Raw genomic sequence first — 45,368 nt, forward strand, 5'->3', positions numbered from 1 at the left:
TGACCTATTATAATCATTACAGATACCAATGGAATTTAAAAAGGATGACCCCTGTACAATACAGAGATCATCTTCTTAAAGCAGGCTAACCTTTTTTAAAAATGTCCTTTACAAAGGGTACACTTTATTGTCGGAAAGCCTTTTTTTTAAATGGCTATGTATCGTAAAATGGTATGATGACGACTATCTTACATCTATTAAAATTATCTTAGTCTCAAATGGATATTTATATTGATTTAGCTATAAAAATTGTGAAGAATACACTTAAACTAACGACGCAGTTTAATTTAAGTAGAACTATTAGAGGACTATTTAATTTACCTGTCGAAATGAAGAAATATTGATGGAAAGAAAAAAAGAAAATATGAAATGCTAGTGTAGAGAGGAAGGGGAGAGATAGAAATGGTTTATTTAGTGTTAATACATATTATTTCGGCAATTATTTTTATTGGTAATATTATCACGGCTGCTTTTTGGAAACTAAAGGCCGAATTTTCTGGAGATGAAACACATATCAACAAAACAGCGAAGAATATTATGGTTGCTGATTATGTGTTTACTTTGCCCAGTATTATCGCTTTACTAATTTCTGGATTTTTATTAGCAATAATAAGTAATCATTCCCTTGATGAAATAAACTGGTTAACAATTTCCTTAGCTTTATTTGCAATAACAGGAGTGATTTGGATTACTCTTTTGTTACCCCTACAAAGAAAAATGATTAAATATAGTGGAGAAGAATTCAATAAAATTGATTATAAAAAAGCCTCTCGAACTTGGGATGTTATTGGGATAATATCAACAATAATTCCTATTCTTATCCTTTATTTAATGGTTGCTAAACCTTTTTAAAAATAGACCATCGAAACGATGGTCTATTTATATGCCCAGAATATCAAGTAGATTTCGGGGGCCGAGTGTGAAATGTTACACTTCAACTAACGTAGCGGCTTAGTTGAACAAGCAGTATTGTGGCTTAATGTGGAGAAAGAATCCGAATATCCTGTTTGCTATATTCCTCTACCATATTAGATGATAATGAACTATCAGTAACAATCAGGTCAATATCCTTTAGTGGACAAATATTGATGTAAGCAGATGTCTCGAACTTGGATGAATCAGCAACGACTACTTTATGTTTTGTCCGTGACATAATGGTTTGAATAACGCCTATTTCATGCATTCTAAAATCGGTTAAACCTTGTTCGAGCGATAATGCATTCACCGTGATAAACGCAATATCAATATTGAAATTAGACAAGATTTCTTCACATTGTTTCCCATATAAAGTATATTCCTCTGGATTAAAAAAACCGCCAGTTAGGATGATATTGAAATGTTTATTCGCTCCAAGAATCGATAAAATACGAAGATCATTTGTAATAATGGTTAATCTCTTAAACTTATCAACAAGTGCTTTTGCAATTTCGATCGTCGTAGTCCCACCGTTTAGAGCAATCGCTTGTCCCTCTTCAATTAATTCAATTGCTAATGAAGCAACTTCTTGTTTTTTTTCTAGATTTTTGACTTCTCTTTCATTAAAAAGCTTGTTTACTACATTATCTGTATTTTGGATTAAAACAGCCCCGCCGTGAACGCGTTTTACGTTTCCTTTATTCTCAAGAACCTCTAAATCTCTTCTTATAGTATCGATGGAGACATCCAATAAAGTAGCAAGCTCAGAAGCTTTTACAGCTTTTTGCTGTTTTAAAAAGGATTCAATCATTTCATGTCTTTGTTCTTGTAACATCACGAAGTACTCCCCCTATTTTTTTATCTAGTATAAAAATAATAACATAAACCGAAAGGAAGCAAAATAATGCATAAAAAAGCAAGTTGTAAAGTTAAGAGTATATGTTCTTTATGAAAACAGTGTAAAGGTTATGTAATTAAACTGTAAAACCCCTTGTAAAACTGCAAGAAACAGATTAATCTTGCATTGTAAGTGAATGAAAACCGAAAAAGAGGGGAAATAGCTGAATGGGAAATTATTATAATCCAGTCAAAATTAAAATAGCTGCAATAGATGTTATCGAGGATGTCTTCAATACAATCAATCCTCCACTTAAAAATATTGTCCTTTTACATCGAGGAGGTAACTTTTTAGAAACGGAGGCTGGACGTACCCTCTACAAAGGTCTTGAGGGTTACGGGGTTAAACAATTAGCAGTGAACATATCCAATCCTGATGTAGAAGACTTGTTTCATTACTATAAACAACTAGAAAGCTTCGATTATCATTGCATAGTAGGAATTGGGGGCGGAAGTGTTCTTGATCTTTCGAAATCTTTAGCTGCCTTAAAGAATATGAAAATAGATTCCACTTCTACTCTACGCTCTGTAATTAAACAAAAGCTTTATATAGAAAATCAAAATTTAGTCCCATGGATTGGGATTCCGACAACCTCAGGTACGGGTTCCGAGGTTACTTGCTGGGCAACGATTTGGGATCGAGCTAATGGATTGAAATTGTCCGTGGATTGGGAAAAACTATATGCACATACCGCTATCATTGACCCGACTCTGACAGCATCATTACCGAAGGAATTAACGGCTGCAACTGCTTTAGATGCTTTATGTCATGCAACTGAGGCTTACTGGTCAAAAAGCTCCAATGAAATTTCAAGAATCTATTCATTAGAAGCGATTAATCGAATAGTCAACCATTTTGAAAGTGTATTAAATCATCCGAACGATATCACATTAAGGAAAGAAATTGCTTTAGGAAGCTTGTATGGAGGCCTAGCCTTTAGCAATACAAGAACAACGGCATGCCATTCTATCTCGTATCCGCTCACATTGGAACTTGGAATGGTTCACGGGATTGCGGCAAGTATTACTTTGGCAAAAGTGATGGAAATCAATTTTGACTCGATTATTGAAAACGATAAGCTGCTTCAAGCCTTTGGAGTAAGCGGTGTGAGTGAAATCCAGGAGCTTATCGAGCATTTCCATCAGCTATCAGGATTCTCGAGTAAGCTCAGAGACTACGAGGCGAATGAAGAAATAATCGAAAAAATCGCCAATAACGCCTTTACAAAGGGCCGGATGGATAATAACCCAGTTGCTTTAACAAAAGAAGATGTCACACAGATTCTACTATCTATTTATTAATAAGAAAAACAAGGAAGCTAGACAACAACCTAAGTTCAAAAATATAAAAAATTTATTTTTAAAAGGGAGAAAAAAATGAAGACTAAATTGATGTTTACACTGCTTTTAATATTCACTGTTTTGTTAACGGCGTGCGCTGGAGGAAATGATGTTGCAGAAGTGGATGATGTGATAAAAGTTGTTTGGTATCCGAACGAATCTGGTCAAGATATAAAATCATCTCGTGAAGAAATTGGACGACTGATTTCAGAGGCTACAGGGAAAAAAGTGGAGCATCAATTAACAACTGACTATGCGATTGCAATTGAAACATTAGTGAATAACAATGCGGACTTTGCATTTCTGGGGTCACAAAGTTATATTCAAGCACAAAATAGAAATGATGCGATTCGAACAATTGCAGTAAGATCTGGTGAATCTGGAACTTTGGATGATGCTAAATATTATAGCTGGTTAGCGGTTAATGTGGACGAACAAGACAAGTACAAAGTAAATGGAGAATTTTCACTTGATACGATTGCCAATACAAAGTTTTCATTTGTATCAAACAGCTCTACATCGGGATTTAAAGTACCGTCATCTAGTATTATTGCTCATTTCGCACAACAAGAAAAATATGCAAATTTAACGGAAGAGGATTTAATGGAAGGTGGTCCGTTATTCTCCCAAGTACTATTTGGTAACTCTCACCAAGGTTCCGCAGTCAATTTATTAACTGGTAATGCAGATGTTGCAGCATTTTGTGATACTTGTGTAGAGGATTATGTGGAGATTGCTGAAGGGGATGAAAATACTGTAGGTGCTGTATATCGCGTAAAAGATGGTGCAGCAGAACCTTTTAATGCGATTGCAGGCAAGGAATTTACATTAATGAATGCAACACCTGTATTAAATGAACCATTCGTAGTAAACATGGATTTAATCGGTCAAGAGGATTTTGATACTATTCAAAATTTATTAACTTCCGATGAATTTGCAAACAATGAAAAAATATTTTCTCCTGAAGGCTCAGAACAGGCAGCTTTATTCACTAAAAAAGATAAAGAAAGACTAATTGCTGTAGAAGATGAATGGTATGATCCAATCCGAGAACTTTCAAAGTAATACACCAATTCGTTAATAGGAACAACGAAAGGAAGAAGAGTGTGTATATGCGAATATTTGTTATACACACTCTTACTTGCTAATTAAACCAAAAAGGAGCCACTTCAAATGTCTTTGTTAAAGATAGAGGGACTTGGAAAATCATATACAGCAGACAAACAAATACTAAAGAATGTTAATTTTGAAATAAAAGCAGGAGAATTTGTTTCCATCATTGGTCCATCAGGTGCTGGTAAATCTACCATGTTGCGTTGTATTAATAGAATGGTTGAATTTAATGAAGGAAAAATTATTTTTAATCATCAGGATGTTGGAAGTCTGAATAACAAAGAGTTACGTAAATTACGAACGAATATTGGGATGGTGTTTCAGCACTATAACCTCGTCCCTCGTTTGACAGTGATTGAGAATGTACTCCACGGCAGATTTGGTTATAAAACAACGCTACAAGGAGTTTTAGGCAGATATACGGAGGAGGAAAAAGAACGTGCCTTTTACCTACTGGAGAAACTAGGAATTCATGAACATGCTTATAAGCGATGTGACCAATTAAGTGGTGGTCAGCAACAGCGGGTAGGGATTTGCAGAGCATTGATTCAAGAGCCTAAATTGATTCTTTGTGATGAACCAATCGCTTCACTTGATCCGAGTTCTTCTAAGGTTATCATGGACCATTTAAAATCCATAAGTACTGAAATGGGCATTACATGTTTGGTGAATTTACACCAAGTAGAAGTGGCCCAACATTATTCAGATCATATCATCGGGTTGAATAAAGGTGAAGTTGTATTTCGTGGAGAGGGCAGTGAACTTTCTGCCGAACAAATTCAAAAGATTTATGAAACAAATACGAAAGACCTAATAATTGAGTGAGGAGAAAAAAACGTGAATGAAAAAGCGATGCGAAAAAGCAGATGGCAGACAGTAATCTTTCTCCTCATTATCATCGTTCTTACCTATTTATCATCAGCTATTACAAGATTTAATTTTGTAGAGGGAATGGCAACGATCCCTGAAGCAATAGGTTGGATTTTCTCTAATTTAATGGTGACGCAGGAGTCGATGGATAAATTACCTAAAATACTAGAAAAGTTAGCGGAAACCATTTTTATGTCCATTGCGGCGACAACTATAGCAGCTGTAATATCCCTCTTTTTAGGATTATTTGGATCAAAAACAACAAAAGTAAACAACTTCTTAAGTGTATTTGCTCGTTTTATTGCTTCCGTATCAAGAAATATTCCAGTGGTCGCATGGTCCTTGGTTTTGCTTCTTTCTTTTGGGCAAAATTCAGTGACAGGATTTCTCGCTCTATTTATCGGGACAGTAGGATTTTTAACAAGGGCATTTATCGAATCGATTGATGAAGCTAGTCAAAGCTCTGTTGAAGCATTAACCGCAACGGGAGCAACCTATTTACAAATTGTGAGTAAGGCAGTTATACCGCAATGCTTGCCACAGATACTTAGTTGGGTATTGTTTATGGTGGAAACCAATATTAGAAATGCTACTTTGGTAGGGATCTTAACGGGTACGGGAATTGGATATACGTTTGATGTGTATTACAAGATGTTAAATTATAATGCCGTAGCACTTGTGACATTATGTATTGTCATTACCGTGATTATTGTGGATCTTATTTCAAATTATGTACGGAAGGTGATTTTATAATGGAAGCATCTTATATTCGAAGAACGAAAGACGGTCGTATTCATATAAAATCAGGCAGCAAAGGTGATCAAGTCGTAAGATGGACGTTAATAATTCTCCTAGTTTTAACGGTTGTTGGCTTTCTATTATTTAACTATACTGGGTTGGAATTAGGCTCAGCGATTGCAGAAACAGCTTATAACTTGAAAGTGATGTTTCTTGAACCGACATTAAGTCATTTTGATTTAGGAGAAGCCGTCTATCAAGTTGGGATTACACTTGGTTTAGCATTTTTGGCTACGATTATCGGAGCCATTATTGCCTTTTTCCTTTCTTTGATGGTCGCGACAAATTTAGCACCTGCCTGGGTATCGAGAATAATTCGTATATTTGTTGCTGTTATTCGGGCTGTTCCAACCGTATTATGGGTGTTAATCTTTGCGATTTCCGCTGGGTTAGGGAGTGAAGCGGCGGTTCTTGGAATGCTATTTCACTCTATCGCTTATTTAGTAAAAGCATTTTCGGAAGGCTTTGAAGAAGTCGATAAAGGAATCTTTGAAGCGCTGAAATCATCTGGTGCTAACTGGTGGCATATCGTGAGAAGTGGTGTCATACCGACTACTTTAACGTATTTATTGTCATGGGTGTTCTTAAGATTCGAAATTAATTTTGGAGTAGCCGTAGCAATGGGAGCTGCAGCTGGTGCAGGCGGAATTGGATTTGAACTTTTCATGGCTTCCGGATTCTACTTCGATCTACGAGAGGTCGGCTTTATTACTTATTCGATTCTCATTATTGCCTTTCTATTAGAGGTGATTTCAACTCGTTTGAAAAGACGATACTTCCCAGCAACTTCTAACTAAAAGATGAAGATTGGAGAATACAGATAACGATGAATCACTACAAACTTTTAACAGCTGGTCCTTTGACAACGACAACAGTGTGAAAGAGGAAATGCTGTTAGACCGTGGGTAAATTTACGAATGAACATACATTTTGAACAGGAAAAATTGGCGAGATTCATGAAGCCGATATTGAAGAATTATGCAATATTATAGAATCTTATATGGGAGTGATGGAAAAATGAACAAAGTAGAAGGAGTTATTTTTGATTGGGCTGGTACAACAGTGGATTTTGGTTGCTTTGCACCAGTAAACGTGTTTATTGATATTTTTAAAAATGCAGGTATTGAAGTGACCATGGAAGAAGCAAGAGAACCAATGGGGATGTTGAAAATTGACCATATTCGTGCGATGCTGTTCATGCCAAGAATCTCGACAAAATGGGAAGAAAAATACAAAAGAGCATTTAATGAACAAGATGTAGTGAATCTATATGCTGAATTTGAAACTGCACTCATGTCTTCTTTAAGCGAGTATACAGATCCAATTCCAGAGGTTGTAGAGACTGTGCAAATATTAAGAAACCAAGGATTGAAAATCGGTTCAACAACAGGATATACACAAACTATGATGGATGTTGTTGTTCCAAATGCTTTGAAAAAGGGCTATGGTCCAGATTTTTATATTACACCGGATGGAACAAATTCTTTGGGAAGACCGTATCCTTATATGATATATCGCAATATGGAAGCATTAGAACTATCAGCATCATGGAAGGTAGTAAAAGTAGGAGATACTACCTCAGATATTAAAGAGGCAGTTAATGCAGGTGTTTGGTCAGTGGGTGTCGTGATCGGTAGCTCTGAAATGGGATTAAGTTTAGAAGAATTTAATGCTCTATCTAAAGAAGAACAAGAGAAAGTGATTTCTAAAACAGAAAAATCCTTTTTACAAAATGGGGCAGATTTTACAATTAAATCGATGAGCGAATTGCCACCATTAATTGAGACAATTCATCACCTTATTTCAGATGGAAAAAGACCTAATGCTAAATAAGCTAAACTAAAAGATTGATAGAGTTAGTAACTTTAATCAGCTACGGACAACTGAGAGCAAACCTTAAATTCAGGTTTGGTCTTTTTTTATTGCTTAAAAGAAGGATGGGGATGATTTTCCATAAAGAAAATGGATGATTTCCCCCAAAAGTCACTAAATATCTTTTGTTTCTTGTGTTTTTTACCATCTAAAATAGCGAAGCCCTGGTACTCACGAAAAAGCGTCCGCCATGCAGCGAAAATCTTAGCGGACACTTCATTCAACGCACTACGACGTACTTTCCCTATTATGTCCATCATTCCATTCATAGTTTCTATATGCAATAGCGAAGCAGAGACAGACACTTACGTTAATTGGTGAAATAATCCTCCACTCGATAAACCCTTTACCCATCTTCCGTAAGACAATCTGTCCAGTCCAAACCATGAATTGTTTACATATTGTCTAGTTAATTGAAAATATCCTCAAAATATAATAAAGATAGAATATTTTAAAGATTCGTTAAATGTTTGCGGGTCCGTAGTTTTTCAACAGGTCTGGGAAAAGGGGAGATTATATGAACACAAAAGTAGAAAACGTGACATATTTACGAGACAAAGAGGCTGTTATTAATTTAACAAGAGAGCTAGTTCGAATTCCTAGTGTTTACCGTGAAAATACTTCCGATGGAAATGAAACGAAAGTAGCACTATATGTAGCTCAATATTTAAAAGATCTTGGAATTGAAACACATGTGGAGGAAGTAGTGCCTGGTAGACCAAATGTTATTGGAGTCATTGACTCTGGGAAACCTGGAAAAACGCTACTTTTTGAAGGACATACAGATGTTGTGACTGAAGGTAATAGAGATGCATGGGAATATGACCCATTTGGAGCGGAAATTGTAGATGGACGTATGTATGGAAGAGGAACGAATGATACAAAGGGGAATTTGGCATGCATGATAACTGCTGTGAACTCTCTTTTGTTAGATAAAGAAGAATTCAAGGGAAAGATCATTCTTTGTATTCCTTGTGATGAAGAAGGCATGATGCTCGGGATTAAACACTTCATTAAACAAGGTTGGGCAGATGGGGTAGATGGAGCAATTATATGTGAACCTGAAGAGAATAACGTTTGTATTGCACAACGTGGGGCAATGCGTATACAAGTAGATGTATATGGAAAGATGGCTCATGGCGCTATATCTTGGAGTGGTATTAATCCAAACTGGCGCATGGCAAGACTAATAGTCGAGCTCGAAAAATTAGAGAAAGAAGAGCAAGCAAGATTAGGAGAAGATCCTTATTTGAAATGGCCATCGATCACTCCTACTATATTGCGCGCACCTGTAAAAGGAGATGCACAAATCAATGTTATCCCGGATCACTGCATGATGACTCTCGATATTAGAACAGTGCCGAATCAAGATCATGATGAACTATTAAAAAAAATCAACGACATTATAAATAGATTAAAAGAAGTTGATCCTGATTTTAAAGTAGATTTAACGATTTTAGACAATCGTCCTTCTACGTTAACTCAGAAGGATAATCCAGTAGTCAAAGCAGTGTACGATGCTGTCCATACTGTAACAGGTGAAGAGCCGATTTATAATGGCGTTCCAGGAGCAACAGATGGCACATTCCTCCATATGCACGGTATTCCAATTGTGACGATTGGTGCGGGAGATCGAGAAATTCCACATCAAATTAATGAATATGTGGATATTGAAGAATTGGCAGTTACTACTGCTATTTTCAGAGACGCCGCTTTAAGATTTTTGAATAGTGAGAAGTAGTTGCTGATGAAGGAACTTAACGTTGCAGTAATCGCTTTAGTTTGGACTTAAAATTAAAATATAGTAGTAAAATTTAGTAATTGAAATGAAAAAGAGGTGAACTCATGAATACCCCACAAATTAAATCAGCATCCACTAAACTTCTTCAGGAAGACTTGTTACTAGAGGTTAAGGGGTTAAAAACCTATTTTAAACTTGGAAAAGGGAAAGTTGCTAAGGCGGTTGATAACGTAAGTTTTTCTATTAACAAAGGTGAAACTGTCGCGTTAGTAGGGGAATCCGGAAGCGGGAAGAGTATAACATCGTTGTCCATAATGAGACTTATCCCCAAGCCACCTGGTGAGATTGTGGAGGGCTCTATTCGTTTAGAGGGAAAAGAATTACTTACCCTTTCGGAGAATGAGATGACCGAAGTTCGCGGAAACGAGATAGGAATGATTTTCCAAGAACCAATGACATCATTGGATCCAGTTTTTACGATTGGCAATCAAATAGTGGAATCTCTTATGAAACACCAAAAGATGAAAAAAAGAGAAGCGTATGAGAAAGCAATTGAATTATTAAAAGTAGTCGGCTTTTCAAGAGCTGAAGTCATTATTAATGAGTATCCCCACCAATTGTCTGGAGGTATGAGACAAAGGGTGATGATAGCTATTGCGATGTCGAACAATCCAAAGCTCCTTATTGCAGATGAGCCAACGACGGCATTGGATGTTACCGTTCAAGCCCAAATACTAAACTTAATGGTGGACATGAAAGAACAATTTGGATCGTCCATACTACTCATCACACATGATATGGGAGTAGTTGCAGAAGTTGCAAATAGAGTGCTTGTCATGTATGGAGGACAAATCGTGGAAGAGGCTCCTGTCAAAGACCTCTTTCTGAAAACGAAACATCCATACACGAAAGCATTATTAAAAACCATTCCAAGTATTGATGTGGAATTAGAACGATTGGACTCGATACCTGGTATGGTTCCACCTGCTCACTTGTTTCCAACAGGATGTAGGTTTGCGGAAAGATGTGTACATGTGATGGCAAAATGTCGTGAAGAGAATCCTGAACTCATGGAGAATTCTCCGAATCATAAAGTTAGATGTCACCTTTATGAACAAGTAGGAGGTATTTAGAATGAACGAAAATGAGAAGCTTCTTACTATAAATAATCTTAAAAAGTATTTTCCTATTAAAGGTACCCCTTTTAAGAAAAAAGCTGGACAAGTAAAGGCCGTTGATGATGTAAGTTTTCATATATTCAAAGGAGAAACGTTAGGGATTGTAGGAGAATCTGGATCAGGCAAATCCACTTTAGGAAGAACCATTCTTCGATTAACAGAACCTACCGATGGGGAAATAATTTTTGAAGGTACAAATCTTGAGAAACTTCCAATGAGTAAGCTATTTGACTATCGGAAGCATATGCAAATGATTTTTCAGGATCCATTTGCCTCCCTAAACCCTAGAATGCGCGTTGGGCAGCTAGTAGGAGAGCCTTTAGCAGTCCAAAAAATATTAACAAAAGCAGAACGCACTGAAAAAGTAATCGACTTGATGGGGAAAGTTGGTTTACCTAAAGAAGCACTGACAAAATTTCCTCATGAGTTTTCAGGAGGACAAAGACAGCGGATAGGAATTGCGAGAGCTTTATCGATGAACCCAAGCTTTATTATTGCGGATGAGCCTGTTTCCGCATTAGACGTATCGGTTCAATCGCAAGTTCTGAATTTGATGATGGATCTTCAAGAAGAGTTCAACTTAACTTACCTATTCATTTCTCATGATTTAAGCGTGGTAAAACATATTAGTGACCGCGTAGGTGTGATGTATCTAGGTCGTATTGTTGAAATTGGACCTAAAAAAGCTATTTATAGCAACCCATTACATCCTTACACACAGGCACTTTTATCTGCCATTCCTGTTGCAAATTTTGACAGTAAAAAAGAAAAGATACAGCTAAAAGGAGAACCACCTAATCCTTCAAATCCGCCTGAAGGATGCGCATTTCATACAAGATGTCCACTTGCATACGAACGTTGTAAATTGGAACGACCGGGTCTTGCAGAGCAAGGGGACGGTCAATATGTGGCATGCCATTTGTATGCAGGAAATGCAAATGAAAGTATCGAGTCAAGCAATGATGAAAAAGTGCTTGTTCTGCAAAATTAACTAGGTTTTCATGTCTATAGCAGGGGGGAAGTTTAATGATTCATGGCAATATAACGGATGTTCCAGGCGTAAAAGTTGGCAATTTAGAAAACGCTGAAGCATTAACGGGTTGCACAATTGTCGTTGTAGAAGAAGGGGCTGTATGTGGGGTAGATGTCCGTGGATCAGCTCCAGGAACAAGGGAAACAGACTTACTTGATCCTATCAATAAAATAGATGAAGTACATGCAATCTCATTGGCTGGGGGCAGTGCGTTTGGTTTAGATGCTGCATCAGGTGTTATGCAATACTTGGAAGAACAAGGAATAGGATTGGACGTAGGTGTAGCAAAAGTGCCAATTGTTCCAAGTGCGGTATTATTCGACCTACCTATTGGAAATTCTACCATTCGGCCTGATAGACAAATGGGATATGAAGCAGCTAAAAAAGCAAGTATTGGCCCTTTTCCTTTTGGAAATATAGGAGCTGGATGCGGAGCAACAGTTGGTAAAATAACAGGCATTGAAAATTGCATGAAAGGCGGCTTAGGTAGTGCATCTTTAACGTTTGAAAATGGTCTTGTAATCGGAGCAATAGTTGCAGTGAATGCGGTAGGTGACATAAGAAATCCACTAACAAGGGAAATACTTGCCGGACCGATTGACCCGAAAACGGAGGAGCTAATCGATAGCATTGCATATTTACAACAAAATGCATCTACAGATCACATATTACCAGGGACAAATACGACGATTGGGGCAGTAGCGGTAAACGCAAAGCTAACAAAAGCGGAAGCCAAAAAGATTGCTCAAATAACCCAAAATGCATTAGCTAGAACTATTTTTCCAGTGCATACGACAATGGATGGTGATACCGTCTTTGCACTTGCCACTGGTGGAGATGTATACCCGGTTGATTTCCTGGGAAATATGGCGGCGCAAGTAATGGAAGAAGCAATTATTGTAGCTATAAAAGCTGCTGATGCCGTAGAAGGCGTACCGAGCTATAAAAGCCTAAAGCACAAAGTAATATCGTAAGCATAAAAAGGGGGATGCAAGATGAAGAAAAACAAAAATTGGTTCATGCTTATCGCCATAATGTTATGTGTTTTGCTTATAGGCGCATGTTCTGGCGAAGAAGGCAGCGAAGCAAACGGGGAAAAAGCACAAGTGATTAAGGTAAGAATTAATGATGATCCAGATTTCCTTGATCCACATTTGGCAACTGCATCGATTTCTTTTCAAATGATTTTAAATATGTTTGAAGGTTTATTTGCCCCTGAAACGGATGGTTCTTTGACTCCAGCAGTAGCTGAAAGTTATGAGCTATCTGAAGATGGTTTAACTTATACATTCAATATTAGAGATAATGTGAAATTCCATGATGGCAATGCACTTACAGTGGAAGATATAACGTATACTTTTAATCGATTAATGGGAGCAGAAAACGGTGAACCTCTCTCCTCTGATTTTAATAATGTTGCTTCCACAGAAGCGCCAGATGCGGATACATTTGTGATCAAACTGAAAGAGCCAAATTCAAACTTCCTATATTCACTAACTGCTTTGCAGTCAGCTATTATACCTGCAAGCAATGACGGAAACCAAAATGATAATCCAATTGGAACAGGACCATTTAAATTCGTAAAATACACGCCTGGAGCTAATTTAGAACTAGCCAAAAATGAAGAATATTGGGACGAGAAACTGCCTTACTTAGACAAAGTAACGTTCGTATTTCAATCAGATGATCAATCAGCATTAATGGCACTAAAGGCAAAAGAAGTAGATTTAACTGGAGTACCAGCAAACCGATTAGCAGAAGTAGAAAATGACTTTACGATTAGTAAACAAAATAACAATTCATCATTAATTGTTACTTTTAATCATGAAAAAGAACCGTTTAATGATCTTAGGGTTCGTCAGGCTATTAACTATGCGGTAAATAAAAATGACATCATAGATGCTGTTTTTTCAGGATATGCTACACCAACCGGTTCTAATATGAGTCCAGCAATGGGGGATTATTATAAGGATGGATTGCAAGACGTTTATGCTAGAAATATTGAAAAAGCAAAAGAGCTACTTGCAGAAGCAGGCTATCCAGATGGCTTTAGCACGAAAATATCCGTATCATCCCATAACGATATGTATTCAAATATAGCGCAAGTTGTAGTAGAAAACTTAAGAGAGATTGGGATTAACGTAGAAATCGAAGTTGTGGAATGGGGAATTTGGCTAGAACGAATCTACTTCGGAAGAGATTATGACATGACGGCAATCGATCTAACTGGTAGACCTTCTGCATATGAAGTTTTAAATGATTATATTTCTACAAACGATAGTGAAAACTTCTTCAAATTCAAAAATGCTGAATTCGATCAAACAATGGCAGATGTATTAAAAGAAGCAGACAGAGATAAACAAATAGAAATGTATCAACGTGCACAGGAAATATTAACGGAAGAGTCTGCATCCGTATATATTGCAGATTATCAAGTGCTTTGGGCATCTGGCAAAGGAATTGAAGGACTAAAAAGTTACCCATTCTGGTTCCATGACATGTCTGAGGTAAGATTTACTGAATAGAAGGGAAGAGAAATATGGCATATATCATTCGCAGAATTATACTATTTGTCGTCACGATGGTGCTTGTATCTCTAATCACTTTTTCGGTTTTTCAAGTAATGCCGGGCGATCCTATACGCATTATGTTAGGAACTGAGGCAGATGAAACACAAGTAGAGACATTAAAAAAGCAACTTGGATTAGACCAGCCCCTTTACGTTCAATACATTGACTGGGTAAAAGGCTTAGTAACTGGAGATTTAGGAGAGTCTATTCGTTTTTCAAGACCTGTAACAGAATTACTTGCGGATCGATTGCCGGTCACTATTTCCTTAGCTTTAATCACGTTACTTATAGTCGTCATTGTTGCAATCCCTCTTGGAATATTCGTTGCTAAAAGACAAAACAAGCTAAGTGATGTTGTTTTGTCTTCGGCAACTCAATTAGGGATGGCAATTCCATCCTTTTGGCTAGGGATGTTATTAATTTTGTACCTAGGGATGAATTTTAGCTTTTTCACTATTAGTGGCTATGTTCCTTGGACACAAAGTGTAGCTGGTGCTCTTGGTGCAATATTGTTACCAGCATTGACGATAGCAATTCCGCAAATAGCGGTTAAATTTCGGTATGTGAGAAACGCAATACTAGAACAACTGCGATTAGATTATGTTCGGACGATTCGAAGTAAAGGTATCACAGAAAAGTTCGTGATGTATAAGCATGTGTTAAGAAATTCGATGATTCCTATATTGACGATATTCGGTTTAATAACTGCTGAGGTTGTAGCGGGCACCATTATTGTGGAACAAGTATTTTCTTTACCTGGTATCGGTCAGTTACTTATTACTTCCATCAGTTATCGGGACTTCCCACTTGTACAAGGAATTGTTATGTACATCACATTTATTGTTGTTTTGATCAATTTCTTAGTGGATATTTTATACTCAGTACTAGATCCTCGAATACGGTTAAATTAAGGAGGACTTTAATGAAAACATTAATGAGTCATGCCAAAAATATAAATTTAGTCTTGGGCCTCCTCATATTATTATCTTTTTTGGTTTTAATGATTTTGAGTTTCTTCTATACCCCCTATGATATTAACGTTATGAATGTTGCTAATAAGTTAAAAGGTCCAAGTAGTGAACATTGGTTTGGTACGGATGAATTCGGAAGAGATATTTTTAGTCGAATTATGAAAGGAACCCAAACTGCCTTTTTTGTTGGAACTTTAACTGTAACTATTGGTGTCATTTTTGGTACGTTGATCGGAGGGATGGCTGGTTATATCGGTGGTTGGGTAGATGAGGTATTCATGCGGATTATGGATGCATTAATGGCTTTTCCTGGTATCATCTTGGCACTTATGTTAGTTGCTGTATTTGGACCAGGAATTGTGAATACATCCATCGCCCTTGGCATAATAGCAATTCCTAGTATTGCGAGAATTGCTAGAAGTGGTTTTATCCAGCACAAAGAATTTGAATATGTGTTATCAGCAAAGTTGATAGGTGTAAAGCCTTTTAAAATTATGTTTAGACATATTTTACCGAATGTTTCATCGCCATTAATTGTAGCTGCATCGGTGAGTTTTGGAGTTGCTATGCTAGCAGAAGCGGCACTAAGTTACCTAGGACTAGGTGTTCAGCCACCTAACCCAAGCTGGGGACGTATGTTAAAAGACTCCCAAGCTTATTTAACAAGTTCACCTTGGTACACATATGCTCCTGGTATTTCGATTACTTTTATGGTTTTAGGATTTTATATGCTTAGCAACGCAATAAGAGATATTATGGATCCTCGTTCCAACTGAGTAGACAGGGAAATGACCGGTTTTTGATTAACTACTAAAAACCGGTTTGTCCTGTTCTATAAAGTTACTATTTAACCTAATTCATCAGGATTCTATAAATACTAAGATCCTTATAAAATTATGTTTTGGACATTTGGAAGCCTTCCCAAGCACATATTATACGTCCAGCGTCACAGGTGTGAACACATAATTACCTTTCTCAACCGGCTCCCCAATCACAACTGGAACGCGCGAAGAAAAAATCGGACCATCTACTACAACGGTATGAAACTCCCCGTTTTCGCCACAAGCATCAATGCCAGCAAGTTCGAGCTCCTCAACAATATCTCTCGTCAATTTTTTCCCAACAAACTTAGCAGGCATCATCGTCGTATTCACAACAACAATCCAAGCTTCAAACCTTTTAGTTAGCAACTCTTCGACGACCGTTCTTCGCGTCATTTGCCAAAGCGGATGTACGGCTACAATATCCGACTTCGCGCACGTCTTTTGCACCCACTCCAAATGCCCTTCTAGATCGATATCGCCAAACACCCCATGCGTAATTCCTTCTTCTCGGCAAGCATCCATTGCGCTAGTAAACTGATTTTCATATGTACCCCAACTAGCCGCTTTTGTTAATAAAGGCACGCCAAGTCGGTCCACTTGAGCTTGCACAACCTCTAACGGAAGAGCGTGTGACTTGGAAATTTCCCCATCTTCTTCAAACATCGTCAGTACTTTTTTCGGCATCATTCCTAATTGCAGTGCTCGGTAATATGCTAAAGCAGAATCCTTTCCACCGCTCCATGAAGCTACAAAACTTGCATTTTTCATATCCCATTCCCCCTTTACTACTAAGTTACATGATTAATTGATTTATTCCAACCTAGGAAGCTTTCTGGTGGAACAAAATGGTTGAAAGCAATCAATTAGCAATAGAGAACTACCATAAAGATCTCCTATATGAACTGAATATACATTCTACTCGAACCTGTGTAACAATCATAGGTAACGATTAATAATATACATCTAAAGAAGTTCAGAACAATTAGCTTGTACCATCGAGGAGTGGGTTTATGTCAGCGATTACGGGAAAGCAATATATCGAAAGGATTGATCAGTTAAAAACGGAAATATGGATAGATGGTAAACATGTGACAGGTAATATTTCGGAGCATCCTGCATTCAAAGGGATAATGAAGAGCCAAGCAACTTTGTACGATTTACAACATGATGCATCGTTAAAAGAGACTATGACTTATCCATCCCCATCTACTGGAGAAGCTGTAGGTATGTCTTATTTACAGCCTAAAACAAAAGAGGATTTAGTAAAAAGGAGAGAAATGATCCAACAGTGGGCGAGATCAAATAATGGGCTAATGGGAAGAAGCCCAGACTATATGAACACGACTCTAATGGCTTTTGCATCATCTTCCGAGCTGTTGAAAGGAAAGAAGAACTGCTTTCCTGAACATTTACGCTCATTTTATGAATATGCACGCGAGCAGGATGTATCGATGACACATACTTTTGTAGATCCACAAGTGAATAGGACACAATTTTATATGGAGAACGACAATGAGCCTATTGCTGTAAAAGTAGTGGATCGAAACGCAGAAGGGATTATTGTAAAAGGAGCAAAATTACTTGCAACACAAGGGGGGATTACGGATGAAATTTTGGTCCTTTCTACTGGGGGAATCTTAGAGGAGGAGGGGGGCTTTGCCTTTTCCATCCCGAGTAATAGTAAAGGCCTAAAGTTTATCTGTAGGGAATCATTTGTGGGTGGAGACTCTGTGTTTAATTATCCGTTAAGTTCACGCTTTGAAGAAATGGATAGTATTGTAGTGTTTGACAATGTGCTAGTGCCGTGGGAACGTGTATTTTATTATGATAATTCAGCTGTTGCGACCAGCTTCCAAATAACTAGCTCTTTTCAATCATTTGCACTACATCAAGTGATCTCCAGACAAATCATGAAAACAGAGTTTATATTAGGTATCGCCCAATCCATCATTAACACGATAAATATCTCAGAATATAAGCATGTGCAAGAAAAGATTGCCGAAATTATAATGGGACTTGAAACGATGAAAGCATTAATCATCAAATCAGAAGTAGAAGCAAAATTGGATGAATGGGGTTATATGCGACCGGACAGCATGACATTACTCGTAGGTATTAATATTTTTCCACGCATCTATCCAAGATTCACTGAAATCATTCAGCTTTTAGGCGCAAGTGGACTGATGACTATCCCAACCGAACTTGCATTCCAATCATCTATACGCAAAGATCTAGACCAATACTTACAATCTAGGACAGAAAATGCAGAAGAACGCGTCAAACTTTTTCGTCTCGCATGGGATTTAACAATGAGCCCTTTCGGCACACGCCAAACGCTATATGAACGCTTCTTCTTTGGAGATCCTATACGACTTTCTAGTCAACTATATCAATCGTATAATATAGAACCGTACGTGGCGTTGGTGAAGGAGATATTAAAGTGAAGCTTGTCACTTTATAGTTAGCTAGAAAAGTAGATATCCAAGTAGTAGAATCTACTTTTCTACGTTTATACATATCATCAATAATTTTAAGTCTCCTTTACGCAACTATCGTTTCTAGTAAAAGTTTCAATAATTCTTCCAGCGTTTCCGGTAATTGCTCCGGTAATCCAAATGGACTCATCATTTTTCGTCCCTCCTTTTTGTTTGCTCGTAATCTATTAACAATATAGTCAATCTATCTAACTTTTATACTTGAATTTATAAATTTTTTTTTAGAAAGCTTTTAATCTCTTGAAATAGAGTCTATTAATTTAAAAGACGAGCTAGTACTGAGTTTTTCAGTACTAGCTCGTCTTCATTTATCTATGATTTTTTTAAAGTCATTCCCAGTTGGATTCTGAAATAATTGAATGCCAAACTCCGGTGCTATGGCGAAAAGATGGTCAAAGATATCGGCTTGAACCGTTTCGTACACTGCCCATTGCACACTATTTGTAAATGCATATATTTCTAATGGTAACCCGTGTTCGCTAGGCGCTAACTGTCGAACCATTAAGGTCATTTCTTGATTGATGCCAGGGTGATTTTGAAGATAATTGCTAATATACGCTCTGAATACACCGATATTCGTAAGAGCCCTTCCATTCACTGGATTGCTTTTGTTAATTTTTTTCTTGGAATTGTACTTTGCAATTTCACGTTCCCTAGAGATGATATACTCCGTAAGATAATGGATATTTTTAAAGTTACTAATCATATCCTCGGTACAAAATGAAATACTATTTGTATCGATAAATAGTGAGCGCTTGATCCGTCGTCCTCCTGAAGTTTGCATCCCTCGCCAATTGATAAAAGAATCGGATATTAGGGCATAACTTGGAATCATCGTAATCGTTTTATCGAAGTTTTGCACCTTTACTGTATTTAGGGAAATATCAATAATGTCTCCGTTTGCCCCATACTTGGGCATTTCAATCCAGTCACCAACCTTAACCATATCATTGTTCGACAACTGAATGCCTGCAACAAGTCCTAATAACGAATCTTTAAAAACCAACATGAAGACGGCGGAGAGAGCACCAATTCCACTTAGAAGAATAAGTGGACTTTTTTCGATTAGATTGGCGATCATCATGATGACTCCAAGCGTTATAACAATAATTTTAACTACTTCAATATATCCTTTAACAGGCTTGACCTTTGATATTTCATAGGTTTGATATACATCATTTATTGCATTTAGAGAGCTATTGATAATTATTACTCCCATAATAATTAAATAGGTCATTGCACCCTTTTCGATCAAATGTTGAACGGAAAGAAAAGTTGGTGCAAAGTAGTAAATAATAATCGGGGGAACTATATGTGATAGTTTATGAAAGACCTTCCTTTCCAAAAGCATATTATCCCATTGGAATTTAGAGTTATTTACCATTTTAGTGATTATCCTGATTACTACTTTTTTCGTGATAAAGTTCGCTACAATACATAAAATTATGATGAAAAGAAGCATGATAACAATGGAAAGATACCCAGCAAAGGTAGGATCCATATCGTATTTTAAAAGTTGTTTACTAATGAAACGCATCTATTTCACTCCATTGAATGACATCCATACAATTATATCAGAATAAATTGCCCTTCACCCTGTTCCATAATTCAAGGCAAAACATGCTAAGATATTAACAAACATAACTAATACATAAAAGAGATAACTAACAGTAATCGAGAAAGGAATACAACATGAACTTTTCGATGAATGAAACAAAAATCAAAAAACTATGCGGAATTACTGCATATAAAAAGGGGAAGGCCTATTTTCAGGCAGATAAAGTAAACCTCCACTCATTTCCAAAAGGCAGCTCGGTAGTCGAAGCAAGTGTGAAGGCGGGGGATGATTTTGATATCCTGGTAAAAGCAGCTCCAGGTGGGAAAATAGTAGCCACTTGTACATGCCCGCAAGTAAGTTTTGTACAGACATACTGTCAGCATATTGCGGCCGTCTTGTTCGCCATAGAAGAGGAGCAACAAGTAGAAGATCACTTGGCAGTCAAAATGCTAGATTTATTTGAAAATAGAGCTTCCACTCCTACAGGTAAGCAACTGCACTTTGACAAAAGACAGACGTTTCATGTGGAGTTTACATGCCGCCCTGTCTATCAAAGTGAAGGGGAGTATGCATTCGGAATACAGTTAAGTATTGGTCCTCAGATACTCCATCCAGTCACCCATATAGCAAAATTTTTGAGTGCAATGGAAAGTAGAGAACCATTTGAATATGCTCGTGGCTTGATATATACACCGGAACGCTTCAGTTTTCCAAGAGAAACGGATGAAGTACTTCAATTTTTAATGAAAAGTCAGCGGGTAAAAAGTAAAGCTGCCTTGCAAGATGGATTATTACTTATTTCGGCATCCGATTGGGAGCAACTCCTTCCTTTATTGAAAAAAGCACCAGGAGTATGGTTCATGCAAGGTGGAGAGATTTATGATGGAATCCGTATAGGAGAGAAGCTTTCTTTACGTTTTGAATTTGTGGAAGGAAATGCAACCGACTACCAATTGAATGTAAAAGGGCTTGACCGAGTAACTGTTTTCAAGGCATACGGCTATGTTCTAACAGACGGAGAACTGTATAAACTCCACGAAGATGAATGCAACCAGTTGGCGGATTTAAAAACAATGCTAGATCAATCCGGAAAACACCAACTAGTTATATCTAATAATCAAATAGATCATTTTATGGAGAAAGTTATACCGGGTTTGATGAAACTTGGGCATGTAAATATTGCGGACTCGATTTCCAAACGACTAGGGGAAACACCACTTCGTATCAAGATGTTCCTAGACCGAGTGAAACACCGTTTACTAGTGGGTTTGGAGTTCCATTATGGACATTTAGTCATCAATCCGTGCGAAGAAACCGAAGAAACATTTTCGCATTATCCGGGAATAAGACGTCAGCGCAACAAAGAACTTCAAATAATCCATTTACTTGAAGAAAACTCCTTTACGCAAACGGATGGCGGTTTCTTTTTATATGACGAGGAATCAGAATATCATTTTCTGTATCACGTACTAGGAAACATGGAAAAATGGGTACAAATTTATGCTTCTACAGCAGTTAAAATGCGTGTACAAAGAGGGTATATTGGTCCGAGGATAAGAGTGGAAGTTAAAGAGCGAACAGATTGGCTAGCGTTTAAATTTGATCTAAAAGAAATTTCGGAAAAGGAAATCCAGCGACTGATGGCATCCATTGAAGAAAAGAGGAAATTCTACCGCATTCCGGGTGGCAACTTAGTTTCACTTGAGACACCAGAATACCAAGCGTTAGCTAACTTTATCATAGATATGGGAATTACGGCGGATACGATGGATGATGAAATTCGAGTTCCATTAATAAAAGGAATGCAAATGATCAACCCATTGGATCAAAACGACTTAGTAGAGCCTGGTGAAAAATTTGCAAAGCTAATGAAAAGCTTGCATGATCCGGAAAACTTAGCGTTGGATGGTCCAATACCTTTAGAAGAGGTACTTAGAGACTATCAAAAAGTAGGATTCAGGTGGTTCCAACTACTAGCAAAGTACAAGTTCGGTGGTATCCTTGCTGATGACATGGGTCTTGGTAAAACACTTCAAAGCATTGCCTTCATTGAATCAGTACTGCCAGATGTACGTGCACGAAATCTACCGGTGCTAATCGTATGCCCTGCTTCACTCCTATATAATTGGAGGAATGAGCTAGAAAAATTCACACCACATATTCAAGCACAGGTGATTGATGGCAATAAAATAAAAAGAAGTGAATTGTGGAAACAGACTTCTCATGCGGATGTAATAATTACCTCGTATCCAGCGCTTCGAATGGATACAGAGCTATATCGAAATCGACTTTTTCATACGTTGTTTGTAGATGAAGCACAAGCGTTTAAAAACCCAGTAACCAAAACAGCAAAAGCGGTGAAAATGATTCAAGCAGAGCATCGGTTTGCACTCACAGGGACTCCAATCGAGAATGCATTAGACGAGCTCTGGTCCATATTCCATGTTGTGTTTCCTAAGCTTTTGCCTGGGAGAAGAGCATTTAGCGAATTAAGACGTGAACATATAGCAAAACGAGTACGTCCATTTATATTACGCCGGATGAAACAGGATGTACTAAAGGAATTACCAAACAAAACGGAAACGATGCTGTATTCCGAATTACAGATGGAGCAAAAAACGTTATATGCAGCTTATTTGGCTGAACTTAAACAAGATGCATTGAAGCATTTGAAAAAAGGTGAACTCCAAAGAAACCGTATAAGAATATTGGCGGGACTAACAAGACTTCGCCAGCTATGTTGTCATCCAGCTCTTTTCGTAGAAGGTTATAAGGGAAGCTCTGCTAAATTTGAACAATTGATGGAGCTCTTAGAGGAATGTCGAATAACGGGTAGACGAGTGCTCATCTTTTCACAGTTTACACAGATGCTAGGCATTATTAGAGGACAACTTATACGAGAGGGTACCCCTTATTTCTACTTAGATGGACAAACATCATCTGAGGAACGAGTAGAATTATGTGATCGTTTTAATAATGGAGAAGGGGATCTATTTCTAATTTCGCTAAAAGCAGGGGGGACTGGATTGAATCTCACTGGAGCAGATACAGTTATTCTTTATGACCTGTGGTGGAATCCAGCAGTAGAGCAACAAGCTGCGGACCGAGCTCATCGAATGGGGCAAGAAAACGAAGTGCATGTCATTCGGTTAATAGCAAAGGGCACCATCGAAGAAAAAATTACGCAACTACAATACAAAAAGAAAAGCCTGATTGATGAAGTCATTCACTCAGGGCAAGATAATCTATCTACTATGACAGAAGAGGATATTAAAGAGATATTGATGATTGAATAGAAATTTTTTATAAAAGTATAGTCCAAGTTAAGCGTACATCGCTTATCTTGGATTTTTTATATTTAAACAATGTATTTTTGTGTGGATTTGGAAGTATTCTCAATGTACCTGTTCCATTTCATCTTTAAAATGAGCCTTTCTATGGCCTTTAAAATTAAAACTCCATACCAAAAGGTTATAATCTACTCCAAAGCCTTTAAACGCCTTTTAAATGCGAAATATGAGTGGGAAGTAATTATACCTCAGTGGTTGTTCTGTGGATTTCTTTAATTATTAATAATGTAACTTCTGATTCTATGGATAAATGGTTCCTGAAGTGAGAGTGGAGTGGGGGACTAATTTTCTAACTAAAAATCTTTTTTGTTAATTAAAACAAAAGTATTCAAAATGTAAACAAGTATACGAAAAGAAAACATTAAGTATACAAAAATGTAAACTTGTATACAAACAAGTGTGCATCCTGTTATATAGGGATGTATACAATATAGTGTACACGTATACGTAATTAAGTTAATTGTACACAACAATAGACTGAATGTTTACAATTCGAATACATCTTTTGTTGGATTGACGGAGCTATGCCTGTACGATAACCTTTAAATGGTAGAACCTATAAATGAAGGGATGATTTGATGAACAGTTCAAGAGTTTGTGCAATCGATGTAGGAAATGACTCAGTTAAAGCTTTATTTGGAAAATTAGATTATGAACTAAACATTCCCAATGTAATTGCAGTGTCAACAGAAGACAGACCGGTTATAGGTATTGAGGAATTGAATGATAAGGATCCAATAGAAGGAATTCATATTAAAGTCCACTCCCCTGCCCTAAAAGAAAACAATGTAATTTATCGTGTTGGTAGCTTAGCAACAAAAAGTGATAATGCAACTGAATTAGACCCTGGTAGCAACAAATCAGAGGAAGATCAAACATTAGTTATGTTATTTGCTACTTTAGCTTTAGATGCAGTTAGAGAAGAGAATTCAGCAGTTTTTAAAAAGAACAATAATGTAATTGATGCAAACTATACGCTAGGTACTGGTCTACCACTTCGTGAAGTAAAAGAAGGAAAAGACGTAGGCTATCGTTCGCAGTTGCTAGGATCTGTTCACCAAGTTGAATTTTTAGTAACACCTAAATACCAAGGGTTAAAAGTAAATATTAAGTTTGAAGAAGTTAAAATATATCCAGAAGGATTTGCAGCATATATTAACCTAGTAATGGATAATAATTTAAACATTATTAATAGAGAATTAGTAGACAAAAGTATCCTAATTCAAGATATTGGTGGCCTATCAACTGATGTGGCGGTCATTAAGAATCGTAATGTGGACGACGATAAAGCACAGGGATTCAATCTAGGTGTTTCGGAAGCACTAGAATCTATTCGGGAAGAAATTAGATTAAAACATGGTGTGGAATTAGATAGCCGTAGAGATGTTGTAGATATTATCACTAGAAAAAATGATCGAAATCATATTATGGTGAATGGGAGCCGTACAAGCGTTCACGATATTACGGATCGAATTCTTTTAGACTTAGCGAAGAAAGAATATCGTCATTTACGTAATGTTTGGCAAAAAAATTCACAAACAGAGATCTGCTATTTTGTAGGCGGCGGGTCAATCGTATTAAAAGATTATATTAAAACACTAAATAACAACTTAAATGGTTATAATATCGAATTCTTTGAAGATGAAAAAGAGAGCATTTGGATGATGGCTAATGCTTATCATAAATTAATCTCTGATTTTGTAAGAAAGAATACTAAAGAGACAAAAAAAGTGGAAGAAACGGTACAAAAAGTATAAAAATAGGGTGATTTAATGGAAAAGTCGGGGAAATCAAGTATTCAAAGGGGACAAGCTATTACATTTCGTCTCCCTTCGGATACTCCTGATCACATTATAAAGCAAATGCAAAAGTTAAAAGAAACAGAGAAAAGAAACTTTTCTAGCAAAATAGCAGAGTTCGTGATGGATGGTGTGAGTAACTCCTTATCGAAGGATAGAGAAACAATAACTATTCCGATGCCAAAACAGCTAACTAAGGAACAACGTAACTGGCTTAAACACGCACATTCAGAAGCAATGCTAGGAAATATTGTCTATCATTTGTTGTCAGATCCTGTTAGGGCAATGTCTATTCTCGCCTCTCTTAACAGCAATGCTTTAGATATTGAACAAGCCCTGTATTTACAAGCCGAGCCAACGGAAAATGTAAAAGATGAATTAAATATAAGTATTAACACTAATATTTCGACAGAACCCGAAGAGAATCAACAAGAAATTTTTGCTGACGAACTAGAAGATGATTTGATGAATTTTGACTGGGAGCAAGTAAAACATGAGCATGCTTCCGCAGAAGAAGATTCAGAGGAGAATGTCGAAAACGAAGAAAGCTTAGATGATTTACTTGGAGATTTTCTTTCGAGGATGAATAAGTGATAAGAGGAAAAAAGAAAATAAATGATGAAACCCCTGGAATGATTGACATTTATTCCAGGGGTTTCTTTGGTTATATTATGGGAGATTTGGGGAGGGGAAGTGTAAATAGTTAAGCGGATGAAAAAAGAGGATTTTTCCTTAAAGTGCCCCTGTGTTAGAAACATTCACGTTAATTCAAAATAAGCACCCAAAACGGGTGCTTATTTTGTCGTATAACTATTTGTAGCGTAAGTTTTACTTCTTTCTACGAATTAAAGACTTATTAACTTGGCTCATGGATGTGCAGCCTGTTAATGCCAAGGAGGTGTCAATATCATTTATAAAGTTCTTTAGAACTTGTCGAACACCTTGCTCCCCTGCAATAGCTAATCCATAGACAAAGGGTCTGCCTAGTAAAACCGCTGAAGCACCAAGAGCACGTGCTTTAATAACGTCTGATCCTCTTCTAATTCCACTGTCTAACAAAATCGGCATTCTACCCTGAATTACATCAGCAATAGGAGGTAAGGCTTCTAATGAAGAGATACAACCATCAAGTTGTCTACCGCCATGATTGGAAACAATTAGTCCATCCACCCCGTAATCCATTGCCTTAGATGCATCCTCTTCGTGAAGAATACCCTTTAATAAGATTGGTAGAGAGGTATGCTTTTTAATCGTACGTAAATCTTCCCATGTTAACGAAGGATTAAATAATACATCACCTATTTTTTCTATAACTCCCTTGTCATCAGAAGAAGGGCGAGTTTTGAATCTCTCGAGGAAAACAGGATCATTTATATAGTTAGCTGATCCCTTCCCTAGTTTAAGAGGAGAGTATCCATTATTTAAGTCTCGTTCCCGGTTGCCGATTAAAGATGTATCAACCGTAATAACAATAGCTGAGTAACCTGCTTTTTCTGCCCGTTTAACCATGCTTATTGCTAACTCCTCATCCTTAGACCAATATAATTGAAACCAGCGAGGGGTATCTCCAAGATGAGTAGCAATTTCCTCAAGTGAATGAGATGTAAAAGTACTAGCGATAAACGGCACCCCATAGTGGGCAGCAGCTCGTGCTGAAGCTAGCTCTCCTTCTGGATGGAAGATGCTTTGTACACCAACAGGAGCTAATGCAAAAGAATTAGGAAATGTAGTATCTAATATTTTGGAGGAAGTATCCCGAATGCTGACGTCATTTAAATATTTAGGGACGATTTGCCAACTTTCAAAAGCATCTATATTAGCTTTTAACGTAATCTCATTACCAGACCCACTATGAACATATGTAAAAGGGCCATTTTCTATAGACTCAGCGGCCATTTTTTCTAATAGTGAAACAGAATGAGGTAATTCTAGGTTAGAAATAGAATTTGTCATTGGTATCTTCCTTTCTTGCCTCTTTGGATGTGTAAAAAGAATTTTTTGTCACATTAACTTGATCTTTTGCCAAGATAAGCTTCTACGATTCTTGAATCTTCTAATAAACTCTTAGCCTCACCATTGATAATTACTTTCCCGGTTTCCATCACGTAACCATAATCGGCGACTTTTAGAGCTTGTTTTGCATTTTGTTCTACCAGAAGGACTGTCGTTCCATTCTCTTTTATTTCTCGAATCATTTTAAAGATATCAGCAACAATTAATGGAGCTAATCCCATAGAAGGTTCATCTAGTAATAATAATTTCGGCTTGGAAAGTAAAGCTCTAGCTATAGCGAGCATTTGTTGTTGTCCGCCTGAAAGTGTACCTCCAAGTTGTTCTTTTCGTTCTTTTAAAATAGGAAATTGGGACATTACTTCTTCAATATCTCTTTTTATCTCTTTATCATTTCGATGGTAGGCACCCATTTCTAGATTCTCCATAACGGTCATACTGGATAATATTGCTCTACCTTCAGGTACAAGAGCAATTCCTTTTCTTAGAAGCTGATCGGGTCTAAGTCCAGTAATATTTTCGCCTAAAAATTCAACTGTTCCATGCTTTGGTTTCAATAATCCAGCGATAGTTTTCATCGACGTCGTTTTTCCTGCGCCGTTTGCACCAAGAAGAGTTACGACCTGACCTTGTTTCACTTCAAGGCTTACGTGTTTAAGAGCCTGGATTTTCCCGTAAAAAGTTTCAATGCCCGTTACTTTAAGCAATCTCATCGTCCTCCTCTGCACCGAGGTATGCCTCAATAACTTCTTGGTTGCTCTGGATTTCTGCTGGTGTTCCTTCTGCAAGTTTCTTCCCAAAATTCAAAACCGTAATTCTATCACACAGTTTCATAACAAAGGGCATATCGTGTTCGATTAATAGCACGGTGACGCCTCTTTTTTGTACTTTTTTTATTAAGTCAAATAGGCTTTCTGTTTCGGTTTCATTCATTCCAGCTGCCGGCTCATCTAACAGTAATAGTTTTGGGTTACTAGCTAAAGCTCTAGCAATTTCAAGTCTTCTTTGTTGTCCGTATGCTAGATTTTCGGCGATAGTGTCTTGAAACATAGATAAGCCTACTAGTTCTAATAGTTCCGATGCAGCTTCAAGCGAATTAGTCTCTTCTTTACGTTGCGCTTTAGTTCTCAACACACTGTTTATTACACCTGATTTACTCCGGCAATGGCTGCCAACTAAAACATTTTCTAGTACCGACATTTGCGAAAAAAGACGGATATTCTGGAATGTACGACAAATTCCTTTATCGGTAATTTTATGTGGTTTAAGGCCAGATATTTTGTCACCAAGAAACTTGATCTCTCCAGAAGTAGGGGGGAACATGTTCGTAATCACATTAAATAAGGTCGTTTTTCCAGCACCATTAGGTCCGATTAAACCGAATATTTCCCCCTCATTAATCTGGAAGGATACATCCGTTAAAGCGGAGATCCCGCCAAAGTTCTTAGTTATATTTTTTAGTTCTAATACCAAGGCTGCCCCCCCTTTTTAACTTTAATTTCTTTTTGAACCAATTTAGTAAAGACACATCTATAATTCCTTGAGGACGGAATGCCATCATGGCAATAAGGACTACACCATAAATCATATAACGATAATCACTTATAAATCGTAAAGCCTCAGGTAAAATGGTCATAAACGTTGCTCCGAAGATCGCTCCCCAGATCAACTCACTACCACCGAATATAGAGAAGATAAGGATGTCTACTGCGCGGTGATAGGCAAAGTCAGCAGGGCTGATATAGGCCATTACATGGGCATACAAGGCACCAGCAAAGCCAGCCAAAATGGCTCCTTGCGTAAAGGACAGAACTTTATAATAGGTAATATTTATCCCCATGGACTCTGCAGCTTTTTCATCCATTTTAATAGCTGCAAAAGCTCTTCCAACACGTGATTTATTTTGTCTAATAAAGAACCATATGAGTAAAATGTTCACTAATAATAAGGTCAACACGACTAGTAAATAAATAAATTGATTGTTCTTTAACCCAAGCATGTCAGGGTCGAATCCTGTGAGACTAAAGGTCTTAAATAGTTCTCTTCCCATATGTGGAATACCAGATAGACCTATGGAGCCTTGTGTAATAGATTCCCAATTAACAAAGATTACTCGAATAACTTCACCAAAACCTAAAGTAGCAATGGCCAAATAGACTCCAGATAGTCTAAGCGCAGGAATCCCAATCAGAATCCCAAAAACACCTGCCACAACTGCACCCAAGATGATGCCTAAGAAAATTGGAAGATCAAAGTTTATAGTTAATAAGGCCGAAGTATAAGCCCCGATACCCATAAAACCAGCATTTCCCAAAGATAGTTGACCTGAGGAAAGAGTAATGTAAATGCTTATTCCTAGAATTATATTAATAAGAATAAAAGAGACTATTTGTAAATGATATGGATTTAAAATAACACCTAACATCCCATCATCACCTTCCTGCCTCAGCCGTATTCTTACCAAAAATACCCTGAGGTCGTAAGAGAAGAATGAATATGATTGTTATAAAGGCAATCGCATCACGATATCCAGAGTCACCGTACGCAACAATCATCGTTTCAGTAAGACCAAGAAGTAATCCACCTGCCATTGCTCCTTTGACATTCCCCATTCCACCTAAAATAATAATTGCTAAACCCTTTAGTCCCATTGATAATCCCATTTGTGGGTTAACGGAGTTAAATGCCATTCCTACTAAAATACCAGCTATCCCACCAAGGGCAGAAGCAAGAATTACTGTTGTTGTGATCGTTCGTTTCGTATTCACACCAAGCAGACTTGCCGTTTCTAAATTTTCTGCTGTAGCACGAAGAGCTTTCCCAGCTTTCGTTTTGGAAAGCCAATAGGAGAGTACAACCATTAATGTAATGGATATAGCAAATATTAAAATTTGTACAAGATAAATGGTTATAGAACCAACTTGAAATTGAATCTGTGCAAAAGAGTGGCGGAAGGGATGGTTACCTGCCCCAAATATATGATGGGAGAGATTCTCCAATAAAATTGAAACTCCGATCGTACTTATTAAAGGAGCAAGATGTGAAACACCCTGTTTACCGCGAAGAGGGCGTAATGCAATACGCTCAAGCATATAACCTAGAATAGCTGTGACTCCAATTGCAGCAAGAAACGCAATCCAAAGTGGCAAACCAAACACACTTGTTATTAGTACGCCTATAAAAGCCCCAATCATAAAAATCTCGCCATGTGCCATATTAATAATGCCAAGTACACCAAATACAAGAGTGAAACCTAGGGCAACAATGGCATAAATGCTTCCAAGTGTTATTCCATTGATTATTTGTTCTAATAGCAAGAAATTTCACCCTTTCAAATTAGGTAAGGGCAAGTTACCCTTACCTGTATTTGTACAAAATAGCTAAGTACCATCCTATTTACTCAAATTGTTGGAATGCCCCGTCCTTGATAATTAGTACTGTTGGTTCCATGATGACATCGCCATCTTCATCAAATGAAAACTTACCAAGTATACCGTCTAAATCCTTGATCTCAGCAAGCGCATCACGAAGTGCGTCTCTATCAGCTTCTCCAGCGTTCTTCAAGCCCTCAGCCATAATATAAAGTGCATCATAGGCTTGTGCAGCAAATTGATCTGGTTTATGACCATATGCACTTTCATACTTTTTAACGAACTCTTGCACTTTTGGATCATCCTTTTCACCAAACCAAGGCGTTGCAACTATTAAGCCATCTGATGCTTCTCCAGCTATTTCGATAACTTGTGGAGAGTTAAATCCATTTCCTCCTACAAAAGGTAAATCAATTCCCATTTTTCTTGCTTGATCCATAATAACCGCACCTTCATTGTAAAGAGCTGAAGCTAAGATCAAATCTGGTTGAAGATCCTTGATTTTTGTTAGTTGTGCATTATAATCCGATTGCCCTTTTTGGAAAGTTTCAATTGTTACAATTTCTAGGCCCATTTTTTCTGCCTCAGCCTTCATCGTGTCAAATCCAGACTGTGTAAACAAATCGTCATTTCCGTATAAAATTGCAACCTTTTTTACCCCATATTTATTCACTGCTTTTTCTAAAGCTGCTGGTATTGCTAGAGATTCAGGTATCGAATTTCTAAAAACATACTCACCAATCTGTGGAATACCTGCAGCAGTTGTAGAAGTTCCCATGATAGGAATTCCGTTTATGTCTGCTTCCGGTCCAACAACATTCATTTCAGTACTTAAAGTTGGTCCAAGTAAGGCTACAATATCATCTGAACTCATCAGTTTTTGAGCAACAGTCATTGCTTGGTCTTGTTTTCCAGCAGAATCTTCAATAACAAGCTCTATCTTCACATCGCCTTTTTCATTAATCTCATCTAGGGCTAAGTTAAATCCATTTGTGATCGCTTCCCCGTATGCTGCCCCAGGGCCGGTCATATAGGATATAACCCCTATTTTTGCTGAAACAGGACCTCCAGAATTTTCACTTGCATTGCTCGTATTCGTATTATCCTCACCACATGCAGCTAACATAACTACCATTAGAACTGAGATTAATAGATATACTTTTTTAAGACTATTTCTCATCTCTCTACCCCCTAAAAATAATTTGACTTACAATTCTATTAAATCCAATATATTCTATAAAGTAAAGTAATTATTTAGAATTGTTTAAATTTTATGAACGAAAATTAGATTAAAAGTCTCCTATTTCAAAGAAGACCATCATTTGTTTCCGACACGGGGACGCGATTTTTATGGCGAGAGGAATTACCAGTTAAATGTCGAACCATTAATTTATAGTAGGCTAGTAAATTGTCTTTAATCTAATTTTGATCCAAGGGGTGGGGAAATTGGTTAAAATATTTGATTCAATTTATGTAAATAATGGTCAAAAAATTGTTCTCGAATTAAAAGACATTACACCAAAAGGATATACAGAGAATTATAGAAGGAAATTATTTTGCTCTACAGAGGGGTGCAATGCGAGGTTATCGTTTGTAGCAAAGTCTGGGAATAGAGGTTATCTAAGAACTTGGAGGTATAGCTTACATTCCAAGCATTGCCTGCATTTTTTTGATAAAGAAGAAGGGGAAATCGTCGGTAAGAGGCCAAATGTACAAATTGGTGTGGTTTATGGTGACCAAATGAATAGATCGCAAAAAGAAGCATTTGAATTGGAAGTGTTGAGTGAAGAGGAAAGAGTAAAACGATTAGAAGATAAAAGTAGAGAAAGAAATAATAGAAATAAACGATTAAGGAGAAGAAGTACATCAGAACAACTCACTATTCATATGATTCTGGATCCTAGTAAGTTAACGGAGGACTCTCCAAAATTAAAAACGAGGTTGTACAAAAGAGATGTAGACACATTAAAGAAAAATGATTTGGGTCAAGCTAGAACGTTGATAGGTAGGATACAGAGTGTAGATTATTCAGATCAAAATGCAATTGTAAGGATCTTTAAAAGCAATACGTATATGAATGTGAAATTTGAAAAAGCTTTTTTTGCTTCAGCTCCAACATACAGTAATTTGTTTCCATATATTCAGCGTTTTTCCGAAGAGAGTGATTCTGTCATTTTCTGTGCCACTGGTGAAGTTAGAAAAAACATGGATAATGATGAATTTGAATTAATCGTAATTAATAAAGAAGGATTATTAATTCACGGAATGACCTTGCCCTCATTAGTAGCTTCTTATGAGACACAACAACTTTCATTTTAAGATACCTTGATCATTAACACGAATAATACTAAAGAACTCTTCAAGAGAAATCGATAAAGGGATTGGAGTATCTGTAAGAGTAATAGCTCGTGTAGATACTCCTTATCCAAGGATAGAGAAACAATAACCATTCCGATGCCAAAGCAGTTAAGTAAGGACCAGAGTAACTGGCTAAAACATGCACATTCAGAAGTTGCGTTGGTAAATATTGTATTTATTTGTTGTCAAATCCTGTTCGTGCAATGTTCATTCTTGCCTCTCTTAAATGCAATGCCTAGATATTGACCAAGCCCTGTATTTATAAACCGAGCCAACAGAAAAGGTAGAAGATGAATTAAACACAAATATTTCGACAGAACCAGAAGAAAAACAAGAAATTCTTGCTGACGAATTAGAAGATGATTTGATGAACTTTGACTGGGAGCAAGTAAAACATGAGCAGACGTCCGCAGAAGAAGATTCAGAGGAGAATGTTGAAACCCTTGGAATGAGTGCAGGCACTTGTACCGGGGGTTCTTTGGTTATAAATGAAATCACGAAAATGTAAACTTATCGAGACAGATGTACCACTTATTAATAATAAAGTGCTATCTCGCGAAGAAAGTCACGTTTCGCACATATGTTGGGATAAATTGTATAGCTACTTTAATAGTCCACGCCTTTTACATCTCTTAGCGTATGGACCATTTTACGATTCTTCAATACATATATACTATCATCGTTCATATAGTCTACTGTCTCATTGCAGCTAAAACATAAAGAATCCCCATAAGAAACAAGCTTACCACACATTTCACATGGTTCAGTCTCATCATTCTCGACAATTTGCTCATGATATGAGTCAAGTTCCGTTTGTGACAAGGAATAGGAAAAATTAATCCTGATGTTTTCAATGGAAAATACATTTAAACGGGGGCTATACATATGCATGAGAAACCAACTTGAATATTCACTTTTTTTGTTTTTTTCTGATACAGGGTCATGTTGTCTGGATCATAGTCTATGTCTTCAGATGCCGATATTTTTCCAGTTTGATCCACAAGAATATGCTGCAATAAATATCTCATAGGATCTTCTATATTAATTTCCAGAGAAACATTGCTTTTCCTACAAATTTTAGACCAAAATAGTGTAGTCAATAACCTAAAGATTGTTGTTTCTATTTCAAAAGGGATACTAAATTGTTTGGAATTATTGTAGCTGTGTTAGAAACATTCACGTTTATTCAAGCGAACATGAATGTTTAAGCTTTCTTTTTATTTTTAACACAAGGTCATAAATCAGTTGTGATCCCAAAGGCACAGGCATTTAAAAGTTCAAATTTTATCTTGGATAAAATTCTAGTAACTACGTTAGAATAAATGATATGAATAGGTAATTGTGTATGGATAAAAAGAAATAAGTGAAATGTATATAATAGATGTGTATGGTAGTATTGTAATATACGAGGAGGGATTTATATGCCAATCACTGAAGATTTAGTGCTAGCATGTAGAAATTATTTATTGTCAATTGGTTCTGACCAAGCATATGTAGATGAAGTTTTAAACATTGAAAATTTTAATCGAGGATTAAAAATTAACTTATCAAACTCTAATGTGATAATAGAAAATAAGCCACTTGGTAATACAGGTAAGCAAACTCATATTCATGTTACAGGTGAATCAATGGAGTTTTTTTATGAAAGTTCATTCCTTGAAAGGGTAAGAGGGAATACAGATGACGAAAATATTAACGTTGAACTTATTAGTTCAAATTTAGAACATCTTAATGGAATATCTGAATTTAGAAGAAGTGGAGAGAGTATACCAAGTTACGAAGTAACAGGTGAAACACTAGTTTATACTTCTAACACCTTAAAGAAAATAGGCCATGGAGGTACACAAGTACAATTATCCAAAAAAAGACAAGATGGAGAAGCGTTTACGAGACTTAGAAGTGTGCTGTTTCCTAATGATATTCTAGTTTTTTTGGAATACAGTGAAGCAGAAAGAGGCTATTTGGCAATAGGATTGCCAGAGTTTCATTCGGTAAGTATAGAATTATTAGATGAAGGTAGTACATTATTCACTAGCAATCAACAATCTGTTGCAAACCCAGAGTTTAGAATAAGGCTGAGCCAGGTAACGGCAGAAAACATAGCTACATTTAATCGCACAGAGATGGCTGAAGGAATAAATGGTCAAAATGAATTTGATCTATCGGGTGGTATCTTAACAAGGGGAGAAAGAACTGAAAGACATCAAGAAATGTTAAGGGTATTGGCATCATACTTAGAATCAAATGGATTTTCACTATTCGAAGGTAACATTGATTGTTTAGCTGTTAGAGAAAATATTGATACATTAATTTTTGAGGCTAAAACGCTAGATGGCACAGCGGCAGATGAAGCAAGACAAGTACGTTTAGCTTTAGGTCAGCTTATATATTACGATTTTTTTGGAACCCAACAATTTGCAAATACTTCTAAATTAAAAATTGCTTTTTTTGAATCTGAAATTGCTAGTTTTCACATAGATTTGTTTAAGGAAAATAATACTTTTGTCATTTGGTTAAATGGGCAAGGAGAGTTTTCAGGGAATAGTGAATCCTTGGAGTTTTTAAATGGATTGAGTAATCGTTAGCACTATTTTCAACAAAATAATACCAAAAGCCTTCATAGGAGTTTACTATACTCGTATGAAGGCTTTTAATGTTTAATAGGTTATTTAATGCTTAAAGGGAAAATCAATTGTTCATCTTCTTTTTGTACTTGAAGAAATTTGATGATTTCGCTAGCTATCCCCTTTGCCATTACTGGTGGAACTGAGTTACCAATTTGCATATATGTCTTTGTATAGGGCCCTTTGAAATAATAGTCATCTGGATATGATTGAATACGAGCAGCTTCTCGTGGTGTCAAACCTCTTGCTTGGGTTGGGTGAATATACATATTACAATCGAATTTCATATGTGCCGTAATTGTTTTACAAGGTTGATTATAAATTAATTTATAATACTTATCCTTGAAAATATCCATTCGGTTAGTGTAAGGCATAATATCTGCAATTTTAGGATCATCAGATTTATCGCCTTGATGAAGTCGTGAAAAGATTTCAATGTCACGTTCATTATTATATCGGGCTTTATGATTGTATATAAATTGAGGTGTCTGATTACAATTTATATTACTTAGATAAGATTTTTTGTGATAGTTGGTCATGGAAGTAATAAAATAACCATGTTCTTTTGATTCATGATTTGTTGCATTCTTAATGTTAAGGGCTTTAAGTGGTGGTAAATCAGAAATTGCATCCTTTAAGTCCGTTGTTTCTATTGAGCTATTCTTTTTATGGATTTTCTTAAAAATAGTCTCATTGTCTACGCCAATTTTATTACCTATAAAAATTATTCGTTTTCGTTGTTGGGGCACTCCGAATTCAATAGCATTCAATACTTCAAAGCTAACTTTATATCCAACACTTTCAAAGTCTTGTATGATTTGTTCAGCAATAATTTTCATTCCAATTACATTCTCCATTACGAAAAAGGTTGGACGAATAGTTGCAACTACGTTAACGAATTCTTTGTAGAGTCGGTTTCTTGGATCATCAATTATGCGTTGTTGATTAGCGTTACTGAAACCTTGACAAGGTGGTCCACCAATAACGATGTCAACGTGTTCAGACAAAGTGTAATCATTTACTGTACTTGCAATATCTTGAATATCACCTAATAAAACCCTTTTAGGATTGACCTCGGGATGATTATAAAGATAAGTTTCAATACAGCTTGGTTCAATATCATTCGCAAAAATAGTTCTAAACCCTGCTTGTGTAAATCCTAATGACATACCGCCTGAGCCGCAAAAAAGGTCGACTAGTGTAGGCTTGCTACTTTGGTTTTCAATGGTAACTAGTTTAGTTCTACAACTTGCACAAATTTTAGGGATTTTACAAAATTCATTTGTATGATCATTGGTTGATACTAATTTGAAAAACTCATCTATGTTTATCTGTGAATTTTTTTCGATGAATTTAGTGAATGCTTCCAGTGTATCTGAATTTTTAATGAATCCTAATTCTATTATTACGTTAATGACCTTACTTTTAGAAATGCTTGATGGTAATGAGCTAGTGAGAATTTGAAGATGTTTATAGGCATCTTCAACATATGCAATGAAACTTTTATGTTCAGTTCCATTTGTTAAATCTTCAAATGCTTTAAACATGTAACGCCTCCTTGAAATGTAATGCAGGGATTGCTTTTTTTAAACTTATTGCAATACATTCCGCTACATTTACTGTTACGGCATTCCCAAATTGTCTATAAGCTTGTGTGTCAGAGACTATAATTTCATAACTATCTGGGAATCCTTGAAGTCTAGCACATTCACGAGGAGTAAGGCGTCGTATATTTGTTTTGCCTGCCGCCTCTGCTTGTTTGCTAGGAACTGTTACATAGTTATCTTGATTAGCGCGATGCATTTTGGCCATTGTTGCAGTTAAAGGGCGGGCAATTGTTAAATCAATTTCCGATTTTGAATAATAGTTGCCAGATCCATGAGCTAAAATTGTAGGTAAAATTTTATGACTTAAATAATATTTAGAATCTACATTTTCCTCTAAAACACTTTGTAAATTAACTTGAGTAGTGTCAAGTATAGTAGGAGTTGGAAATGTATATGGATTTTCCATCTCAGCAGCTATATCATTGCGAATGCATACGATAAATAAGCGATTTCTAACTTGGGGAACACCAAATTCAACACTATTCAATAAATCGACTTGTACAGTGTAATTTAAACTTTCTAATGTATTAATAATTGTATTCAATGTTCTTCCTTTGTCATGAGTGCGTAAATTACGAACATTTTCTAAAACTACAACTTTAGGTAAATGTGTAGAAATAATTCGTGCAACATCGAAAAATAATGTTCCTCGCACATCATCTAAAAAGCCTTGTTTGCTTCCCATCATTGAGAATGGTTGGCAAGGGAATCCTCCAATCAAAACATCGTGTGTTGGGATATCTTTAGCGTCAATTTGAGATAAGTCCCCCTCAATGATATGATCCCCGATATTATGTGCATATGATTGAACTGCATATTTATCAAAGTCGTTGGCATAAATGATATTGAATCCAGCATTAATGAATCCTAGGTCCAATCCACCACAGCCACTAAAAAGTGAAACTGTTTTTGTCATAAGAAAACTCCTCTTAATCTTGCTTGTTATTTCTATCTATATAGTCAATAATCCATTCGCGAATTAAAATAGAGCAGTATTGGTTATTGCTATGAACAAGTGTCATAAATTGCTCTTTTAAATCGGGCTCTACTATAATTTCAATTTTAGATGTTTTAATTTTTCCAGAAGGTCGACCTCGTTTTCTATTTACCATTAAGTAATCCACCATCCACCATGAAAGTTTGATATATATTATTATACTATTTTAGACCCTGATTGAAAAGGAGATAGACATGAAAATGGAACGTTAGTTCTTTGGTAAGTATTAACGGTAGTTGTTTGTAAGCATTTTACAATTTATAATGTAAATACATTAGGAGGAAATTACGTGAACATAAAACAGTTGGTTGGTACATTAAATACAATTTTTAAAAGTGAAGATATAAATATAAAATTAAATCAATCAGATTATGATGGGGCATTATTGGAAAATATCCCACGTACAGAAATTCTAAGATGGGGGGAGAGGGAGCTTACAAATGCAGCAGTTGAAGTCGGTGGTATTTTACAACCTAGAAAAGCTTCTAGAGACGGTTGGGAAATGAATTCCAATTCCGCTACTCATTTTTTTATTGCTTCAGCTAGTAGAAAAATGTTTGTCCCTTTTTTAAACGAAGAAATTGCAGGAGAATACACGTTAACTTTTCCATTTAAAATGTATGAAGCAAATTTAGATTTGTTACTTGATTTCTTACCAGAGGGGTATTACTCACCAGAAAGAATTGAGTTTTTAAAAAAAAGTTTTACTGAAGGTATGACTAGAAATATGAATATGTCTGTTAAAACAACGGGCAATAGAATAATGTTCGCAAGTAAAGATTTTGTATCTCCAATAGAAGAAAAGCGTTTTTTTCTAGAAAATAGGTACATAACTTTTGCTGAAGACTATTTAGTTATTCTGAAGCATAAAGGAGAGATGTCTTATACTCTTTTGTTTATCCCTAAACCTGCTACAACAGATGAATTGGCAGTTTTTGATGGGATTTTTCTAGAAGAAATTAAAGGAACCGCTTTTCCAATACATGAAATTATGAAGAAAACGAACGGTCGTAATTTACTAGTATTTGGTGCGCCAGGTACCGGAAAAAGTCATTGGGTTAAACAAACGTTTGAAGAAAATACGGAATCTTATCGTGTTACTTTTCATGAGGAATATATGTATCAAGACTTTGTTGGAAGTCTTAAACCAAGTGTTGATGAGAAAGGATTGATTACGTATAAGTTTAAGCCTGGGCCATTTACGGAAATTTTAGCAAAAGCGTTTAAAAATCCTACTACATCATACACGTTGATAATTGAAGAACTCAACAGGGCAAATGCTGCATCTGTGTTTGGAGATTTATTTCAATTACTTGATCGTGATGAGCTTGGTGGCAGTGTTTATAGTATTGAAAATGAGGATATACTAAAATATTTGAGAGATGTAAACCAGCTTAGTGAAGTAAATAAAATTACTATTCCAGGAAATTTAAATATTATAGCTACTATGAACAGTGCAGATCAAGGGGTATTTGCTTTGGACACAGCATTTAAGCGCCGCTGGACATTTAAGTATTTACCAATCACATTTGAAAAATGGCATGAAGAATTATTAGTGCCTTATATTAAAGTGTCAGAACAGACTTATAAGCTAACAGTCAAACAATTTATTGAAATATTAAATGATTTCTTAGCACGCAATGAGTATTTAGAAATAAATGAAGATCGTTTAATTGGTCCTTACTTCGTCACAAAGAGTCAATGGGAATCATGGGTTGATGGAGAATACTTCCAAAAAATATTGAATTATCTATGGGATGATGTGGCTAGGATTGAACGATCTCAAGTGTTTCTAGAGGGCTATACTCAGTTTTCACAAGTATGTAATGACTTTAAAAGTTTAAAACAAGTATTCACAGATGATTTACACCATCTATTAATGACTGAAGCTCGTCAATATAGAGAAGAGTGAGTAAGGTAGCATGGAACCTATATTTTTCACAGAACATATAACAGTAAGAAACAATTTGAACTTAAAGAATAGTTATGAATATAGAGACTTTTTCGAAGTACGTAATGGTTTAATAACATTTAAAATGTGTGGTTTTACCGTAATTGATGATCATTTTATTACCGTATTACCTAAAGGTGTATTAGATAAAAGAGATGTACTATCCGATGAAGAAAAGGCCAAAATACTATTAAAAGTGTTAATGAAGTACGATAAAAATGCTGTAAAAAAGGATAACCTGCAATATGGCACAAATCGTGAAAATGAATCCCAAAACTTGTTTTCCTCTATTTTAGAAATAATTCGTGACTTCAAGCAACATGGCATTATTACTAAACACTTTCTAAAAAGAGAAACCAATGGGAGTGGTAAAATTAGGTGGGCTAAGACTTTTAAACTAACAACGCCATATGAGGTAAATGGAGAACTTATCTATTTAGATTTATCAACAGAGAAGAAACTTAAAAACTTATCTGAAGAGATCACAATGATTCACTGGCTTATTTTAAAAGAAATTGAATACTGTTTTGGATGGCTAGTTGACTTTAAAGTCCAATCACCAGCTCTGCAATTTAAGAAACTAAATACAATAAAAGCAAAAGCGATTCTAAAACGAGCTATGGGATTAACCTTTAATAAACATGAGTTTAGTCGCTATAAGCTACTGTATGATTATGTGTCCAAGGATTATTTAAAAAGGTCAAAAAATAATTCAGATAAAAAATTATTATATGCATTTAAATTTGATATGGTATGGGAAGAAATGTGTAAAAAAGTTTTTGCACATCAAGAAAAGTTGATGGAAGAAGTTCCGAAATATAGGTGGATGATTCGAGAAGAAAGAGAAGAGTACCGCTATCAAATACCAGATATTTTAATAGAGGACTTTGATCGAAATCTATTTATAGTGGATGCTAAATATTATTCGTTTAATATAGATGGTACCAACTCTTTGCCTGGAGGACCAGATATGGGGAAACAACTTCTATATTTACAGTCTCTGGAATCTGTAAAAAAGTTTAATAAACTTTATAATATTTTTGTTGTACCAGCGAGTATACAAAATGAAGTTATGACTCACTATGCTACCGGGTATTTAGATAACAAAGTTCTAAAAGAAAGATTCGATTGTATCTATACATTACAGCTGGATTGTATTACAGCGATGCAAGATTATTTGAAAGGAAAAAGTATATTAAAAGATGAATTACTTAATGTTGTGAAGAGTATCTAATAGATTAAAGGTAAAGGAGGCTAAATTCAAAGCCTTCTTTTATTTAGTTTGAATAATTAATGCATTGAATCTACAGTCTTTGTGAAATAAATCGTATATATGTTTTGCTGCTTGTGTCTAACTCAAAGTCTTATGATTAAGATATATTTTCTTTTATTTACTCTGCTTTCCCTAAAAATAAATTGGGATTGTATTCAAAGGTGGCATCAAGGTGAAAAGCAGTAAGTGATTATTGGTGTCTTTGTGGAGTTATTCATGCTCATTGAACTTAATAAGCGAGTAATTTTGTCGAGATAGGTTATTCAGAGAAACATTGCTTGTGCTGTTCAACTTATGATCCTGTGCTGAAAACATTCAACTTAATTCAAATAACTGTGAATACTTGAACTTTCGTGTTTGTTCTCTATCTATTCAACTTTGTAGGAACGTAACTTGAAAGCAAGTTTAATGAAAATGAATCGCTTACAAGCTTTATTTGTGCGAAGCGAAATAGAGGAGCTGTATCGAGAATGTTGTGTTGAGTTTCATGTTATATCATTATAGGTTGATCGTTTTCCATTTTACGAAGTACAATTTCGCTTTAGAAGACAATATATTGACAGTTGGGGAAGAGAAAATCAGTGCACAAGATATTTTCGAAAAACCATATCTAGTAGTAAAAGAGGGACAAAAATTATTGAGCTAATCCTTTTGGGGTTAGCTTTTATTCATAAAATTAATAATAGTAATCCAACTAATTAAGTATGATGCATTTAATATCTTAACTAATTGCAGTACGAAAGGGTTATTGAAATAAGTGGTAAATGTGGAATCGGAATCTTAACTTTTAAAATACTACTGGAAAAAATAGATGATCCAGATAGAGAAAAGAAGCTTCAAGATGAAAAATCTAAAATAATTATTGGAGAAGAGTTCTTAGATTGGAAAATGGTATTAATGTTACTAGAGCGTGACATACCACCGGCACCATTTGAAACGTGGACTAAGAGTAGATGGGCAGTGAAAATAAAGGACTAGCATACTTATGTAAATTGTGCTAATAATCTCCGAGTGGAATGGATCATAAATAATTGCTATAGTAAAATTCTCTCAACTATTAAAGAAGTGGTGGGAATGGACTGCTCTTTAGAGTTCCAAGTCTTAAAAAAGATTAAGAACGAAAAACAGGGAATCTTACCTGTTTTAAAAAAGCCTTCGAAAAGGGATATGAGAATGAGTAAAAAGAGAAAAAGCAAAAAGAAGGATAATATATTAACAGTGGAAGAGCTGTTTAGTGAATTTGCATTTATCGCAGGTTATACAGAAGGCGGAGCGCCTTATGGGATTTTGCATGGGTGCTGGTATGAATTGGATTATCTGGAAGAAGAGGGTGATATAAGAGATGAATCGCTCCCTTTTTGAATAATTCAGTGGTCAAAGCATTAATGTTCGCAGTAGCATTTGCAACATTGATTGTCGTAGTTCTGTCATTTAACCATAATAAATAACCCATCCTTGAGTAAAAGCTACCAAGATGTTTGTCGTACGATTAAAACAATGTGAAAAGCTGGTTATGAGAAGGAAGTAAAACAACTGATCACAGACTTATTACAAACCTATCCAAAACGTCGTGCTTTTGTGGATGAATTGCAGAAATTACAGTGATGACTGTAAAGAGGAGGAACAGCTAATGAAACACATCAACCAACAAGACAATGCCGAAGAGTTTTTTGAACTGCCAAACTCTAAGAGAGATAATGGCTGAGGACCAGATTGGCTAAACCTATGTGCTGGTCTCATTAATAAAGAAATGATCCTTTGTGTGAAGTCAGCATTCTTATTGACCACGAAGCCTATAATAGAATAAAAGAGCCGTTTCAAATTCTCCAAAATGAGATTTTGAAACGGTTTATTTTTTTGCCAGAATTATAAATAGAATGATCTATCATTCAGTCGGCTGTTCAAGAATGGGTTATTCCAAACTTTTTTTATCTTTGTATTACAAACAAACCAGCTTGAAGGGTTATTGTAATTTTTTTCGAAGTTGCTCGACTGCAAACAATGCTACCTTGTCTTGAATAATCTCACCAGGTTTGTTTCCTTCACCAATGATATATCCATCAAAATTTGTCCCTATAAAATCAAAAATATGTTGGAATTGTTGGATCATTGGTAAACCTTTCGTGTATGGATTATCTCCACCTACCGCAACCACATATGTTCTTTTTTGGGACATTTTATTTTTAAAATCTGGATAGTTGGAGTCTCTCAATGTCTGAGACCATCGATCAATAAAATTTTTCATTGTTCCGGTCATGCTATACCAATAAATAGGGGTGGAAAAAATAAGAATATCATGCTGAAGAATACGATCAATAATTGAGTTATAATCATCATTGATCTCCGAAAACCCTTCATTCGCATGACGTTTATCCACTATGGGTTCAATCAAATAATCCTTCAGATATATTTCTTCCACAGTTAATCCTTGAATGACCTTCTTCGTTAACGCCTCTGTATTACCGTTTGGACGGTTTCCTCCGTAAAGAACTGCAATGCTCATGATTAATCATCCCTCCACATTGTTGTCATTTAGTAACTCTATAATTTATATTCTATAATAAGATCCAAAATCAATAAAACGAATTATTTCGATTGAATCAATCGGAAAATACGATTTAGGGAAGGTGAATGAATTGGAGAACAAACAACTGATTACCTTTAAAGTAGCTGCAGAAACCCTGAACTTTACCCAAACAGCTAAAATGTTGAATTTTGCTCAATCGAGTGTAACGGCCCAAATGAAATCGCTTGAAGCTGAACTTGGAACACCGTTGTTTGAGCGCCTAGGGAAGCGTCTAATTTTGACAGAAGCCGGGCGAAAGTTTCAATTATACGCAGATAGAATGATTAAGTTGAATGAAGAGGCAAAGATGGCTGTAAGTGGAGATGAAGAACTTTCGGGAACCCTTACAATTGGAGCACAGGAAAGTCAGTGCACTTACCGGCTTCCACCAATACTCATGGAGTTTAAGAAACAATATCCTAGCGTCAAGGTCATCTTTAAACCAGCACATTCTGATGAAATGGCAAGAAAGGAGCTACAGGAGGGTTTGCTGGATATTGCGTTCATAATGGACACATCGAAGCCTGGGGATGCCTTACGAATAGAGTGTCTTACACAAGAAAAAATCAAAATGGTTGTTTCCCCAGATCATCCGTTACTTACAAAATCGGAAGTTAGTCCAAAAGATCTTGAACACGAAACATTTTTACTTACTGAATCAGGATGCTCCTATCGTACACTGTTGGAAGATTCTTTTCGCTCAGTAGAAGTTTATCCCAAAAATAAATTCGAATTCGGTAGCATAGAAGCCATCAAACAATGCGTGATTGCGGGATTGGGAATTGCAGTACTTCCGGAAATGGCAGTCGAAGCAGATATTAGATCGGGAAAAATGAAGGAATTGGCATGGATAAACACCTTATCACCTATTTTTACCCAGATTGCATGGCATAAAGATAAATGGATGACCCCACCGTTGCAAGCTTTTATAGAGTTAACCCATGAAACCTTTAAGACTAATAAGAATGATCTTAGTGATTTCATATAGATAAGATCGAATACTATGTAATCCCTGAACATTCCATCCATAAAAAAGTCCTAGTTAGAATTAAGTTGGGTACTTCGGCTTAAAAAGTGACCCTAAAAAGTGACCCTGTGTCGGAAACATTCATGTTAATTCAAACAATCGTGAATGTTTATACTTTCGTGATTGTTTCTAACACAGCGTTTAATGTTAAATAAGTCAAGCGTTAAATAAATAGATTTTTGGCCGCACAAAACCAATGCCTCAATATTAGATGGAAAAAAATTGAAACTACCAATCACAAAACCATATAAGGACATTT

At 36.2% G+C, this 45,368-nt stretch carries 40 protein-coding genes; 27 read left to right on the forward strand and 13 right to left on the reverse strand.

Annotated elements, in window-relative coordinates; genetic code table 11:
- On the forward strand, positions 1-89 hold an 89-nt coding region (locus FG383_RS13865), incomplete at its 5' end, for an IS3 family transposase (protein ID WP_142605747.1).
- A 313-nt stretch (positions 90-402) separates the two neighbouring features.
- The gene (locus tag FG383_RS13870; RefSeq protein WP_142607990.1) at positions 403-852 is read left to right on the forward strand and encodes a DUF2269 family protein; all 450 of its coding nucleotides are present in this window, start codon (positions 403-405) and stop codon (positions 850-852) included.
- Between the two features lie 124 nt (positions 853-976).
- Here the strand turns inward: FG383_RS13870 and FG383_RS13875 are convergent, their stop codons facing one another.
- Positions 977-1,750: a DeoR/GlpR family DNA-binding transcription regulator gene (locus FG383_RS13875; protein ID WP_142607991.1), complete on the reverse strand. Its 774-nt coding sequence runs from the start codon at positions 1,748-1,750 to the stop codon at positions 977-979.
- A 230-nt stretch (positions 1,751-1,980) separates the two neighbouring features.
- Here FG383_RS13875 and FG383_RS13880 point away from each other — a divergent pair, with 230 nt between their 5' ends.
- From FG383_RS13880 to FG383_RS13940, 13 genes are all read left to right on the forward strand, one after another.
- Positions 1,981-3,114: an iron-containing alcohol dehydrogenase gene (locus FG383_RS13880; RefSeq protein WP_142607992.1), complete on the forward strand. Its 1,134-nt coding sequence runs from the start codon at positions 1,981-1,983 to the stop codon at positions 3,112-3,114.
- Between the two features lie 75 nt (positions 3,115-3,189).
- Positions 3,190-4,218 carry a PhnD/SsuA/transferrin family substrate-binding protein gene (locus FG383_RS13885; protein ID WP_142607993.1) on the forward strand — a complete coding sequence of 343 codons (1,029 nt, stop codon included), beginning with the start codon at positions 3,190-3,192 and terminating at the stop codon, positions 4,216-4,218.
- A gap of 108 nt (positions 4,219-4,326) precedes the next feature.
- Positions 4,327-5,091 (forward strand): phosphonate ABC transporter ATP-binding protein, encoded by a 765-nt coding sequence (gene phnC / locus FG383_RS13890; protein WP_142607994.1) that lies wholly within the window; start codon positions 4,327-4,329, stop codon positions 5,089-5,091.
- A gap of 12 nt (positions 5,092-5,103) precedes the next feature.
- Entirely contained in the window at positions 5,104-5,889 is a 786-nt protein-coding gene (gene phnE, locus FG383_RS13895; RefSeq protein ID WP_142607995.1) for a phosphonate ABC transporter, permease protein PhnE, read from the forward strand.
- Entirely contained in the window at positions 5,889-6,731 is an 843-nt protein-coding gene (locus FG383_RS13900; RefSeq protein WP_142607996.1) for an ABC transporter permease subunit, read from the forward strand. Before phnE ends, FG383_RS13900 begins: the two co-directional genes overlap by 1 nt.
- A gap of 220 nt (positions 6,732-6,951) precedes the next feature.
- Positions 6,952-7,767, forward strand: coding sequence for a phosphonoacetaldehyde hydrolase (gene phnX / locus FG383_RS13905; RefSeq protein WP_142607997.1), 816 nt, complete (start codon positions 6,952-6,954; stop codon positions 7,765-7,767).
- Positions 7,768-8,323: 556 nt separating this feature from the next.
- Positions 8,324-9,547, forward strand: coding sequence for a M20 family metallopeptidase (locus FG383_RS13910; RefSeq protein ID WP_142607998.1), 1,224 nt, complete (start codon positions 8,324-8,326; stop codon positions 9,545-9,547).
- 104 nt (positions 9,548-9,651) lie between these two features.
- Positions 9,652-10,680 (forward strand): ABC transporter ATP-binding protein, encoded by a 1,029-nt coding sequence (locus FG383_RS13915; RefSeq protein WP_142607999.1) that lies wholly within the window; start codon positions 9,652-9,654, stop codon positions 10,678-10,680.
- 1 nt (position 10,681) lies between these two features.
- A complete protein-coding gene (locus tag FG383_RS13920) occupies positions 10,682-11,716 on the forward strand; it encodes an ABC transporter ATP-binding protein (RefSeq protein ID WP_142608000.1) in 1,035 nt (344 codons plus the stop codon).
- Positions 11,717-11,751: 35 nt separating this feature from the next.
- On the forward strand, positions 11,752-12,732 hold the full coding sequence (locus FG383_RS13925) for a P1 family peptidase (RefSeq protein ID WP_185907952.1): 981 nt from the start codon (positions 11,752-11,754) through the stop codon (positions 12,730-12,732).
- Positions 12,733-12,753: 21 nt separating this feature from the next.
- Positions 12,754-14,283: an ABC transporter substrate-binding protein gene (locus FG383_RS13930; RefSeq protein ID WP_142608001.1), complete on the forward strand. Its 1,530-nt coding sequence runs from the start codon at positions 12,754-12,756 to the stop codon at positions 14,281-14,283.
- 14 nt (positions 14,284-14,297) lie between these two features.
- The gene (locus tag FG383_RS13935) at positions 14,298-15,239 is read left to right on the forward strand and encodes an ABC transporter permease (RefSeq protein WP_142608002.1); all 942 of its coding nucleotides are present in this window, start codon (positions 14,298-14,300) and stop codon (positions 15,237-15,239) included.
- 11 nt (positions 15,240-15,250) lie between these two features.
- Entirely contained in the window at positions 15,251-16,075 is an 825-nt protein-coding gene (locus FG383_RS13940; RefSeq protein WP_142608003.1) for an ABC transporter permease, read from the forward strand.
- A gap of 156 nt (positions 16,076-16,231) precedes the next feature.
- On the opposite strand, the gene FG383_RS13945 is transcribed toward FG383_RS13940, so the two are convergent.
- The gene (locus FG383_RS13945) at positions 16,232-16,891 is read right to left on the reverse strand and encodes a Dph6-related ATP pyrophosphatase (protein WP_142608004.1); all 660 of its coding nucleotides are present in this window, start codon (positions 16,889-16,891) and stop codon (positions 16,232-16,234) included.
- 242 nt (positions 16,892-17,133) lie between these two features.
- Here FG383_RS13945 and hpaB point away from each other — a divergent pair, with 242 nt between their 5' ends.
- Positions 17,134-18,567 (forward strand): 4-hydroxyphenylacetate 3-monooxygenase, oxygenase component, encoded by a 1,434-nt coding sequence (gene hpaB / locus FG383_RS13950; RefSeq protein WP_142608005.1) that lies wholly within the window; start codon positions 17,134-17,136, stop codon positions 18,565-18,567.
- Positions 18,568-18,922: 355 nt separating this feature from the next.
- On the opposite strand, the gene FG383_RS13955 is transcribed toward hpaB, so the two are convergent.
- Positions 18,923-20,155: a mechanosensitive ion channel family protein gene (locus FG383_RS13955; protein ID WP_142608006.1), complete on the reverse strand. Its 1,233-nt coding sequence runs from the start codon at positions 20,153-20,155 to the stop codon at positions 18,923-18,925.
- A gap of 155 nt (positions 20,156-20,310) precedes the next feature.
- Here FG383_RS13955 and FG383_RS13960 point away from each other — a divergent pair, with 155 nt between their 5' ends.
- From FG383_RS13960 to FG383_RS13970, 3 genes are all read left to right on the forward strand, one after another.
- Positions 20,311-23,472, forward strand: coding sequence for a DEAD/DEAH box helicase (locus FG383_RS13960; RefSeq protein ID WP_142608007.1), 3,162 nt, complete (start codon positions 20,311-20,313; stop codon positions 23,470-23,472).
- Between the two features lie 632 nt (positions 23,473-24,104).
- Entirely contained in the window at positions 24,105-25,283 is a 1,179-nt protein-coding gene (locus tag FG383_RS13965) for a ParM/StbA family protein (protein ID WP_142608008.1), read from the forward strand.
- Between the two features lie 15 nt (positions 25,284-25,298).
- Positions 25,299-25,919: a hypothetical protein gene (locus FG383_RS13970; RefSeq protein ID WP_142608009.1), complete on the forward strand. Its 621-nt coding sequence runs from the start codon at positions 25,299-25,301 to the stop codon at positions 25,917-25,919.
- A gap of 234 nt (positions 25,920-26,153) precedes the next feature.
- Here FG383_RS13970 and FG383_RS13975 read toward each other — a convergent pair whose 3' ends face one another.
- The 6 genes from FG383_RS13975 to FG383_RS14000 form a co-directional block, all read right to left on the reverse strand.
- Positions 26,154-27,278, reverse strand: a complete 1,125-nt coding sequence (locus FG383_RS13975) for an alpha-hydroxy-acid oxidizing protein (RefSeq protein ID WP_142608010.1) — start codon at positions 27,276-27,278, stop codon at positions 26,154-26,156.
- A 53-nt stretch (positions 27,279-27,331) separates the two neighbouring features.
- On the reverse strand, positions 27,332-28,042 hold the full coding sequence (locus FG383_RS13980) for an ABC transporter ATP-binding protein (RefSeq protein ID WP_142608011.1): 711 nt from the start codon (positions 28,040-28,042) through the stop codon (positions 27,332-27,334).
- A complete protein-coding gene (locus FG383_RS13985; protein ID WP_142608012.1) occupies positions 28,035-28,808 on the reverse strand; it encodes an ABC transporter ATP-binding protein in 774 nt (257 codons plus the stop codon). The genes FG383_RS13980 and FG383_RS13985 overlap by 8 nt, the downstream gene beginning before the upstream one ends.
- On the reverse strand, positions 28,780-29,760 hold the full coding sequence (locus FG383_RS13990; RefSeq protein WP_142608013.1) for a branched-chain amino acid ABC transporter permease: 981 nt from the start codon (positions 29,758-29,760) through the stop codon (positions 28,780-28,782). The genes FG383_RS13985 and FG383_RS13990 overlap by 29 nt, the downstream gene beginning before the upstream one ends.
- Positions 29,761-29,767: 7 nt before the next feature.
- Positions 29,768-30,652, reverse strand: a complete 885-nt coding sequence (locus tag FG383_RS13995) for a branched-chain amino acid ABC transporter permease (RefSeq protein WP_142608014.1) — start codon at positions 30,650-30,652, stop codon at positions 29,768-29,770.
- Positions 30,653-30,731: 79 nt separating this feature from the next.
- Positions 30,732-31,886, reverse strand: a complete 1,155-nt coding sequence (locus FG383_RS14000) for an ABC transporter substrate-binding protein (protein ID WP_142608015.1) — start codon at positions 31,884-31,886, stop codon at positions 30,732-30,734.
- A gap of 266 nt (positions 31,887-32,152) precedes the next feature.
- On the opposite strand from FG383_RS14000, the gene FG383_RS14005 reads away from it, so the two are divergent.
- The 3 genes from FG383_RS14005 (at position 32,153) to FG383_RS14010 (ending at position 35,649) form a co-directional block, all read left to right on the forward strand.
- Positions 32,153-33,025: a hypothetical protein gene (locus FG383_RS14005; RefSeq protein WP_142608016.1), complete on the forward strand. Its 873-nt coding sequence runs from the start codon at positions 32,153-32,155 to the stop codon at positions 33,023-33,025.
- 406 nt (positions 33,026-33,431) lie between these two features.
- Positions 33,432-33,572, forward strand: coding sequence for a hypothetical protein (locus tag FG383_RS20980; protein ID WP_185907953.1), 141 nt, complete (start codon positions 33,432-33,434; stop codon positions 33,570-33,572).
- A 913-nt stretch (positions 33,573-34,485) separates the two neighbouring features.
- A complete protein-coding gene (locus FG383_RS14010) occupies positions 34,486-35,649 on the forward strand; it encodes a hypothetical protein (protein WP_142608017.1) in 1,164 nt (387 codons plus the stop codon).
- Between the two features lie 80 nt (positions 35,650-35,729).
- Here FG383_RS14010 and FG383_RS14015 read toward each other — a convergent pair whose 3' ends face one another.
- The 3 genes from FG383_RS14015 to FG383_RS14025 are packed head-to-tail and all read right to left on the reverse strand — an operon-like array spanning position 35,730 to position 38,422.
- Complete coding sequence (locus tag FG383_RS14015) at positions 35,730-37,235, reverse strand: DNA cytosine methyltransferase (protein ID WP_142608018.1); 1,506 nt, start codon at positions 37,233-37,235, stop codon at positions 35,730-35,732.
- Positions 37,228-38,211: a DNA cytosine methyltransferase gene (locus FG383_RS14020; RefSeq protein WP_142608019.1), complete on the reverse strand. Its 984-nt coding sequence runs from the start codon at positions 38,209-38,211 to the stop codon at positions 37,228-37,230. Before FG383_RS14020 ends, FG383_RS14015 begins: the two co-directional genes overlap by 8 nt.
- 13 nt (positions 38,212-38,224) lie before the next feature.
- Positions 38,225-38,422, reverse strand: a complete 198-nt coding sequence (locus FG383_RS14025; RefSeq protein WP_221887528.1) for a hypothetical protein — start codon at positions 38,420-38,422, stop codon at positions 38,225-38,227.
- A 159-nt stretch (positions 38,423-38,581) separates the two neighbouring features.
- Here FG383_RS14025 and FG383_RS14030 point away from each other — a divergent pair, with 159 nt between their 5' ends.
- From FG383_RS14030 to FG383_RS14045, 4 genes are all read left to right on the forward strand, one after another.
- Positions 38,582-40,204, forward strand: coding sequence for an McrB family protein (locus FG383_RS14030; protein ID WP_221887529.1), 1,623 nt, complete (start codon positions 38,582-38,584; stop codon positions 40,202-40,204).
- Between the two features lie 10 nt (positions 40,205-40,214).
- On the forward strand, positions 40,215-41,477 hold the full coding sequence (locus tag FG383_RS14035) for an LlaJI family restriction endonuclease (RefSeq protein WP_142608021.1): 1,263 nt from the start codon (positions 40,215-40,217) through the stop codon (positions 41,475-41,477).
- Between the two features lie 768 nt (positions 41,478-42,245).
- Positions 42,246-42,494, forward strand: a complete 249-nt coding sequence (locus tag FG383_RS14040) for a hypothetical protein (RefSeq protein ID WP_142608022.1) — start codon at positions 42,246-42,248, stop codon at positions 42,492-42,494.
- Positions 42,495-42,689: 195 nt separating this feature from the next.
- Entirely contained in the window at positions 42,690-42,878 is a 189-nt protein-coding gene (locus FG383_RS14045) for a hypothetical protein (RefSeq protein ID WP_185907954.1), read from the forward strand.
- A gap of 601 nt (positions 42,879-43,479) precedes the next feature.
- On the opposite strand, the gene FG383_RS14050 is transcribed toward FG383_RS14045, so the two are convergent.
- Positions 43,480-44,019: a flavodoxin family protein gene (locus FG383_RS14050; RefSeq protein WP_142608024.1), complete on the reverse strand. Its 540-nt coding sequence runs from the start codon at positions 44,017-44,019 to the stop codon at positions 43,480-43,482.
- Positions 44,020-44,152: 133 nt separating this feature from the next.
- On the opposite strand from FG383_RS14050, the gene FG383_RS14055 reads away from it, so the two are divergent.
- Entirely contained in the window at positions 44,153-45,070 is a 918-nt protein-coding gene (locus FG383_RS14055; RefSeq protein ID WP_142608025.1) for a LysR family transcriptional regulator, read from the forward strand.
- Positions 45,071-45,368 lie beyond the last annotated feature (298 nt).

The organism is Psychrobacillus soli (genome assembly GCF_006861775.1).
Classification (GTDB): Bacteria; Bacillota; Bacilli; order Bacillales_A; family Planococcaceae; genus Psychrobacillus; species Psychrobacillus soli.

Excerpts from the sequence above, each read along its gene's own strand:
- FG383_RS13955 (WP_142608006.1), bottom strand. The coding sequence starts at position 20,155 with ATGCGTTTCATTAGTAAACAACTTTTAAAATACGATATGGATCCTACC.
- FG383_RS14025 (WP_221887528.1), bottom strand. The coding sequence starts at position 38,422 with ATGGTGGATTACTTAATGGTAAATAGAAAACGAGGTCGACCTTCTGGA.
- FG383_RS14045 (WP_185907954.1), top strand. The coding sequence starts at position 42,690 with ATGAGTAAAAAGAGAAAAAGCAAAAAGAAGGATAATATATTAACAGTG.
- FG383_RS14050 (WP_142608024.1), bottom strand. The coding sequence starts at position 44,019 with ATGAGCATTGCAGTTCTTTACGGAGGAAACCGTCCAAACGGTAATACA.
- FG383_RS14035 (WP_142608021.1), top strand. The coding sequence starts at position 40,215 with ATGGAACCTATATTTTTCACAGAACATATAACAGTAAGAAACAATTTG.
- FG383_RS14010 (WP_142608017.1), top strand. The coding sequence starts at position 34,486 with ATGCCAATCACTGAAGATTTAGTGCTAGCATGTAGAAATTATTTATTG.
- FG383_RS13970 (WP_142608009.1), top strand. The coding sequence starts at position 25,299 with ATGGAAAAGTCGGGGAAATCAAGTATTCAAAGGGGACAAGCTATTACA.
- FG383_RS13935 (WP_142608002.1), top strand. The coding sequence starts at position 14,298 with ATGGCATATATCATTCGCAGAATTATACTATTTGTCGTCACGATGGTG.
- FG383_RS13920 (WP_142608000.1), top strand. The coding sequence starts at position 10,682 with ATGAACGAAAATGAGAAGCTTCTTACTATAAATAATCTTAAAAAGTAT.
- FG383_RS13930 (WP_142608001.1), top strand. The coding sequence starts at position 12,754 with ATGAAGAAAAACAAAAATTGGTTCATGCTTATCGCCATAATGTTATGT.
- FG383_RS14020 (WP_142608019.1), bottom strand. The coding sequence starts at position 38,211 with ATGACAAAAACAGTTTCACTTTTTAGTGGCTGTGGTGGATTGGACCTA.
- FG383_RS13915 (WP_142607999.1), top strand. The coding sequence starts at position 9,652 with ATGAATACCCCACAAATTAAATCAGCATCCACTAAACTTCTTCAGGAA.
- FG383_RS13940 (WP_142608003.1), top strand. The coding sequence starts at position 15,251 with ATGAAAACATTAATGAGTCATGCCAAAAATATAAATTTAGTCTTGGGC.
- FG383_RS13910 (WP_142607998.1), top strand. The coding sequence starts at position 8,324 with ATGAACACAAAAGTAGAAAACGTGACATATTTACGAGACAAAGAGGCT.
- FG383_RS13870 (WP_142607990.1), top strand. The coding sequence starts at position 403 with ATGGTTTATTTAGTGTTAATACATATTATTTCGGCAATTATTTTTATT.
- FG383_RS14015 (WP_142608018.1), bottom strand. The coding sequence starts at position 37,235 with ATGTTTAAAGCATTTGAAGATTTAACAAATGGAACTGAACATAAAAGT.
- hpaB (WP_142608005.1), top strand. The coding sequence starts at position 17,134 with ATGTCAGCGATTACGGGAAAGCAATATATCGAAAGGATTGATCAGTTA.
- FG383_RS13975 (WP_142608010.1), bottom strand. The coding sequence starts at position 27,278 with ATGACAAATTCTATTTCTAACCTAGAATTACCTCATTCTGTTTCACTA.
- FG383_RS13900 (WP_142607996.1), top strand. The coding sequence starts at position 5,889 with ATGGAAGCATCTTATATTCGAAGAACGAAAGACGGTCGTATTCATATA.
- FG383_RS13875 (WP_142607991.1), bottom strand. The coding sequence starts at position 1,750 with ATGTTACAAGAACAAAGACATGAAATGATTGAATCCTTTTTAAAACAG.
- FG383_RS13965 (WP_142608008.1), top strand. The coding sequence starts at position 24,105 with ATGAACAGTTCAAGAGTTTGTGCAATCGATGTAGGAAATGACTCAGTT.
- FG383_RS14000 (WP_142608015.1), bottom strand. The coding sequence starts at position 31,886 with ATGAGAAATAGTCTTAAAAAAGTATATCTATTAATCTCAGTTCTAATG.
- phnC (WP_142607994.1), top strand. The coding sequence starts at position 4,327 with ATGTCTTTGTTAAAGATAGAGGGACTTGGAAAATCATATACAGCAGAC.
- FG383_RS13885 (WP_142607993.1), top strand. The coding sequence starts at position 3,190 with ATGAAGACTAAATTGATGTTTACACTGCTTTTAATATTCACTGTTTTG.
- FG383_RS13925 (WP_185907952.1), top strand. The coding sequence starts at position 11,752 with ATGATTCATGGCAATATAACGGATGTTCCAGGCGTAAAAGTTGGCAAT.
- FG383_RS13880 (WP_142607992.1), top strand. The coding sequence starts at position 1,981 with ATGGGAAATTATTATAATCCAGTCAAAATTAAAATAGCTGCAATAGAT.
- FG383_RS13990 (WP_142608013.1), bottom strand. The coding sequence starts at position 29,760 with ATGTTAGGTGTTATTTTAAATCCATATCATTTACAAATAGTCTCTTTT.
- FG383_RS13945 (WP_142608004.1), bottom strand. The coding sequence starts at position 16,891 with ATGAAAAATGCAAGTTTTGTAGCTTCATGGAGCGGTGGAAAGGATTCT.
- FG383_RS20980 (WP_185907953.1), top strand. The coding sequence starts at position 33,432 with ATGAACTTTGACTGGGAGCAAGTAAAACATGAGCAGACGTCCGCAGAA.
- phnX (WP_142607997.1), top strand. The coding sequence starts at position 6,952 with ATGAACAAAGTAGAAGGAGTTATTTTTGATTGGGCTGGTACAACAGTG.
- FG383_RS13960 (WP_142608007.1), top strand. The coding sequence starts at position 20,311 with ATGAACTTTTCGATGAATGAAACAAAAATCAAAAAACTATGCGGAATT.